Origin of the sequence: Noviherbaspirillum soli, from assembly GCF_015352955.1 — a bacterium.
Lineage (GTDB): Bacteria > Pseudomonadota > Gammaproteobacteria > Burkholderiales > Burkholderiaceae_D > Noviherbaspirillum_A > Noviherbaspirillum_A soli.
Window position 1 is genome coordinate 1 of the sequence record NZ_JACYOX010000039.1, and the last position, 49,911, is coordinate 49,911.

Annotated in this window: 48 protein-coding genes and 2 pseudogenes; 27 read left to right on the plus strand and 23 right to left on the minus strand. The window is 62.0% G+C overall.

The window, feature by feature from the left end; translation table 11 throughout:
• Nucleotides 1-849 precede the first annotated feature (849 nt).
• Entirely contained in the window at nt 850-1,137 is a 288-nt protein-coding gene (locus tag IGW04_RS21335; protein ID WP_194715121.1) for an H-NS histone family protein, read from the plus strand.
• A 1,179-nt stretch (nt 1,138-2,316) separates the two neighbouring features.
• On the plus strand, nt 2,317-2,766 hold the full coding sequence (locus IGW04_RS21340) for a hypothetical protein (protein WP_194715122.1): 450 nt from the start codon (nt 2,317-2,319) through the stop codon (nt 2,764-2,766).
• Here the strand turns inward: IGW04_RS21340 and IGW04_RS21345 are convergent.
• The gene (locus IGW04_RS21345) at nt 2,738-3,877 is read right to left on the minus strand and encodes a metallophosphoesterase (protein ID WP_194715123.1); all 1,140 of its coding nucleotides are present in this window, start codon (nt 3,875-3,877) and stop codon (nt 2,738-2,740) included. The genes IGW04_RS21340 and IGW04_RS21345 overlap by 29 nt on opposite strands.
• A 112-nt stretch (nt 3,878-3,989) precedes the next feature.
• Nucleotides 3,990-4,871, minus strand: coding sequence for a D-hexose-6-phosphate mutarotase (locus IGW04_RS21350; RefSeq protein WP_194715124.1), 882 nt, complete (start codon nt 4,869-4,871; stop codon nt 3,990-3,992).
• A 156-nt stretch (nt 4,872-5,027) separates the two neighbouring features.
• On the opposite strand from IGW04_RS21350, the gene IGW04_RS21355 reads away from it, so the two are divergent.
• A complete protein-coding gene (locus IGW04_RS21355; RefSeq protein ID WP_194715125.1) occupies nt 5,028-5,738 on the plus strand; it encodes a Mut7-C RNAse domain-containing protein in 711 nt (236 codons plus the stop codon).
• An 8-nt stretch (nt 5,739-5,746) separates the two neighbouring features.
• Here the strand turns inward: IGW04_RS21355 and IGW04_RS21360 are convergent, their stop codons facing one another.
• The gene (locus tag IGW04_RS21360) at nt 5,747-6,511 is read right to left on the minus strand and encodes a universal stress protein (RefSeq protein WP_194715126.1); all 765 of its coding nucleotides are present in this window, start codon (nt 6,509-6,511) and stop codon (nt 5,747-5,749) included.
• A 140-nt stretch (nt 6,512-6,651) separates the two neighbouring features.
• On the opposite strand from IGW04_RS21360, the gene IGW04_RS21365 reads away from it, so the two are divergent.
• Complete coding sequence (locus tag IGW04_RS21365; protein WP_228527297.1) at nt 6,652-7,593, plus strand: sugar kinase; 942 nt, start codon at nt 6,652-6,654, stop codon at nt 7,591-7,593.
• A 28-nt stretch (nt 7,594-7,621) separates the two neighbouring features.
• On the opposite strand, the gene IGW04_RS21370 is transcribed toward IGW04_RS21365, so the two are convergent.
• The gene (locus tag IGW04_RS21370) at nt 7,622-8,077 is read right to left on the minus strand and encodes an Hsp20/alpha crystallin family protein (RefSeq protein WP_194715127.1); all 456 of its coding nucleotides are present in this window, start codon (nt 8,075-8,077) and stop codon (nt 7,622-7,624) included.
• 230 nt (nt 8,078-8,307) lie between these two features.
• Here IGW04_RS21370 and IGW04_RS21375 point away from each other — a divergent pair, with 230 nt between their 5' ends.
• Nucleotides 8,308-8,964: a phosphoribosyltransferase gene (locus IGW04_RS21375; RefSeq protein ID WP_194715128.1), complete on the plus strand. Its 657-nt coding sequence runs from the start codon at nt 8,308-8,310 to the stop codon at nt 8,962-8,964.
• A gap of 29 nt (nt 8,965-8,993) precedes the next feature.
• On the opposite strand, the gene IGW04_RS21380 is transcribed toward IGW04_RS21375, so the two are convergent.
• A complete protein-coding gene (locus IGW04_RS21380; protein ID WP_194715129.1) occupies nt 8,994-9,443 on the minus strand; it encodes a CBS domain-containing protein in 450 nt (149 codons plus the stop codon).
• Between the two features lie 149 nt (nt 9,444-9,592).
• On the opposite strand from IGW04_RS21380, the gene IGW04_RS21385 reads away from it, so the two are divergent.
• Together IGW04_RS21385 and IGW04_RS21390 are read left to right on the plus strand one after the other, a co-directional pair.
• Nucleotides 9,593-9,907, plus strand: a complete 315-nt coding sequence (locus tag IGW04_RS21385) for a hypothetical protein (protein WP_194715130.1) — start codon at nt 9,593-9,595, stop codon at nt 9,905-9,907.
• Between the two features lie 116 nt (nt 9,908-10,023).
• Nucleotides 10,024-10,788, plus strand: coding sequence for an SDR family NAD(P)-dependent oxidoreductase (locus IGW04_RS21390; protein ID WP_194715131.1), 765 nt, complete (start codon nt 10,024-10,026; stop codon nt 10,786-10,788).
• A gap of 85 nt (nt 10,789-10,873) precedes the next feature.
• Here IGW04_RS21390 and IGW04_RS21395 read toward each other — a convergent pair whose 3' ends face one another.
• Nucleotides 10,874-11,068, minus strand: a complete 195-nt coding sequence (locus IGW04_RS21395) for a hypothetical protein (RefSeq protein WP_194715132.1) — start codon at nt 11,066-11,068, stop codon at nt 10,874-10,876.
• A 289-nt stretch (nt 11,069-11,357) separates the two neighbouring features.
• Here IGW04_RS21395 and IGW04_RS21400 point away from each other — a divergent pair, with 289 nt between their 5' ends.
• The 5 genes from IGW04_RS21400 to IGW04_RS21420 all read left to right on the plus strand — a co-directional run bounded on the left by IGW04_RS21400 (nt 11,358) and on the right by IGW04_RS21420 (nt 16,479).
• Nucleotides 11,358-12,560 carry an ABC transporter substrate-binding protein gene (locus IGW04_RS21400; RefSeq protein WP_194715133.1) on the plus strand — a complete coding sequence of 401 codons (1,203 nt, stop codon included), beginning with the start codon at nt 11,358-11,360 and terminating at the stop codon, nt 12,558-12,560.
• A gap of 122 nt (nt 12,561-12,682) precedes the next feature.
• The gene (locus IGW04_RS21405) at nt 12,683-14,584 is read left to right on the plus strand and encodes an ABC transporter permease (RefSeq protein ID WP_194715134.1); all 1,902 of its coding nucleotides are present in this window, start codon (nt 12,683-12,685) and stop codon (nt 14,582-14,584) included.
• On the plus strand, nt 14,581-15,348 hold the full coding sequence (locus IGW04_RS21410) for an ABC transporter ATP-binding protein (RefSeq protein ID WP_194715135.1): 768 nt from the start codon (nt 14,581-14,583) through the stop codon (nt 15,346-15,348). The genes IGW04_RS21405 and IGW04_RS21410 overlap by 4 nt, the downstream gene beginning before the upstream one ends.
• On the plus strand, nt 15,345-16,058 hold the full coding sequence (locus IGW04_RS21415; RefSeq protein ID WP_194715136.1) for an ABC transporter ATP-binding protein: 714 nt from the start codon (nt 15,345-15,347) through the stop codon (nt 16,056-16,058). Before IGW04_RS21410 ends, IGW04_RS21415 begins: the two co-directional genes overlap by 4 nt.
• A 94-nt stretch (nt 16,059-16,152) precedes the next feature.
• Complete coding sequence (locus IGW04_RS21420; protein WP_194715137.1) at nt 16,153-16,479, plus strand: NIPSNAP family protein; 327 nt, start codon at nt 16,153-16,155, stop codon at nt 16,477-16,479.
• A gap of 58 nt (nt 16,480-16,537) precedes the next feature.
• Here the strand turns inward: IGW04_RS21420 and IGW04_RS21425 are convergent, their stop codons facing one another.
• The 4 genes and pseudogenes from IGW04_RS21425 to IGW04_RS21440 form a co-directional block, all read right to left on the minus strand.
• Nucleotides 16,538-19,621 (minus strand): glycosyl hydrolase, encoded by a 3,084-nt coding sequence (locus IGW04_RS21425; RefSeq protein ID WP_194715138.1) that lies wholly within the window; start codon nt 19,619-19,621, stop codon nt 16,538-16,540.
• Nucleotides 19,622-19,743: 122 nt separating this feature from the next.
• Nucleotides 19,744-19,980, minus strand: a complete 237-nt coding sequence (locus tag IGW04_RS21430; RefSeq protein WP_228527298.1) for a hypothetical protein — start codon at nt 19,978-19,980, stop codon at nt 19,744-19,746.
• 4 nt (nt 19,981-19,984) lie between these two features.
• A pseudogene (locus tag IGW04_RS21435) lies at nt 19,985-21,060 on the minus strand (PQQ-dependent sugar dehydrogenase).
• Between the two features lie 172 nt (nt 21,061-21,232).
• Entirely contained in the window at nt 21,233-21,559 is a 327-nt protein-coding gene (locus IGW04_RS21440; RefSeq protein ID WP_194715139.1) for a hypothetical protein, read from the minus strand.
• A 467-nt stretch (nt 21,560-22,026) separates the two neighbouring features.
• Between IGW04_RS21440 and IGW04_RS21445 the strand changes: the two genes are divergently transcribed.
• Entirely contained in the window at nt 22,027-22,752 is a 726-nt protein-coding gene (locus tag IGW04_RS21445) for an SOS response-associated peptidase (RefSeq protein WP_194715140.1), read from the plus strand.
• On the opposite strand, the gene IGW04_RS21450 is transcribed toward IGW04_RS21445, so the two are convergent.
• Complete coding sequence (locus IGW04_RS21450; protein WP_194715141.1) at nt 22,734-23,879, minus strand: mechanosensitive ion channel family protein; 1,146 nt, start codon at nt 23,877-23,879, stop codon at nt 22,734-22,736. The two genes, IGW04_RS21445 and IGW04_RS21450, sit on opposite strands and share 19 nt — an antisense overlap.
• Nucleotides 23,880-24,145: 266 nt before the next feature.
• On the opposite strand from IGW04_RS21450, the gene IGW04_RS21455 reads away from it, so the two are divergent.
• Both IGW04_RS21455 and IGW04_RS21460 read left to right on the plus strand, forming a co-directional pair.
• A complete protein-coding gene (locus tag IGW04_RS21455) occupies nt 24,146-25,096 on the plus strand; it encodes a Tim44 domain-containing protein (protein WP_194715142.1) in 951 nt (316 codons plus the stop codon).
• A gap of 136 nt (nt 25,097-25,232) precedes the next feature.
• Nucleotides 25,233-26,246, plus strand: a complete 1,014-nt coding sequence (locus IGW04_RS21460; RefSeq protein WP_194715143.1) for an AI-2E family transporter — start codon at nt 25,233-25,235, stop codon at nt 26,244-26,246.
• Nucleotides 26,247-26,337: 91 nt separating this feature from the next.
• Here the strand turns inward: IGW04_RS21460 and IGW04_RS21465 are convergent, their stop codons facing one another.
• The 5 genes from IGW04_RS21465 to IGW04_RS21485 form a co-directional block, all read right to left on the minus strand.
• Nucleotides 26,338-26,589: a DUF6139 family protein gene (locus IGW04_RS21465; RefSeq protein ID WP_194715144.1), complete on the minus strand. Its 252-nt coding sequence runs from the start codon at nt 26,587-26,589 to the stop codon at nt 26,338-26,340.
• Nucleotides 26,590-26,678: 89 nt separating this feature from the next.
• Nucleotides 26,679-27,398 carry a TerC family protein gene (locus tag IGW04_RS21470; RefSeq protein WP_194715145.1) on the minus strand — a complete coding sequence of 240 codons (720 nt, stop codon included), beginning with the start codon at nt 27,396-27,398 and terminating at the stop codon, nt 26,679-26,681.
• Nucleotides 27,399-27,492: 94 nt separating this feature from the next.
• Nucleotides 27,493-28,167, minus strand: coding sequence for a Bax inhibitor-1/YccA family protein (locus tag IGW04_RS21475; RefSeq protein ID WP_194715146.1), 675 nt, complete (start codon nt 28,165-28,167; stop codon nt 27,493-27,495).
• Between the two features lie 417 nt (nt 28,168-28,584).
• Nucleotides 28,585-29,502 (minus strand): NAD(P)H-hydrate dehydratase, encoded by a 918-nt coding sequence (locus IGW04_RS21480; RefSeq protein ID WP_194715147.1) that lies wholly within the window; start codon nt 29,500-29,502, stop codon nt 28,585-28,587.
• 7 nt (nt 29,503-29,509) lie between these two features.
• Nucleotides 29,510-30,289, minus strand: a complete 780-nt coding sequence (locus IGW04_RS21485) for a histidine phosphatase family protein (RefSeq protein WP_194715148.1) — start codon at nt 30,287-30,289, stop codon at nt 29,510-29,512.
• 280 nt (nt 30,290-30,569) lie between these two features.
• Between IGW04_RS21485 and IGW04_RS21490 the strand changes: the two genes are divergently transcribed.
• The 5 genes from IGW04_RS21490 (at nt 30,570) to IGW04_RS21510 (ending at nt 33,493) form a co-directional block, all read left to right on the plus strand.
• Complete coding sequence (locus IGW04_RS21490; protein WP_194715149.1) at nt 30,570-30,839, plus strand: GlsB/YeaQ/YmgE family stress response membrane protein; 270 nt, start codon at nt 30,570-30,572, stop codon at nt 30,837-30,839.
• A gap of 117 nt (nt 30,840-30,956) precedes the next feature.
• Nucleotides 30,957-31,553, plus strand: a complete 597-nt coding sequence (locus IGW04_RS21495) for a hemerythrin domain-containing protein (RefSeq protein WP_194715150.1) — start codon at nt 30,957-30,959, stop codon at nt 31,551-31,553.
• A gap of 232 nt (nt 31,554-31,785) precedes the next feature.
• Nucleotides 31,786-32,352: a GTP cyclohydrolase I FolE gene (gene folE, locus IGW04_RS21500; protein WP_194715151.1), complete on the plus strand. Its 567-nt coding sequence runs from the start codon at nt 31,786-31,788 to the stop codon at nt 32,350-32,352.
• A gap of 81 nt (nt 32,353-32,433) precedes the next feature.
• Entirely contained in the window at nt 32,434-32,793 is a 360-nt protein-coding gene (locus IGW04_RS21505) for a DUF1842 domain-containing protein (protein WP_194715152.1), read from the plus strand.
• A gap of 76 nt (nt 32,794-32,869) precedes the next feature.
• Nucleotides 32,870-33,493: a YcbK family protein gene (locus IGW04_RS21510; RefSeq protein ID WP_194715153.1), complete on the plus strand. Its 624-nt coding sequence runs from the start codon at nt 32,870-32,872 to the stop codon at nt 33,491-33,493.
• On the opposite strand, the gene IGW04_RS21515 is transcribed toward IGW04_RS21510, so the two are convergent.
• From IGW04_RS21515 to IGW04_RS21530, 4 genes are all read right to left on the minus strand, one after another.
• Nucleotides 33,494-33,793: a 2Fe-2S iron-sulfur cluster-binding protein gene (locus IGW04_RS21515; protein ID WP_194715154.1), complete on the minus strand. Its 300-nt coding sequence runs from the start codon at nt 33,791-33,793 to the stop codon at nt 33,494-33,496.
• Nucleotides 33,793-35,046 (minus strand): TIGR03862 family flavoprotein, encoded by a 1,254-nt coding sequence (locus tag IGW04_RS21520; protein WP_323744891.1) that lies wholly within the window; start codon nt 35,044-35,046, stop codon nt 33,793-33,795. The genes IGW04_RS21515 and IGW04_RS21520 overlap by 1 nt, the downstream gene beginning before the upstream one ends.
• A 228-nt stretch (nt 35,047-35,274) precedes the next feature.
• Nucleotides 35,275-35,778 (minus strand): SET domain-containing protein, encoded by a 504-nt coding sequence (locus tag IGW04_RS21525; RefSeq protein WP_194715155.1) that lies wholly within the window; start codon nt 35,776-35,778, stop codon nt 35,275-35,277.
• Between the two features lie 78 nt (nt 35,779-35,856).
• Entirely contained in the window at nt 35,857-36,063 is a 207-nt protein-coding gene (locus tag IGW04_RS21530) for a hypothetical protein (RefSeq protein ID WP_194715156.1), read from the minus strand.
• Nucleotides 36,064-36,287: 224 nt separating this feature from the next.
• On the opposite strand from IGW04_RS21530, the gene IGW04_RS21535 reads away from it, so the two are divergent.
• From IGW04_RS21535 to IGW04_RS21555, 5 genes and pseudogenes are all read left to right on the plus strand, one after another.
• Nucleotides 36,288-38,210: a PrkA family serine protein kinase gene (locus IGW04_RS21535; RefSeq protein WP_194715157.1), complete on the plus strand. Its 1,923-nt coding sequence runs from the start codon at nt 36,288-36,290 to the stop codon at nt 38,208-38,210.
• 191 nt (nt 38,211-38,401) lie between these two features.
• Nucleotides 38,402-39,670 (plus strand): YeaH/YhbH family protein, encoded by a 1,269-nt coding sequence (locus IGW04_RS21540; protein WP_194715158.1) that lies wholly within the window; start codon nt 38,402-38,404, stop codon nt 39,668-39,670.
• A gap of 10 nt (nt 39,671-39,680) precedes the next feature.
• Nucleotides 39,681-41,219, plus strand: a complete 1,539-nt coding sequence (locus IGW04_RS21545; protein WP_194715159.1) for a SpoVR family protein — start codon at nt 39,681-39,683, stop codon at nt 41,217-41,219.
• A 201-nt stretch (nt 41,220-41,420) separates the two neighbouring features.
• A pseudogene (locus tag IGW04_RS21550) lies at nt 41,421-41,881 on the plus strand (PA2169 family four-helix-bundle protein).
• Between the two features lie 126 nt (nt 41,882-42,007).
• A complete protein-coding gene (locus IGW04_RS21555) occupies nt 42,008-43,627 on the plus strand; it encodes an NAD(P)/FAD-dependent oxidoreductase (RefSeq protein ID WP_194715160.1) in 1,620 nt (539 codons plus the stop codon).
• On the opposite strand, the gene corA is transcribed toward IGW04_RS21555, so the two are convergent.
• The 3 genes from corA to IGW04_RS21570 all read right to left on the minus strand — a co-directional run bounded on the left by corA (nt 43,622) and on the right by IGW04_RS21570 (nt 46,206).
• The gene (corA, locus tag IGW04_RS21560; RefSeq protein WP_194715161.1) at nt 43,622-44,587 is read right to left on the minus strand and encodes a magnesium/cobalt transporter CorA; all 966 of its coding nucleotides are present in this window, start codon (nt 44,585-44,587) and stop codon (nt 43,622-43,624) included. The genes IGW04_RS21555 and corA overlap by 6 nt on opposite strands.
• 106 nt (nt 44,588-44,693) lie before the next feature.
• Nucleotides 44,694-45,254 carry a TIGR01841 family phasin gene (gene phaP / locus IGW04_RS21565; protein ID WP_194715162.1) on the minus strand — a complete coding sequence of 187 codons (561 nt, stop codon included), beginning with the start codon at nt 45,252-45,254 and terminating at the stop codon, nt 44,694-44,696.
• A gap of 166 nt (nt 45,255-45,420) precedes the next feature.
• Nucleotides 45,421-46,206 (minus strand): M15 family metallopeptidase, encoded by a 786-nt coding sequence (locus IGW04_RS21570; RefSeq protein ID WP_228527299.1) that lies wholly within the window; start codon nt 46,204-46,206, stop codon nt 45,421-45,423.
• 124 nt (nt 46,207-46,330) lie between these two features.
• Between IGW04_RS21570 and IGW04_RS21575 the strand changes: the two genes are divergently transcribed.
• Both IGW04_RS21575 and IGW04_RS21580 read left to right on the plus strand, forming a co-directional pair.
• Complete coding sequence (locus IGW04_RS21575; protein WP_194715164.1) at nt 46,331-47,989, plus strand: long-chain fatty acid--CoA ligase; 1,659 nt, start codon at nt 46,331-46,333, stop codon at nt 47,987-47,989.
• Nucleotides 47,990-48,231: 242 nt separating this feature from the next.
• A complete protein-coding gene (locus IGW04_RS21580) occupies nt 48,232-49,722 on the plus strand; it encodes a B12-binding domain-containing radical SAM protein (RefSeq protein ID WP_194715165.1) in 1,491 nt (496 codons plus the stop codon).
• The last annotated feature ends 189 nt before the right edge of the window (nt 49,723-49,911 follow it).

The following is a 49,911-nucleotide window of genomic DNA, read 5'->3' on the forward strand; positions in this document are numbered from 1 at the left end:
GCGCTATGGCGGCGCCGACGTACTGTCGTCGAGATTGGTTCTGTCATGAGGTGTCCACTTAACATAGGTGGACACGATCATCCCTATCTGCCCCGGCTGTCACAAGGTGAGTTCGCCAGGCGCTTACGATATGTCGAGCGTAGTCGAGGTCCATGTAACGTCTATCAAACGTCCGGAGTTTTTTCATTGGATGGCATTTTCTAAAACGTCTCCCAGGCGGCAAGTGCCTATTTTCTAAAATATAGCTCTCAAGATCGCGATAAGGCGCAGACAAGTGGCCGTCGTTACTTGCTAACTGCATTTCGTTCGATTTCTCAAAGATATAATTTACTGCTCGACGTTTGTAACATTTAAATTCCGCCTCGCGTGCTAAAACGGCGATTCTGGGGGTGAAAGGAAGATAGAAAGACTTTCTGCTATAGCCGCTGGCGTACTGTTACGCACTCTGTCATGCCAACGTATTCATGCACACTTCTAATATCTGCTTCTTACCTCAAGAAAAAGATATTCAAACCACTCTTACCGTGTTTCGCAATCCGGGTGGCTTGACTATCTGACGCATTGCCTTTGACAACTTGATGCGATTCGGAGTGCTTGATTCAGCATGCTGCTGAGCGGCTCGCTAGACAATCTGACTTATTAATGAGTCTCGCATCGCTGACCACGCAGAAAAACATCATCCAACCACTTCTACGATACAGATCGTTTTGCGAATGCCATGATTAGTCCAAAATACAGGGTTTCCCTCTTTAAGTATCGGGCTTGTCAATAGTCTTTTTATGGGATAGTCTCCACCCCACAAAAAGTCGTTCCTGCAATGTTCACTATCTTTTTGAGGAATTTAGCCCAATGGCAACGTTTAAAGAGCTGCAAGATCAAATTGCTAAACTCAAGCAAGACGCTGAAGAGGTTCGGTCAAAGGAGATTGGCAGTGCAATTGCCCAAATTAAGAGCCTGATGAACGATTACGATATCACTGTCCAAGATATCGAAAGCTCAGGACGCCGAAAAGGTAGCAAAGCTGTTTCACTCTCTAATGTCCAGTTCAAAGATGAGTCTGGAAACACTTGGTCTGGACGTGGACGGATGCCAGCCTGGCTGAAAGGCAAGGATAAGGAAAAGTTTAGAGTGAGCTGACTTTTCAGGTCAAGCCAAACCTACCAACAAGGAATCATGATTTTCCTGCTGCTATCCGCCAGAGTTTGGTCTAACCTGAGTTCTCCGTAAGGGCACGGCATAGGTTCAGCGCTATACGAAGTGCCGTGTTTGCAGGCATCCATCGTTACTGCGCTTTTGCCAGGAGCATTGAGCACAATGCTCTCTACTCACGTATTAGAGCGTCGGCAACAGCTATCAATATAAATCGGCGGTTGCTACCATCCGACCTAGTAGCAAGTTTACGAATACATGTTTCTTTAAAGACATCGTGAATATCGACGAGCAGCAACGCGATCTACTCTTCCAGAACTGCTGCCACTAGGTGCAATCACGAAGAAGTGATTACTCAGCAGTAGAAGACCCTCACTAGCTCCGAAAAAGAAGTCCCGCAACCGAAACGGTTGCGGGCTTCCCTGTCTCATCGCTTCCCATTAGGTATGGATTTTTGTAGAACCGATATTGAACTCAATAGTCGACCATGTCTACATGCAGTGCAACATGAGTATCAGTACAATTTCATTTTTAAGTTTAAATCACATTCGCTTCCTTAACATGGATTACTCATTTGCTAATGATTGCAGGGTGGGGATCCACAGGTAGATCTCTTGTGCAGTAGTCCGTGTCAGGGCCTTAGGAGTGCAAGCATGCTTTGTTTAAATATTGTGCCTCATCCTTGGGTTTGTTTCATCAGCCAGACTTCAACCAGGACATGATTAACCGAAATTTTCGGTGTGATGTACGGCGTTCAGAAGTCTTTTGCTCATTATTTAAAAAAGCATCCATCTAACGGTAGACAAAACATGCAGTTTATTGCATTATCCACGCACAAAAATCCATATCCAATGGGGTAGCTGAGAAGACAGAAAACCCGCGGTCGCTGAGATCGCGGGTTTTGCTTTTATGCGGCGGTTTGAAGCCGAATTCGGGACGACATGGCGAGAGCTAAAATGTTGACATGGACTTGATCCATTGCCAAAGCCTCCGGGCTGATCAAGGCATGCCACATCCTGTTGGAAAGGAATGGACGAAAAAAAACCCGCTGACCACGTCAGCGGGTAAATCCATCCTTTGAGAGGCTGGAGGAGACAGGAAGAACTATAAGCAATTTCCTACGCTAAACGAAATTCCCTGTTTTCATACCAGTTATTCTGGCGATGAATGACTGTGGCTCAGTTACCTTCTCTCTGCCGGCGCTTTATGCTGTTGCCTTGTGGCTGCCTTTCGGCGATTTCAGTAAAGCTACGGCGCAAAAATAAGATGTCTTTCCGAACTGCACGCCGTATTCGATTTTTCGGGCGCATGCATACACTGCGCTCAGGAGTCGGTATCATCGCGGTTCCTGCGCCTTGCTTCAGCGTGCCGGACGGCCAGCGCGGTTTTTCAATCCACAAATCCAGGACCATGGTGAAAAGACAAAAGGGGCTGACCATTATTCAATTGATGGTGCTTCTGCTTATTGCAGGCATCGTCGGGTCGCTGCTATTGAAGATCATCATCGAACATCGCTGCCAGAGCGATCCGTCAGCATCCCTCTGTATCAGGCATGCAAGCGCCGCAGGGTTGGAAATGCCCGGGCAACTCAGCAGGCAATCAGTTCAATCAGCGTAATTTCGGAAGGCGCGCCAAACCGTTTCGGCGGGCCCCAGTAACCCGTACCGCGACTGGTGTACACCCAAAGCTCGCCCAGCCTGTGCAGCCCGGCGACGAAAGGCTGCTGCAGCCTGACAAAAAAATTCCACGGCATGAACTGGCCGCCATGGGTGTGGCCGGACAATTGCACATCAAAGCCGGCTTCGGCCGCTGCCGGCGCACTGCGGGGTTGGTGCGCCAGCAGCACTCTGACCGCCGCGTGGGTTGGTGCGCCGGCGATGGCTGCATGCGGGTCGCTTCGATGCGCAGAGTCGAAATGGCCGGCGCCGTAGTCCGTGACACCGGCGACGACCGCCGTCGCGCCCTGGTGCTCCAGCACGACATGGCTGTTGAGCAGGACTTCAATGCCCAGGCGGCGCAACTCGGCAATCCAGGCATGCGCGCCGGAATAATACTCATGGTTTCCGGTGACGAAATAGCTTCCGTGGCGGGACACCAGATCCTCCAGCGGCGCGACATGCGGCGCCAGTTCCCTTACGCTGCCATCGACGAGATCACCGGTGATCGCAACCATATCGGGCTGCTGACGGTTGACTGCCGCGACGATACGCCGCAGATAATCCCGGCGTATCGTCGGCCCGACATGGATATCGCTGATCTGGACGATCCTGAATCCCTGCAACGCAGGCGGCAAGTTCCTGACCGGAATGCTTACCCGGGTAACCGCGGCAGTACGGCGCGCATTGGAAAAGCCGAGCAGGGTGATCAGAAAGCCAAGCACCGTAACCGCCAACGCGGATTGGTGGCGCCAGGCAGCCAGGTCCAGCCGTCCCGGCCAGACAAGGTCGGCTGCGAATGTGCCAAGAAGGGTCAGTTCCCGAATGAATGCCAGGATCAGCAGCGTGGAAGAAAAGCCCATGCCGGCCCATGCCAGCCAGGTGACCAGGCGTGTCGTCCGGTGCCCGAAGCCGGCCAGCCGGGAAGCCAGCCCGATCCCCATGGGCATGAGCAGCACCGAGTTCAATAGCGCCAAGCCCAGCGCCGCCGACAGCACTGGCCACTGGCCGAGTTCGGGCAGCAGGCGCCAGGCGATCAAACCGTGCAGGAACAGCGACAGAAAACGCAGCATCGAACCCAATCGCTTTGATTGAAATCTTGCAGATGGGGCGGATGTACGCTGCTGCAAGGCCGGCGCCGGAGCGCATCGCGGGCTACATTCCGTGCCGGGCGCCTGTAAGCGTCTATGCCAGGCTCAAGCGCTGACTGCCTTGCCAGATTGCGCCGGCGGGCAATGTAACAGGCGCCGCGGCGCAGGCAGCCTCGACGCACAGCATGTGTTGCCAGTCCTGGTCCGGCATGTCCGGCAGGGAGTGGGCCTTGTCGGGGCCCGGATTCCAGACCACGGTGTCGGAAAAGCCCTGCTGGCTGATCTGCAGCGGCGCACGCCCTTGTTCGATCAATTGCAGGCTGGCAGGCGGCGCCATGTAGACCCGGTCAACTTCGCCCGGAATGGGCAATTGCGCTTCCTGCTGCGTCTTGACGACGCAATGGTCGGTCGCATCCTGGTAGGACACACCCTGCAGCCCAAGCAGGCGGATGTTGCGGATGTCATCAACCCGCAGATAGGTGTGCAGCGCCGTGCTGAAGGCAAACGGCTGGTTGCCGGTGTTGGCAATGGACAAGCGCACTTCCAGGCTGTCCGGCCCCTGAAGCACGGTCACCGTCGCAAGGAAAGGATGCGGCCATTGCGCCAGGCTGGCCTGGTCGTCGCGCAGGGTCAGGACCAGCGTGTTGGCGTCGTGCTTGACAAGCGTCCACGGCAGGTTGCGGGCAAAGCCATGCTTGACCAGCGGACCACGATCGGAGAATTGCGGCAGGCAGACCGGGATGCCGCCGCGTATCGCGGCCGCTTTCTCTCCGGCGTGTCTGAGGCCGCCGGTAGTGGCAGACAGGTAAAGTCGCTCCCGGCCGTCGCTCGCGCGCCAGGACAGCACCTGCGCGCCCTGGGCGGCTATGAATGCCTGGCCTGTGGTATCCGTTGCAAGCCTGATGCCCGGCAAGCCATCCAGCAGGTCGGGAAATGTAGCGAGGTCGGGGAATGATGGGGGCGGTGCAAGATGCAATCTCTTCTCCTGAAAATGGGTGCAGGGGCGCGGTAATGGGCTCTTCATGCCGGGCGCACAGGATAGCAGCCGGCGGCCTGCACTGGTTCTGCGTCGGGGCAAGCAGCCTGCACGCGGCGGCCCCGCCGCGCAGTGCCGAGTGCGATACTCAGCCCCATGGTCACGGCGACTTTCCATTTTCACGACGAACTCAATGATTTCCTACCGGCGGCGCGCCGCCATCGGGCCTTCGCCACGCCCTGTGCCCGTGCCGCCACCGCCAAGCACATGATCGAAGCGCTGGGCGTGCCGCATACCGAGGTCGGCCTGGTGCAGATCAACGGGGCCGCCGCCGGGCTCGACCAGATGCTGCAGGAAGGCGACCGGGTAAGTGTCTTCCCCGGCAGTTTGCCGCCGCCGTCGCCGGTGCTGTTCGTGGCCGATGCCCATCTCGGCGGCCTCGCCCGTCTGCTGCGCATGGCTGGCTTCGATACGCTATATGACAATGCCTTTCACGACGCCGAGATCGCGGCCATCTCGGCGCAGCAGCAGCGCATCGTGCTCACGCGCGACCGCGACCTGTTGATCCGCAAGGAGATCATGCATGGCTGCTATGTCCGTGCGCTCAAGGCGGAGCCGCAGGCGCAGCAGGTGCTGGCGCGTTATCGCCTGGCGCGGCAGGCCAGGCCTTTCACGCTGTGCCTGCATTGCAATGCGCCCTTGCGCCCGGTTGCCAAGACCGAGGTGGAGGCGGAACTGCCGCCGCAGGTACGCGCGCTGCATCAGACGTTCCGGCGCTGCGACGTATGCGCCCGCGTCTATTGGAAGGGCAGCCACTGGCAGCGCATGGACAGCCTGTTGCGCCGCATCCTCGATCGGCCGGCGTGAAAACGCCTCTAGCGATACAGCAGCGCGGCGATGCGGCCGGCTTCCAGCACCGTGCGCGTCGTTCCCTGATGCAGCACATCCCTGAACTGAGGATGCACATTCGCGCCCAGCACCAGCAGATCGCTGCCGTGCGCATCGGCCAGCGCAAGCAGCGCATGTCCGGCATCGACATCCACCGTTTGCTGCACCAGGTCGACGGCGACGGCGTGATGACGCAGATAGAGTGCAATGGCAGCCCCCGGCCCGGTTTCCTGATCCGGCACGCCGATAGGGGAGTTGACCACCGCCACCGTGGCCTTGCCTGCCTGATGCAATAGCGGCAAGGCGGCATGCACCGCCCTTGCGGCGATGCGGCTGCCGTTCCAGGCGACCAGGGGCTGGAACGGCATGCCATGCACATGCGCGCCGAGCGGCGCGATCAGCACCGGGCAGGCGCTGTTTCTGGCAACGAACTCGCAGAAATCGACATGCATGGCCGCACCCGGATCATCCGGCGGACGACGGCCGAGCACGATCAGATCGCAGTAGCGTCCGCTGTCGCTCAACGCCGCTGCCAGGTCGCCTTCCAGCATTCTGGTTGCAAACGAAGCCACGCCGGCGCGCCGCATCGCGCTGCCAAATACCTGCAAGGCTTCCGGCGCCTGCGCGTCGGCACCCGATGCTGCGCCGATCAGATGGCCGCCCTGCGCGATGGCGACGTCGGCGGCCAGCGCCACCGTTGCCGCCAGCAGAGGCGAATGGTCGAGATAGACGGTGATCACCTTGTAAGCCATCGCATGCTCCATGCCGGGTCGAGATGCCAGCCTACGCCTGCGCCGTTGCAAACCGCATTGCGCCGAATCAAGGCCGGCGCTGCTTGCCTTGCGCGCAACGCGCCTGCATGATGACTGTCTCTCATGCTGTGAGCGATGTCATGCAGCCCAAACTGATTTGCGTAGGGAACACCACTCTGGACAGGGTCTGGCTGATCGACCGCCTGCCTTCGGGCGGCGGCAAGTTTCCGGCACATGACTATCTGGAACTTGGCGGCGGCATGGCGGCCAATGCCGCCGTGGCCGTTGCCAGGCTGGGCGGCGCATGCGCCTACTGGGGGCGCGCCGGCGACGACAGCGCGGGCAGGGTGATGCTGGCGGAAATGGCCGCTTATGGCGTGGACGTCAGCCAGTTCAGGCTGATACCGGATGCCAGGTCATCGGTGTCGGGCATCATGGTCGGTGGCGATGGCGAGCGCATGATCGTCAACTTTCGTGGCGAAGGGCTCGATACCGATCCCGGCTGGCTGCCAATGGCGCAGATTCCCGGCTGCGACGCGCTGCATGGCGACGTGCGCTGGCCGGAGGCGGCGGCGCTCTGCTTCGCCGCGGCACGCATGCATCGCATCCCGACGGTGCTCGATGGCGAGATCGCCAGCGCCGAGGTATTTGGCATGCTGCTGCCGCTGGTGGACCATGCGATCTTCTCGGAGCCCGGATTGCGCGCCTTTGCCGGCGGCGCAACCGATAGCGACGAGGCGCGCCTGACAGCGCTGCGGCGGGTGCGCAGCCTGGGATGCCGGGTCGCGGCGGTGACCCGGGGCCGTGAAGGCGTCTTGTGGATCGATGAAGCCGGCGTGCATCGGCAGACCGCCTTTGCGGTGGAGGTGGTCGACACCACCGGCGCCGGCGATGTATTCCATGGCGCCTATGCGCTGGCCATTGCCGAAGGCAGCATGGTGGATGTGGCAATGCGATTTGCCAGCGCGGTGTCGGCGCTCAAATGCACCGGCAAGGGCGGTCGGGCCGCGATCCCGACACGGGAACGCACGCTGCAATTCATCAGGGAGCGTGAAGGGGCTGGCCCGGCCCCAGCCCCGTGAAGGCATCTGCCTTCTTCGACGCAGGCTCCTAGCTGATGGAAAGCTGCTTGGCGCCGCTGCCGCCGCCACGCTTGGGCAGCGTCAGTTCCAGCACGCCGTTCTCGTAGCGCGCGTTGGCCTTGGCATCGTCGATGTCGCTGCCCAGCGTGAAGCTGCGCGACTGGCGACCATAGCTGCGCTCGCTGCGCACCACGGTCTCGCCTTCCTTCTCTTCCTTCTCGGAACGCGACTCGGCGCTGATGGAGACCTGATTGCCTTCAATCGAGACCTTGATGTCTTCCTTTTTCATGCCGGGAATGTCGGCCTTTACCGTATAGGCTTCCGGCGTTTCCGATACGTCCATCCGTATCGATGGCATGGACTGCCCGCCGCGTCCGAAAGGCTGCATGCCGAACTGTTCGAACAGTTCCTGCAGGCCGCCGAAGGGACGGTCAAAACGGGTCAGGTCAGTGAAAGGGTCAAAGCGTGTAAGTTTGTTCGCCATGATGTTCTCCTCGTTAACGCATGAAGGGTTTATGTTGAATGCCTCATCCGCCACGGATGGCGGCGCATCAGGTCCGCTGCCTCGTCTCGAATATAGGTTCGGCGATGTCAAAATCAATTGATCTGCATGCGCTCCTGCGGCACTTTTGCGCTTGATCTGGCGCAGGCCTCTGCCGCGCCGGCTGGCTATGCTGAAATTTTCGGCATGGAGCCCAGTCTCCCGCAATCGCCATGAAACAAGGAAAGCAGGGACGTCGCTTTCACGACCGCGATGATGCCGCGCGCCAGCTCGCGCAACAGCTGCGCCGTTACCGGGGGACGAGGCCGCTGGTGCTGGCCATACCGCGCGGCGCCGTTCCGATGGGGCAGCGCATTGCCAGCGAACTGCAGGGTGAACTCGATGTGGTGCTGGTGCGCAAGCTCGGCGCGCCGTTCAGCGAGGAATATGCGATTGGCGCGGTGGACGAGAGCGGCTGGGTGTACCGCTCGCCGCTGGCCGCTGCCGCCGGCGCCAGCGAGGCCTATATTGAACATGAGACCGCGCGCCAGATGGCGCTGCTGCGCCAGCGGCGCGACCGCTACACGCCATTGCGGCCCAGGGTCGATCCGGCCGGCCGCATCGTGATTGTGGTGGACGATGGTCTCGCGACCGGAGCCACCATGATTGCCGCGCTGCATGCGGTGCGCGCCGGCAAGCCGGCCCGGCTGATCTGCGCGGTGCCGGTGGCCGCGGCCGACAGCCTGGGCAAGGTGCAGGCACTGGCCGACGAGATCGTGTGCCTGCATGCGCCCGAGGACTTCGCGGCGGTCGGGCAGTTCTATGACAACTTCGACGCTGTCGACGATGAGGAGGTGGCAGCGATCCTGGCCAGCCAGGACAGCGCCTGAGGCTGCCCGGTCCATTCCCGACAGCGTGCTTACTTGCGCAGCCGGCGCTCGTGGGCCATCTGGCCCGACATGGCTTCCGTGATCAGCGACAGCTCCAGCGCCAGCAGCCGCACGATGTCGTCCGCGGTCACCATGCCGTACAGGGCGCCGTTCTCGCTGACCACGGGCATGCGCCGCACGCCGTGGGTGCGCATCAGGCGCAGGGTTTCGACGAAGCCGGCATCTTCCTTCACTGTCACCAGCGGCGTGTTCATGATGTCGCCGGCGGTAAACAGGGTGGCGTCGAGCTGCAGGGCCATGGTCTCCACCACGATGTCGCGATCGGTGACGATGCCGACCGGCGTCCTTGTCCCCGAGCGCGTTTCCACGACTATCACGTCGCCGATATGGTGCTTGCGCATCAGGGCCGCCGTGTCAGGCAGAGAGAGCTCGGGGTCGCAGCAGACCACGTCGAGCTTGCAGCATTCATTGATGGGCATCTCGTTACTCCCGGCAGCCACCCTTTCGGCCATCTGGCAAGCTTCGGCTTGCGCCTATAATGCAGACGGATCCTGACGCCGATCCGGCTGGCCAGACCCTGCCAGCCAGCCTTCGATTCCATGCATTCATCACCCCAACGGGAGGTTTTATGACTGAAGAACACATGGGCGCAAACAGTGCGTCCTCCGGTGCGCAAATGAATCTTGAACGGATTAACCTCCTGGTCTCTGATCTGGAACAAGAGCTGGAGAGGGCGCCCGACCGTGAGGAAGTGCAGCGTCTGCGGCATGAACTGGAGGTGCTGCGCACGGCGCTCAATGCTTCTGCCGGGCGCACTGCAACCGACGAAGACCTCCACTCGGCACGCTCGTCATTCCAGCGCATGTCGGCGGCGGTGGAAAATGAAGTGCTGAAGGACAGCCCTTATATCGCGGAGATCGGCCGCATACTGGGCATGGTCTGAAGTGCAGTCCGGGCGCTTTTGCGCCTGAACAACCCAGGCGCAGTGCGTAGGCAAATCCACGAACCCGGGCTTCCCTTGCGCGTCCATATGGCTGTATTCACACGACAGGAGCCATGATGACGCGATTCAATGACAAGGTAGTGATTGTGACGGGCGCCGGTTCAGGCATAGGCGCCGCCACCGCCCGGCGTTTCGCCGGCGATGGCGCCACGGTCGTACTGGCCGGCCGCACCCGGCACAAGCTGGACCAGGTTGCCGCCAGCCTGCCGGCCGGCAAGGCGGTCGTGCGGGTGACCGATGTGTCGCAGCAGGCCGAGGTCGAGGCGCTGGTGGCGGAGACTGTGCAACAGTTTGGCCGTCTGGATGTGCTGGTCAACAATGCCGGCGTCGCGGTCGAGGGCAAGATTACCGACTCCAGCGTGGACGACTGGAAAAAAGTGATGTCGACCGATCTCGACGGCGTGTATTACGCCTGCCGCGCCGCCATCCCACAACTCATCATCACCGGCGGCGCCATCATCAACGTGGCCTCGGTTTCCGGCCTGGGCGGGGACTGGGCGCTGTCCATCTATAACGCCGCCAAGGGCGCGGTCTGCAATTTCACCCGCGCGCTGGCGATGGACCATGGCCGCGACGGCATCCGCGTCAACGCGGTCTGCCCCAGCCTGACCCGCACCGACATGACCGAGGACATGTACCAGAAGCCGGAACTGATGGCCAAGTTTGCCGAGCGCATTCCGCTCGGGCGCGGCGCAGAGCCGGAGGAGGTAGCCGACGTGATTGCCTTCCTTGCCAGCCATGATGCACGCTTCGTCAATGGCGTGAATCTGCCGGTGGATGGCGGGCTGACCGCGTCGAACGGGCAGCCGCCGATGAGTTGAACACGGCGAGCCAGGCGCTGGTTTTGCAAAGCCTGCGCCTGGCACGACTTCTCACGGAGCGGTGCCCGGCACTTTCCAGATCTCCTTATGCATCGGTGTCGCAAGGAGGTCGGGCTTCTTGTCTTTTGGGATCAGTCAGCAGCATGCTCGCGCCGCCTGCTGTGACCTGTTCAAGCTGGCTCTGTTTGAGATTTTCGTCCGGTATCCTGGGCTGGGGCTCCAAGCCAATTTTCCGGGCGCTGGATTTCCTGCTCGCCTTTGATTTGCTGGAATGGGTCATATGCTCTCCTGAAGGGTTGGCTGGGATCGCAGGCTGCGATACCCAGTACCATTTCAGTTGCAGACCCGGTGCACGCTATCCGAAAAAGGCTCAGTTTTTTTGCGGGCGAGCCTGCTTGCGCCGGCAAGTGACGGCGCCTGCGAGCATTGGTATTGGTGTCACTGAACCGCTCGGCCCCGAAATGCGCTTTAGCCTCTAGAATGTCGGCTGATTGCCATAGCGCATCCGCCCGGCAGCCGGAATTGCCTTCCGACTGATACCGGCCACACCCAGATACCAGGAGCACTCGATGAACTTCAAGCATGCAGCGGGATATGCCGTGCTGATCGCGACAAGCTGTCTTGCGGGCGCCGCCGCGGCAGCCGACGCCATCCGGATAGGCGAGATCAACAGCTACAAGGCGCAGGCCGCTTTCCTTGAGCCGTACAAGAAGGGCATGGAGCTGGCGCTGGAACAGGTCAATGCCGGCGGCGGCCTGCTCGGCCGCAAGGTCGAGCTGCTTACGCGTGACGACAATGCGAACCCCGGCGATGCGGTCCGGGTAGCGGAAGAGCTGGTCTCGCGCGAGAAGGTGGATGTGCTGATGGGCACCTTCCTCTCCAACACCGGCCTTGCCGTGACCGACTTTGCCAAGCAGAAGAAATTCTTCTTCCTCGCCGCCGAGCCGCTGTCGGACAAGATCGTCTGGCAGAACGGCAACCGCTATACCTTCCGCCTGCGGCCCTCGACCTACATGCAGGTGGCGATGCTGGTGCCGGAAGCGGTCAAGCTGAAGAAAAAGCGCTGGGCGCTGGTGTATCCCAACTATGAATATGGCCAGTCTTCGGTGGCCACCTTCAAGAAGCTGATGAAGCAGCAGCAGCCCGATGTTGAATTCGTCGAGGAGCAGGCGCCGGCGCTGGGCAAGATCGATGCCGGCGCGGTGACGCAGGCGCTTGCCGACGCCAAGCCGGATGCCATCTTCAATGTGCTGTTCGCGGCCGACCTCGCCAAGTTCGTTCGCGAAGGCAGTACCCGCGGTTTGTTCAAGGACCGCGCCGTCGTCAGTCTGCTGTCGGGCGAGCCGGAATACCTCGACCCGCTGAAGGATGAGGCGCCGGCCGGCTGGATCGTCACCGGCTATCCATGGCAGAGCATACAGACAGCGGAACACAAGGCATTCTTCGACGCCTATCAAAAGAAGTACGGCACCTATCCGCGCCTGGGTTCCGTGGTCGGCTATTCGGCGGTCATGTCGATGGCCGCCGGCATCAGGAAGGCCGGCAGCACCGACAGCGAGAAGCTGGCGGATGCCTTCAAGGGGCTGCCGGTGGAAACGCCCTTCGGCAACATCACCTACCGCGCACAGGATCATCAGTCCACCATGGGCGCCTATGTCGGCACGCTGGCGGTCAAGGGCGGCAAGGGTGTGATGGAAAACCCGACCTACAAGGATGGCGCGAAATTCCTGCCGCCGGACGCCGAAGTCAAAACCCTGCGTGCAGCCGAATAAGCCGGATGATTTTCGGCATGCCCGGCATGGCGCGCTGGATTGCGCCCATGCCGGTTGCGTGGTCCCATCCGGCCTGGCAAGTCGCAAGGCTTGTGTGATGCGGCCTCAGGCATGATGCTCCCATGACGCTTTCCAGTTTTCTCATCCAGCTGCTCAATGGCCTGGCCGGCGCTTCCTCCCTGTTCCTGGTGGGAGCCGGACTGTCGCTGATCTTCGGCATCACCCGCGTGGTCAACTTCGCCCACGGCTCGCTGTACATGCTGGGGCTCTACATCGCTTACTCGCTGACCGAGTGGCTGACTGCGCAGCTCGGCGCGGGCCCGCTGGGCTTCTGGGGCGGCGTGCTGCTGGCAGCCGCGGCGGTTGCGGCGATCGGCGCGCTGGTGGAGGTGCTGCTGTTGCGCCGTATCTACCGGGCACCGGAGCTGTTCCAGCTGCTGGCCACCTTTGCGCTGGTGCTGGTGATCAAGGACGCGGCGCTCTACGTCTGGGGGGCGGAGGAATTGCTGGGTTCGCGCGCGCCCGGCCTGTCAGGCTCGGTTGAACTGCTCGGGCGCCGCTTCCCGCAATACAACCTGCTGCTGATGTGGATAGGCCCGCTGGTGCTGGCCGGGCTCTGGCTGCTGCTCAACAAGACTCGCTGGGGCGCATTGATCAGGGCGGCTACCCAGGACCGTGACATGGTCGCAGCGCTTGGCGTGAACCAGGCCTGGCTGTTTACCAGCGTGTTCGCGCTGGGCGCCTTCCTGGCCGGCCTGGGCGGCGCCCTGCAACTGCCGCTGGAGCCGGCCAGCCTGAACCTCGACCTGCAGACCATAGGCGACGCCTTCGTCGTGGTCGTGGTCGGCGGCATGGGCAGCATCCCCGGCGCCTACCTTGCAGCCCTGCTGATCGCGGTGACCAAGGCGGTGTGCGCGGGCATCGGCACCGTGCAGCTGTTCGGTGCCGATGTATCGTTTTCGAGGCTGACCCTGGTGGTGGAATTCCTGATCATGGCGGTGGTGCTGGTATGGCGTCCGTGGGGGCTGCTGGGCCGGCCGCAGGCCGCCAGCCGCAATCCGGCCGACATCGAAGCGCCACTGCGACCGGCACAACCTGTGCTGCGCCTTGTCGCCTGGCTGCTGCTGGCCCTGCTGCTGGCGCTGCCGCTGGCCGGCCACAGCTTTCCCTATGCGGTCACGCTGTCGATCGACCTGCTGATCGCGGCGCTGTTTGCCACCAGCCTGCATTTCATCATGGGGCCGGCCGGCATGCATTCCTTCGGCCACGCCGCCTATTTTGGCCTGGGCGCCTATGGCGCGGCGCTGTTCTTCAAGGCGCTGGCGATGCCAATGGAAGTCTCGCTGCTCGCCGCGCCGCTGGTCGCCGGCCTGGGCGCGCTGCTGTTTGGCTGGTTCTGCGTGCGCCTGTCCGGCGTTTACCTGGCGATGCTGACGCTGGCGTTTTCGCAGATCGTCTGGTCCATCGTCTACCAGTCCGATGAGGTCACCGGCGGCAGCAACGGCATCGTCGGCATCTGGCCGGCGGCCTGGCTGGCGGACCGTGGCGCGTATTTCTACCTGACGCTGGTGCTCTGCGCCGGCTGCATCTGGCTGATGCGGCGCATATTGTTCTCGCCTTTCGGCTACGCGATGCGCGCCGGCCGCGACTCGCCCTTGCGCAGCGAAGCCATCGGCATCCATGTCAAGCGGGTGCAGTGGATGGCGTTCGTGCTGGCCGGCCTGTTCTGCGGCGTGGCGGGCGCCCTGTTTGCCTTTTCCAAGGGCAGCATATCGCCGGAAACGATCTCGGTCGGCCGCTCGGTGGATGGCCTGGTGATGGTGCTGCTGGGCGGCGTGCAGACCTTGTCCGGTCCCATCGTCGGCGGCGTGCTGTTTACCTGGCTGCAGGATCTGCTGGCACGTGAAACCGAATACTGGCGGGCGCTGCTGGGCGGCGTGATGCTGCTGCTGGTGCTGGCTTTCCCGCAGGGCGTGGTCGGTTCCATCCGCAGCCGCTTCGAACGCCAGGAGGCCACGTCATGAGCCTGCTGCAGGTGCGCAACCTGAGGAAGTCCTATGGCGGCGTGGCGGCTGTCGCCGATGTGTCGTTCGACCTGCCGGCCGGCCAGCTGCTGGCATTGATCGGGCCGAACGGCGCCGGCAAGACGACCTGCTTCAACATGGTCAATGGCCAGTTGCGGCCGGACGCCGGCTCGATCCGCTTCGACGGCCATGAACTGACCACGATGGCGCCGCGCGCGATCTGGCGCCTGGGTGTCGGCCGCACGTTCCAGATCACCGAGACCTTCAGTTCCATGACGGTGGTGGAAAACGTGCAGATGGCGCTGCTGTCGCGCGAGCGGAAGATTTTCCATCTGTGGCGTCCGGCCGCCGGCTTCCACCGCGACGAAGCATTGCAATTGCTGTCGCAGGTCGGCATGGAAAGCCAGGCTGACCGGCCTTGCAGCGTGCTGGCATATGGCGATGTGAAACGGGTCGAACTGGCCATCGCGCTGGCCAACGCGCCGCGCCTGCTGCTGATGGACGAGCCGACCGCCGGCATGGCGCCGCAGGAACGCCATGCGCTGATGGCGCTGACCAGAAAGCTGGTAGCGGAGCGCAATATCGCGGTGCTGTTTACCGAGCACAGCATGGATGTGGTGTTTGCCTATGCCGACCGGATCATCGTGCTGGCCCGCGGCAAGCTCATTGCCGAGGGCGACGGCGCATCGATACAGGCGAATCCGAAAGTGCAGGAAGTCTATTTTGGCGCCGGCACCCTGGGCAGGAAGCGGAGTCCGGCATGAGCGATCCCATGCTGAAGGTGGAGCGCCTCGATGCCTGGTATGGCCGGGCCCAGGTGCTGTTCGACCTCGCACTGGAAGTGCGGCCGGGCGAGGTGGTGGCGCTGATGGGCCGCAATGGCGCCGGCAAGTCCACCACGATGAAGGCGGTGATGGGCCTGCTGGAACGGCGTCGCGGCGTCATCCGCTTCATGGGCCATGATATCGCCGCAATGCAGCCGTTCAGGATTGCCCGCCTGGGACTGGGCTTCGTACCGGAGAATCGCCGCATCTTCACCGACCTGACCGTGCTGGAGAACCTGGAGATCGGCCGCCAGCCGCCGCGCCCCGGCATTCCGGCATGGACCATCGACAGGCTGTTCCGGCTATTCCCGAATCTGGGCGGCATGCCCGGGCGGCGTGGCGGACAGATGAGTGGCGGCGAGCAGCAGATGCTGACGGTGGCGCGCACGCTGATGGGCAATCCCTACCTGGTGCTGCTGGACGAACCCTCGGAAGGCGTGGCGCCGGTGATCGTGGAGCAGATGGCGCAGATGATTCTTGAACTCAAGGAGGCCGGCGTTTCCATCCTGCTGTCGGAGCAAAACCTGCATTTTGCCGAACTGGTCAGCGACCGCGCCTATGTGCTGGAAAAGGGGCAGGTGCGTTTTGAAGGCAGCATGGAAGCGCTGGCTTCCAGCCAGGACGTCAGGAAGGCTTACCTGGAAGTCTGAGCCTGGTTCGACACGGACGGCGCCGCCCGGGTACACTTGCTCGCCCGCCGCGGCGGGACCAGCACTTCATCATCACTGACTACCGAAAGCCGCCATGATCCACGAAATGCGTATCTACCATTGCGCGCCCGGCCGCCTGCCGGCGCTGAATGCCCGCTTTGAAAACATCACCCTGAAGTTCTGGGAAAAATACGGCATCAAGCCGCTGGGTTTCTGGACCACCCTGGTCGGCCCCAGCAACCAGTCGCTGACCTACCTGCTGCAATGGGACAGCCTGGCCGAGCGGGAGCAGAAGTGGAATGCCTTCGCCAGCGACCCGGAATGGCTGGCCAAGCGCGCCGAGACCGAAGCGCAGGCCATTATCGTTGAACGCATAGAGAACAGCTTCCTGGTGCCGACGTCGTATTCGCCTTTGCGCTAAGGCCAATGAAAAACTCCGCCCGAAGGCGGAGTCGACGTTGCTGGGCTTGCTGCTGCGCCTACTTGCGGGAAGACAGCCACCACAAGGTATTGGTGTCGGTCGACGGCGTTGAATTGTCCTTCAGCACATCCGCGACCACGCCCTCGGGATTCAGCGAGGAATTGGGATACACGCTGGAGCGGGTATTGTTCCTGTAGGTTTGCTGTTGCTGCTCCAGCGCATCCATGTAGCTGGCGTAGCGCTGATAGGCTCCCGCCGGGTCATTGATGCCGTTGGCTGCGACCGGCAACTGGCGCCAGCTGTACAGCACCCGCAGCCTTCCCGCGCAGACAGCGCCGGGATTCGGCGGGATCGGCACGCCATTTCCATCCAGCTGCGGCTTGGTGACATCCCAGCCGGCCAGGAAACATGCTGCGCTCTGGTCAGGCGGCGTATTGATGATCCTGGCGAAGAGGTCGGTGTTGCTGTCCTCGAGCCTGCGCAGCGTGGCGCTGTGGGCCCGGGCCCAGGCCGGCGATATCACGAACTCCGAAATCGGGCTGATCGGGAGCAGGTTGATGCCGATGCGGTTGGCAAGCAGCGGGCCGAAGAAGGTATTCGTTTCAACGATGTTGGCGCGCAGGATGTTCATCACCGGTTCATCGCCCGGGCGGATCTTCATCGTCGAACTGCCGTTGGCCAGCTTGACGCTGACATCGACCTCGGGATGATCAAGGTCCTTCAGGTAAGGCGTGTCCGGAGTGACCTGGTAAAAGGCCTGGGCAGTCCTGATTTCGGCTGCCGTCATGATCGCGGCCATGGCCTGGAACGGCGAATTCTTAATCACGGCTCCCCATGTGGCCAGCGCATAGTTCGCGTTGATGGATTCGCTGGATGACTCGGTATTGCCGCCGTTGGGGTCCGGCCCGGTATCGGCGATGTTCTGCAGCCGGTACCAGTCAAAGGTACGCATGATCGGGAAGTGCATGTCGTCCAGGCTGGGATTGGCGATGTCGCGCACCAGCAGATTGACCTTGTCGACATGCGCCGGCAACCACGGCTTGTCCCTGTCCGTATCCAGAGCGGCGACGACCGAGGCGGCATAGACGTAATAGCCGTAATGGAACATGTGATCGACATAGGCGCGGTTGTTATAGTCCTTGTCGTAGTTCTGCAGTCCGAGCGACGTGATCGTGCCGCCATTGGTCGTGTCATACACGAAGGTGTCGTTGACGCCATCTGTCAGGGGGTTGACCTGCCGGCCGCTTGCATCGACGCCATCCAGCCAGAGCGCAAGCGACTGCTTCAGATAGGCGACCAGCGTGTCGCGGCTGGCGGTGTCGCCGACGTTTTCGGCAATGAGGGCAAGACGGCTCACATTGTGCAAGTATTTTCCGCAAATGTAGGAGTCCGCGTTGCACGCGGCGAGGAAGTTCGTGGTGAGCAGCTTGGTGTCGTTGACCAGCGATGCCTTGACTCTTGGCAGATCGGCAGACTTGATGTCGCCATTGCCCATCCAGAGCTGTTTGGCTTCAGCGCCATTGCGCAGGATGCCGGGAATGCCCAGTTGCTGCGCCCACTCGTCGCCGGCGACGGCGCTCATCGCGCCGAAGTTGGACCGGTAGGTCAGCCCATCGATTCTGGCTGGATTGCGCAGCGAGGGAATATGCGTTGCGTCGAAGCCCATCATCAGCAGATCGGCGCCCCGGGCGGTCGCGCCATCCATGCGTTCCGTGTCCCACCTGTACCTGATCAGGCCGGTGGCATTGCCATCGTATTCGAGAAAGATCTCGGAGCGGATGGGGAAAGTTGCCGCATACCGGTCCAGGATGGCACGGCGCGCCTTGAAGGAGGGAATGTCGGAGATGCCGGTGACTTTCGAGCCCCACTCCTCCTGAGCGACATCATCCACCAGCGCGCTGCGTATCGTTCCAGAGTAAGCCTCCCTAGCCACGTAGGAGCGCGAAGGCGTGTCCCATTCCAGGGTGATCGGGCTGGAGGAATAGACCACCATTTCCTTCAGGGACAACAGGGGAATGGAAGGATTGCCGTCATTGGTGCCAGGTTTTGCCCGTGCCCGGTCGGGAGTCTGGTAGACGAAGCGGAACTTGGTGCCGGTTAATGTCGGCGTCAGGCGCTGCCGGTTGTTTTCGACAAAGGTCTGCAGCGGCTCTTCCCCGACTGCGACCGCCTGGATGCCATTGTCGCTTTCCTGCTGGTCGTACGCATATTGCACCGGATCGAGCGGCAGGCCGAATGCGTCCTTGAGCGTGCGGGCGCGGCTTCCCTGGCCCACTTGCACCACGGGACGCAAACCTGCATAGCGCATGGTCACATAGGGAGATCCTTCCGCCGCCAGCAGCTGCATGAATTGGCTGCCGGTACTGTTGCGCCAACTGGTGGACACGGTCAACTCGTCGAAGTGATCGACCTGGCGGGACAGGCGTCCTCCGGCAGGCTGCGCATAGGTCAGCCGCATATCCTGGCTGCTGTTGGGCGCGATATGGTAGAGCAGGGTATCGGCCACGTATGGATTTCGGAGATCGTAGACGTCCGCGTTGCCGGCGATACCGTAGGCGATATAGCGGCGTGTTGCAAAGCTGACGGACACCATGCCCATCCTGTCGTCGATGCCCAGCTTGTTGGGGAAGGCGAAGATGTTCGACTGTTCGGTCTCGCCGCCCTTGTTGCGCGGATCGCTGTCGTCACCGTTGGGCATGAAGTAGGCATCGAGGTTGAGCGGGCTCTGGTAAAGAAGGCCCTTGAACCATTTGCCGGTCGGCATCCGGTTTTCCGTGCCGGCAGGCAGGGTGATCAGCTTGCGATCGATGTTGCCAGGCTGCCAGGGATTGGCAAGAGCTCGGTTGGATCCAAGCACGATCCTGGGGTCCGTGGTCGATATCGGGCCCAGCGTGTCATTGGACGATGATTTTGCCGCAGCAAGCATGGTGGCTGATGGCGGACTAGCCGACATGGGAGACCGTAAGGGCACCAGCGGAATACTGCCGACTGCCACGCTGCCCGCCAGCGCCGGCGTCGGCCTGGGTAACTCGATTCTTGGGGAGGCATTGCCGTCCGCTTGACTGATCGAGCCGTCAGAACAGGCGGCAAGCAGCAAGGCAGCGCTTGTTGATGCAAGCGCAAGAAAAAAAGGCTTTTTCATGCAGTTCTCCGTGGAAACCCGCTTACGGACATGCTTTGATAGCGGGTGGGAACTGATATGTACCGGCTTGTTCTGGAAAGATCCTGTGGCCTGAGAGCCGGAAAGACGAGGCCTGCTCCCTGCTATTCCCCGCTGGCCTGATATTCCGCCGCTGCCTTGGCGGCCCACAGCGCCTTGTTATAGCTGTCGTAAGGGTCTTCGTAGCTGTCCGCGCTGCCATCGTCAGCGATGAAATGGAGATACCAGCCATCGTTGCGCCCTTCGATCATGATGTCGCCAGGGCGGCCATGGCGCTCGACGGTGTCGCCGGCTTCCAGCGTGACGATCCGCACGCCGCGGTGCTTGATCAGGCCGGGCATCGCGTCAGGACCCCGGCGCCAGGCGCAGCAACTGGCCCGGGGATGCATCGGTCAGCACATACAGAAGGCCATCGGGGCCTTCGCGCACATCTCGGATTCTTTGTCCCACGTCCTGCAGCAATTTTTCCTCCTTCACGACGCGGCCGTCGCGGATCTCGAGCCGGTCCAGGTACCGGAATTTGAGCGAACCGACAAACAGGCTGCCCTGCCAGGCGCTGCCATAGCGGTCGCTCCTCAGGAATGCCATGCCGGACGGCGCAATCGACGGGGTCCAGTAATGCAGCGGCTGCTCCATGCCGGCCTTTTCGGTGAGACCGGCGCCAATCGGCCCGCCGCCATAGTTTTCGCCGTACGTGATCACAGGCCAGCCGTAATTCCTGCCAGCCTCGGGGCGGTTGATCTCGTCGCCGCCTTGCGGCCCGTGCTCGTGCGTCCACAGCCGCCCCTCGGGACCGATGGTGGCGCCCTGCACATTGCGATGGCCGTAACTCCAGATCTCGGGCAGGGCACCGGCCTTGCCAACGAAAGGATTGTCGGCCGGCACGGTGCCGTCCTTGTTGATCCGCACCACCTTGCCATGATGGTTGTCCAGCGTTTGCGCATCCTGCATGCGCCGGAAGCGTTCGCCCAGCGTCAGGAACAGCTTGCCGTCCGGGCTTTCTACGATGCGGCAGCCGAAATGGTGGTTGCTGGCGAACTTCGGCTTCTGGCTGAACAGCACCTTCAGGTTTTCCAGGCGGCGTTCATCCTCGGACAGCCGTGCCACGGCAAGCGCGGTGGAATTACCCGGGCCATTTGCCGCCGGTTCGGAAAAGCAGAAATAGACCAGGCGGTTGCCGGTAAAGCCACTGTCGGCCAGCACATCGAGCAGGCCGCCCTGGCCGCCGGCGTCGATCCTGGGCAGACCGGCCAGCGGCGCACCCACGTTGCCATCGGGCTGAATCAGGCGCATCGCGCCCCCTTTTCCGTCACTAGCATGCGCCCCCTGTCGAGGAAGGCCAGGCCCCATGGGTGATCGAGCTGCTTGCCGAGGACTTCGACGCGCACGGCCTGGGCATGGGACGCGCCATGCGCGAGCAGGATGGCTGCCGCCAGCGCTGGCCAGCGAAGCTGGCGAGCTTTCGGCGCGGTTTCGTAGTCGCATGCATTCATCGTTTTTCGTCTGCCTGATAAGCAAATGCCGTCAGCCCCGGTCGGGGTGACGGCATGATAGCGCACGACGGTTGCGGCCAACGCTGGCCGATGGCAAAAGCTAGCTGTTGGCCTGCTTGTCGCCTGCCGGCTGCGCCGGCGCTGGCTTGGGCTTGCCCTGGGCATCGCTGAGCCGGTATTTGGTGCGGCGGTCGCCCATCAGGTCGCGCAGTTCGCGCACGCTCATCGTGCTGACTTCATGCATCCTGATCAGCATCGAGGCGCCGACCGGCAGACGGCGGTGGCGGATCTTGCTGATCACGGGCGGTGCCACCTCCAGCGCGCGGGAGAGTGCGGCATCGTTCTTCAGGTTCAGGCGCTCGATCAGGATGTCGAGCAGGTGGTTGGGATTGTAGGATTCCTGGGTTACAAGGTTTTCGGACGCCATGGCTAAATCACTTTCAAAATGTCAGGTTGGGAATGGTGTGCTGTGCTGTCTTAAAGACATCGTTCAGCACACAAAATTTCCTTGTCGCTAATTTTATTTTTGATTAAAAACAATAACTGCGTGCAATTTTTGAAGGTCGCCAATTCCTGAGCCGGATTAATATCACCTGCATTCACTACCAGCGCTTTCTGTGTTGCCTGCCGCTTTCCGGAAATGTTTGCGACACTGTTGTCGTGTCTTCAATGGTGTTCCGGAACAATGTTAAATTACAACAAATTGCATTAAGACACAATCGCGCTCCTCCTTTCCGTTTGATCGTCCGCAACCTTCCTGTAATTCTTTGTCAGGAATCAAGGCGTACCAGTACCGGTTCGCTCATGCCGGCAAAATTGATCGCCTTCATAATAGGTTTCTGTACCAAATATTCATTCAGCGACCGTCGTCGGCGTCGCGTTATGGAGGCTGTCATGTGTGGACGCATCACCCAGCACAGAAAACCGCTGGACTATGTCAAGGTATTGGGACTGCCACTCAGGATGAGCGAGGAGGCGGCCAGCCGTCAGCCGTCATACAACACGCCGCCTGGCACCACGCCCTGGCTGATTCATGCAATGAGCGGGGACGGGCCCATGGTCGACGCGGTCCGGTGGGGTTACCGGCCCAACTGGGCGGCCGAAAAAGGCATTCCCATGGCGATCAACGCGCGCATCGAAAAGGCGGCCACTGGCAAGTATTTTCGTCACATGTGGCTGCACGGTCGGGTGCTGGTGCCGGCCGACGGCTGGTATGAGTGGACTGGCAAGGCAGGCAACAAGCAACCCTGGTACATCCATCGCAAGACGGATGAACCGCTGTTCCTGGCAGCGATCACGAATGTGCGCCCGGACCGCGAGAATCCGGAGGGAAGCGGCTTTGTCATCGTCACGGCCGCCGCCGACGCAGGGATGGTCGACGTGCATGACCGCCGTCCTGTCGTGCTCGGGCCGGAGGATGCGCGGCTATGGATGGACCCCGACCTGCCGGCCGAGCAGGCCGAGCAGCTGGCGCGCTCGATGGCGGTGCCAGCAGAGGAATTTGACTGGTATCCGGTGAGCCGGGACGTCAACCGGGTCGGCAACAGCGACCCGCACCTGATCGAGCCGGTGGAACTGGACGGGCAGGGGGCAACGCCCGGTCAGGATTTGCGCGACTGATACGCCGGCGCGGCCTTCCGGGCTATCAGGTCCTCGCCGGCGGTGTCGGCGCGCAGCCGCGGCAGGCAATCGGGATAGGCGCGCTGCACGAAGTCGAGCAGTCCTTCCCGCACCTTGCAGCGCAGGTCGAAGGTGCGGCCCGCATCCGAGGCGCTGACCAGCACCCGCACCTGCATTGCGCGTTCATTCGCATCCGTGACCTGCACCACGCAGACCCGCCCGTCCCATTCCTCCAGTTCGCTGCACAGGCGCTGCGCCTCCGCGCGCAGCGGCGCCAGCGGCAGGCGGTAATCCACCCAGATGGTGACGGCGCCCAGCAGGTCGGCGCTGCTGCGCGTCCAGTTCTGGAAGGGATGTTCGATGAACCATTGCAGCGGGACGATCATGCGGCGCTGGTCCCAGATGCGCACCACCACATAGGTGCCGGTGATTTCCTCGATCTGGCCCCATTCGTTTTCGACGATGACCACATCGTCCAGGCGGATAGGCTGGCTGATGGCCAGCTGCATTCCGGCCAGCAGATTGCCCAGCACCGGCTTGGCGGCGAAACCCACCACCAGGCCGGCCACGCCCGCCGATGCCAGCAGGCTGGTGCCGATCTGCCGCAGCAGGGGCAGCGTCATCAGCGCCATGCCGGTGCCGATCAGGATGATCAGCACATTGACCGACCTGGCCAGCACCCGGGTCTGGGTATGGATGCGGCGGGCGGCCAGGTTGTCGGCGCGGTCGATCGGATTGAGTTCGACGATGGTGTCGGCGATCGACTGCACCGCCCGGGTGGACAGCCAGGTCAGCGAGGCAATCGTCAGCAGCGCCGTGATGTGCAGCAGCAGCGGCGCAATGCGCAGCGTCGATTCGCTGTCGCGGAAAATGATCTGAAGCAGCAGGAAGAATATGGCCACGCGGAGCGACTGGCGGCATTGCCTGAGCAGGCGGCGCGAAAACGGAAAGTGGCGTGCCAGGCGCTGCAGCACCGGCATGCCGAGCCGGTCGCCGATCATGACAACCAGCAGCACCACGATTACCTGCAGCAACACATCAAGCCAGGCATAGCGCTGGCTATCGGGCAGCCAGGGCAGGGCAAGCATCAGTTGCCGGTGCAGCCAATCCGGCAGGTAGTCGCTCATCGGTTTCCTTGTTTGCTTTTCATCGCGGTGCATTGTTTGCTAGCAGCCCGACAAACTAGTTGAAGGTGTCAGTCGCCGTCTGTTCGTTGCCGTACAAAGTCTCCAGGAAGCTGGTTTCACGAATCTTCTGTTTTCGTATTTAACGAACAAATAATCAATTTAACTTCGCTTTTTTAAAGCAATGCCGCCCCGTATGATGCAGTGTTCAAAACCGAATCGGCTGGTGTGACCGCCTTCACACTGAATGCTAACGAGAGGAGCAGCAAATGAAAAAGGTAGTCATGGGCGTCATGGTCGCCGTCATGGCGGTCAGCATCGGCTTGTCCAGCGCGGAAGCCAAGCGCATGGGCAGCGGCAGCTCGGTCGGGAAACAGTCCCAGAGCGTCAACCAGGCTGGCCCGTCGCAGTCGGCGGCGCCGGCGCAGTCCGCGGCGGCGCCCGCAGCGGCGCGTCCCGCCACGCCAGCCGCAACGCCTCCCAAGCCGGCAAGTCCGTGGAAAGGCATGCTGGGCGGCGCATTGCTGGGTCTAGGACTGGGCGCACTGCTCTCCAGCATGGGCATAGGCGGCGCGCTGGCCAGCATGATCAGCACGATCCTGATGGTCGGATTGCTAGTGATGGCGGGCCTGTTCATCTACCGCATGGTGCGCAGCAAGTCGCAGGGCGGCCAGGACAGCGCGGGCCTGCGTCCGGCCTATGCCGGTGCACAGGGCATGCAGCAATCGGTGACGCCGGAGATCGGCTCGCATCTTGAGCAAGGGCGTCCGTCCGCACTGCAGTCGCAAGAGCCAGTGTTCGGCGGCGCAGCCGCCGCTGCCACCCAGGCCAGCGCACCGTGGGGAGTGCCAGCCGACTTCGACACGCAGGCTTTCCTGCGCCATGCGAAGACCTACTTCATCCGGCTGCAGGCCGCATGGGACAAGGCTGACACCAACGACATCCGTGAATTCACGACGCCGGAGATGTTTGCCGAACTGCGCATGCAGATCCAAGAACGCGGCGCGTCGCCCAACCACACCGACGTCGTCACGCTCGACGCACAGTTGCTGGGCATCGAGAACAGCGGCGCCGACCACCTGGCCAGCGTCAAGTTCAGCGGCATGATCCGCGAGATGGAAAATGCGCCGGCCGAGCCGTTCGCCGAAGTCTGGAACCTGACCAAGCCCGCATCCGGCCAGGGTGGCTGGACGCTGGCTGGCATCCAGCAGTTGTCCTGACCTCCAGCAGCCGGCGCCCGAGGCGCCGGCCTGTCGGCCTTGGAAACCGTCCACGCAAAACGTGGGCGGTTTTTTTATGAGCGGAAGCAGGATTGGTATAAGGTAGGCGCACAACTTTCAAGACCATATCCTCTCCATGACCACACCGCTGAACCGAACCGATCCCGTCGTCGTCGCTTCCTACATCCTGACCGGAATCATGCTGTGGCTGGTGCTGTACAAGGGCCTGCTGGCGGCGCTGTTTTCCGGACTGCTGGTCTATGCTCTGGTACACCTGCTGGCGCCGGTGCTGGGACGCCAGATCAGCGACCAGCGCCAGCGCATGATTGCGGTGGCGCTGCTGAGCGGGCTGATCGTGGCCGTGCTGGCCGGCGGGGTCTGGGCCATCGTCGGCTACGTCTCCGACCCGGAGCAGATCGCGCTGCTGCTGCAGAGGACCGCCGACATCATCCAGGCATCACGCGCGCAACTGCCGGGATGGGTGCGCGACCATCTGCCCACCAATGTGGACGCGCTGCGCGACATGATGACGCGCTGGATGCGCGACCACGCGGTGGAAGCCCGCAGCATGGGCGAGCAGATAGGCAGGGTGGTGGCGCATATCCTGATCGGCATGGTGGTAGGCGCGATGGCGGCGCTGTACGACACCACCGAGCCGAAGAATTACAAGCCGCTCGCCGCCGCGCTGCATGCGCGCGTGGTCTCGCTGGCCAAGGCCTTCGAGCAGATCGTGTTTGCCCAGGTACGCATCGCCGCCATCAATGCCGCCTTCACCGCGCTGTTCCTGTTCGTCGCGCTGCCGCTGGCCGGCGTGCGCCTGCCGCTGTCCAAGACCATGGTCGCCATCACTTTCGTGGCCGGCCTGCTGCCCGTGATCGGGAACCTGATCTCCAACACCGTGCTGGTGGTGGTGGGCTTGTCGCATTCGCTCAATGTCGCCATTGCTTCGCTGGTGTTCCTGATCACGATACACAAGCTCGAATACTTCCTGAACGCCAAGATCATCGGCACCCATATCGATGCCCGCGCCTGGGAACTGCTGGCGGCGATGCTGGTGATGGAAGCGGTGTTCGGCGTGCCGGGCGTGATTGCAGCGCCGGTGCTGTATGCCTACCTGAAGCGGGAGCTGGATGAAACGGGTCTGGTGTGATTGGTATGCGTGGTGGGACTGGCGTGGCGCACCGCGGCGGGCGCGGTGCGAAGGAGCCGCCGCCGGCGGCTCCCTGATCTGCCGTGATCGCTCAGGGCATGGGCGTGGGATCGCCCAGGGTCTTGATGCTGGTGATGGCGTAGCCCTTGGCGCTGATCTGCTGCAATGGCTCGTCGATCGAGAAGTCGGCCAGCGAAGGCTGTCCGTCGGCGACCTCGACGCCGCGGTCGGCCTCTTCCCAGTCGACGCTGATCGCTTCCTCCGGAATCGGCTTGCCTTCCGGCACCGCCAGGTAGGAGAAATGACCATTGCTTTCAGGGCGTCTGTAAATGTCCAGCCTCATGATCCTGTCCTTTCAAAAGTGAGCGTCCGGATTTGACGTGGACGCACGGAAAAGGTTGCGCTCGCCGCAACGCCTCACTGCCCTGGCTGCTATCGACGCGAATGACGTTTGCGCATGCGCATGTTGAGCAGTTCCACCAGCAGCGAAAACGCCATGGCTGTGTAAATGTACCCCTTGGGCATGTGATAGCCAAATCCATCGGCGATCAGCACCACGCCGATCACGACCAGGAAAGCCAGCGCCAGCATCTTGATGGTCGGGTGGGCCGACACGAATCGGCCGATCGGGCTGGCGAACAGCATCATCAGGCCGACCGATACGATCACTGCGGCAATCATCACGGCGACTTCATTGACCATGCCCACGGCGGTGATGATGGAGTCCAGCGAAAACACCAGGTCGATCACCATGATCTGCAGGATGATCGCGCCAAAGGTGGCCTTCACCGCCTTGCCGGCGCCATGCTCCTCATCGCCCTCGATGGTCTGGTGTATCTCGCCCACGCTCTTCCACAGCAGGAACAGCCCGCCCAGTATCAGCACCAGGTCGCGACCGGAAATGTCCTGGCCGAGCACCGAGAAAAGCGGGGCGGTCATGCCGACGATCCAGGCCAGCGTCAGCAACAGGCCAATGCGCATGAACATGGCGGCAAACAGGCCGATGCGACGGGCTGCTTCCCGCCTTTCCACAGGGAGCTTGTCGACCAGGATGGAAATGAAGATGATGTTGTCGATTCCCAGCACCAGTTCCAGCGCGGTCAGGGTAGCGAAGGCGATCCACATCTGCGGGTCGGTGAGCAGTTCCATCATGGGCATTCTCCGTTAGTCAGTTCAATAAAAAAGGCGCCATCCGTGTGGATGGCGCCTGCCGGCACGGGCGCTGGATGACGCCCGGCCGTACTGCTTATTCCTTGCTGGTGAAGCCCAGCAGGTGCAACAGGCTGGTGAACAGGTTGAAGATGGAAACGAACAGGGACAATGTCGCCAGCACATAGTTGGTCTCGCCGCCGCGCACGATGTTATTGGTCTCGTACAGGATCATGCCAGACATCAGCAGCACGAACACTGCCGAAACCGCCAGCGACAGCGCCGTCATGTTCAGAAACAGCGCCGCCAGGCCAGCCAGGAAGGCCACCAGCACGCCCACCATCAGGAAGCCGCCCATGAAGGACAGGTCACGCTTGGTGGTCAGCGCATAGGCCGACAGGGCCAGGAAGATCGCGGCGGTGCCGCCCAGTGCGGTCATCACGACCTGGCTGCCATTCGGCATCTTCAGGTACATGCTGATGATGGGACCCAGCGTATAGCCCATGAAGCCGGTCAGGGCAAACAGGAAGACCACGCCCATGCCGCTGTCGCGGTTTTTCGTTACCAGGAACATCAGGCCGAAATAGCCGAGCAGGGTCAGCAGGATGCCGGGATGAGGCAGTCCTAGCGCAGCGGATGCGCCAGCGGTGACGGCGGCAAATCCGAGGCACATGGACAGCAGCAGGTAGGTATTGCGCAGCACCCGGTGCGCCGCGCCGTCCATCACGGTGCTTGCGCCGCCATGGCGCAACGCAGTGTAACGATCATTCATGGCCCAGCTCCTTGTCGAGTCAATGTTGAAGAACCGCCACCGGAATCGGCCGGCAGTCGTTGAAACAGCAAGATGTTAGAGTGACCAAGCTAATGTTAAAAGCGAAGATAACGGAATGATTTATTCGTAAAATACGAAGTATTGAGATATGGCGACATCAGTTGGCATCGCAACCTTTCAGCATAGGCGCTACTGCCGGACGATGACAGGCTTGCTATCGACGTCATGCCTGGCTTGCCAGGGCCAGCAGCGCCAGCACGGCGCATACAAGCAGTCCATTCAGGGCAAGCCGGATCAGGGGAGAGGAATCCATGGATGAGGAATGTTGTCGTAAAGCCAGCATGTTGCTGTGCCGTGGAAATTGTTTCCGTTCGGCAGCGCACATAGCCTGGCCAGCACCGCCTGTCGCCTGCTGGCTTATCCCTCGCCTGTCCCTAGTCTATGCATCAGCATCGGTACTTCAGCCGCCAGGTCGCGCGTCAGATAACCGAGCGGCCCGGAGCGCCGCGCCAGCGCGTCGCCGGCGCGCGCATGCAGTGCCACCCCCCATGCGCCAGCCTGTGCGAGCGTGGCGCCGCGGGCGGCGAGGCCGACGATGATGCCAGCCAGCGTGTCGCCCGAGCCGGAAGCGGCAAGGCCGACATTGCCGCCCTCATGCTTCCAGGTCTCGCCCTCGGGCGCGGCGATGATGGTGGTCGGCCCTTTCAGCGCCACGGTGGCCTGCCATCGCCGCGCCATGCGCCGGGCCATGCGCATCGGGTCCGCGCTGACTTCCTCCTTGGAAGCGCCCGACAGATGCGCCATTTCGCCGGCATGCGGCGTCAGCAGCACATCCGCGCCGCCATGCCCGAGAAAGCCGGTTCCGCCATCCGTATCAGCATCGCAGACCACGCCCATGGCCGCCGCGTCGAGCACGAGCCGAACGCCGTCCAGCATGGGCAGCAGCGCACGGACGAATTCGCAGATCGCGGGTTCGTCCTGCATGCCCGGACCGATCAGCACCGCATCGAGCCGGCCGCGCATGCTGGCCAGCGCCCGTGCGGCGGCCGCGTCTATTCCGCCGTCGTCGGTTTCGGGCAGGCCGATCACGCGCGACTCGGGGATCGCCAGCGCCACCAGCTGGGCAACGCTCTCGCCCGTGGCGATCGCGAGCTTGCCGGCGCCGGCGCGCATGGCCGCCGTCGCCGCCAGGATGACGGCGCCCGGCATCTGGCGCGAACCGCCTATCACCAGCAGGCGGCCGCGTTCTTCCTTGTCGCCTTCATCGCTGGGCATGGGCAGCGGCCAGTCGCGCAGCAGCGCATCGTCGATCAGGGTCAGGTCCGGTTGGGTCATCAATGCCTCAGGATTTTGGCGCGGCCGGCACGTCCGGCTCGCTGGTAACGGGCGCGCCGGCTTCCTGCAGCGGCACGACGAAGTTCACCAGGCGCGGGGCCAGCTTGCCCTTGCGTCCCAGCGCGCGGTCGAATGCATAGGAAGTGATGGAGCAATTGGGCACGTCGCCCATGCGGTCGACGTCCAGGATGGTTTGCTCGTCCATCCGCTCCAGCAGATAGCGGAAGCAATTGACGATCACCTGATGGCCTACCACGACCACGTTTTCGCTGCGGTGCTCGCGCACGATGGTGTCGAGCACGCTGCGCAGCCGCAGGATCACGTCGCACCAGCTTTCGCCGCCGGGCGGCCGGAAGTAGAACTTGCCGACATGGGCGCGCTGCTCGCCCAGTTCCGGGTACTTCTGCAGGATGCCGTGCCGGGTCAGCCGGTCCAGGATGCCGAATTCCTTCTCCCGCAGGCGTTCGTCGGCGACGAAGGACACATCGTCCGGGTCGATGCCGCCATGCTCCAGGATGCGCCGCGCAGTCGCTCTCGCCCGCGCATAGGGCGAGGTCAGGATCACGGTGGGCCGCTGGTCTTCGGGCAGCGAAGCGAACCACAGGCCAACCGCGGTCGCCTGCTGCTCGCCGAGATCGGACAGGGGCACATCGACGTCACGCTCGGCAATGTCGATCAGCGGCAGCCCTGCTGCTTCGGCCGCGTCACGCGCCACATTCCCGGCGCTCTGGCCATGACGGATGATCCACAGGTTGCTTGGCCATTTCTGTTCGTTCTCTGGTGCCATTTCCCTATTCTCCTCGGTGTCCTTCAATGACTCCCGGCCGGCATGCAAAGTTTCGCAGCGGCCGAGGCGGCACGCCGTTTGTTATGCAGGCGCAAGCGTTGGGGCAGCGCATCGGATGCGTTCAAGGGAGGCAAAACGATGCAGGAAAAAAGGATGTCAATTATTCATGTTTTCCTACAGTACATCGCGCTTCTGTCCTATATGAACGCCTCATGGCCGCTGCTAATCTGCGTTCCATGGACATAAGCCCTTATGTCACTCAACCACTCAGGAGGAAATCATGAACTTCATTATCTGGCTCGTCGTAGGTGGCATCATCGGTTGGCTCGCAAGCATCGTCATGCGTACCGACGCACAACAAGGCATGTTCCTCAACATCGTCGTTGGCATCATAGGTGCCATGCTGGGCGGCTTCCTGCTTGCACCGATGTTTGGTACCGGCACCATCAACCAGAATGATTTCAGCCTGTCTTCGCTGTTTATTTCCTTCCTCGGCGCGATCGTCCTGCTGATGATTGTCAACCTGTTCCGCCGCGGTTCGGTGCGCTAAGCACGGCAGCAAGCAATACCCTCATTACCCTGACCTGACGCGCCTTGCGGCCGTCAGGTTTTGCTCATGGAAGCGCCCGCTGACGGCGTACCGTTAAAACCTTGAATGGAGATTGCCATGCCTGCCGCAAAGAAGACCGCCGCAAAGAAGACCGCCGCGAAAAAAACTGCTGCCAAGAAGAGCGCCAAGGTTTCCAGAACCGACGCCATCGCCCTTCTGACGGCGGACCACAAGCGCGTCAAGAAGATGTTCAAGCAGTTCGACAAGATTAAAGAGGATGGCACATCCGCCGACAAGCAGGCGCTGGCGCAGCAGATCTGCGCCGAACTGACGCTGCATGCCGAAGTCGAGGAACAGATCTTCTATCCCGCCACGCGGGAAGCGATCGATGATGACGACATGCTCAACGAAGCCGAGGTGGAACATGCCAGCGCCAAGGACCTGATTGCCCAGATTGAAAGCGGCGATCCGTCCGACCCGCTGTGGGATGCCAAGGTGTCGGTGCTGGGCGAATATGTCGACCATCACGTACAGGAAGAGGAAGAGGAAATGTTCAGGAAGGCCCGCAAGGCCAAGATGGACCTGGAAGCGCTGGGCCAGCAAATCGCGGCGATGAAGCAGTCGCGCGATGGCGCGGAAGCGGCGGCGCCGGCTTCGGCCCCCAACCAGCCTGGCAGGAAAGCCGGCAAGGCTGGCACCAGCGCACGTCTCTGATTGTCTGCACTTTTTCCGGCAGGCGCAGCGGCAGTCGCCGCGGCAACGCCATCCGGGTCAGTCCGGCGCCAGGCAAGGCGCCGGATGACGTCCCCACTTTTACTTTCCACGAATCCAACAAATATCCTGATTTGAGTTAGGATGTGCGCCTTTCCAGTGGCGCGTTCAGCCCGATGCGCCGGCCCATTTTCATAACTCAAGTGGAGCGCAGACGCGCCCGAAGGAATTTCCCATGTCGGAACAGGCATTTACTGAACAGGACTGGCGCCGTTTTCTGCTCAGTCTCGGTGAAGATCCCGATCGCTCCGGTCTGGCGGACACGCCGACGCGTGTCGCCAAGGCCTGGAAACACTGGACCTCCGGCTATGACCAGGACCCGGCCGAACTGCTCAAGGCATTCGACGACGGCGCCGAGGAATACAACGAGCTGATCGTGGTGCGCAATATTCCGGTCTACAGCCATTGCGAGCATCATCTGGCGCCATTCTTTGGCAAGGCAATCATCGGTTATGTGCCCAGCGGGAAAATCGTCGGACTGTCCAAGCTGACCCGGCTGGTCGATTGCTTCGCCAAGCGCCTGCAGGTGCAGGAACGGCTGACGATACAGATCGCCAACGCGCTGATGACCCACCTGGAGCCCAAGGCGGTCGGCGTGGTGCTGCGCTGCCGCCACATGTGCATGGAAAGCCGCGGCATCCGATCGCCCGGCGAAGAAACCGTCACTTCCTCGATGCTGGGCGAATTGCAGCCCAACCTCGGCATGCGTACCGAGTTCCTGGCACTAGCGCGCGAAGACTGACGCATCGCAAAAAGGCCGCCGCATTGCGAACCAATGCGGTGGCGCTGCATCTGAGTCTCCATTCCTTTCGATGGAGGCCAAATGCAAGCCCTGACTCTCACAATCCAGAGCGCCATGCCCTCGGCGCCGGTGCTGAACCTGGAACTGGGCAGCCTGCCCGAACAGAGGCTGGCCGGCCGCTGCAGCATCCGGGCCGCGGATGGCCAGGACGAAGTGCAGGTGGAAGGGCGTTTCCAGCGCTATTCCACGCCCGGGCATGCTGAGATCCTGATCTTCCTGCTCGGTTATCACGAGAACGATCCCGACCATGTGCCGGCGCTGGACATTGCGCTGCGCATGCGCCCCGACTGGGGCGGCGGCAGCGGCAACTTCATCCTTGGCGGCATGGCGGTGGCCAATGCCAGTGTCGAGAATGTGGTGGTGCCGGCATCTGAATTGTAAATTTCCCGCAGGCCCGGGCGTCCCTCGGGTAAACTTCCGCGCTCCGTCCGTACAACCGAATCACCGAACCACCGTCATGACTTCGCGCCGTTCCTTCATCAAGAAAAGCCTGTTCCTTACCGCCGGCGGCCTGTTTGCCGATGCCGGCCTGTCCGCTCCCGCGTCCGCCATGCAGCCGCCGCCGGATATCTTCGACGCCGAAGTGCTCGACATGGAATTCTGGGTCAAGCCCAGGGTGATCGAGGTCGTGCGCCCGGCCAGCGGCGAGCGCGCCAGGCTGCTGTACTGGAAGGATGGCGAGGTGATCGATTCGGCCTACCAGCAGCTGTGCCATCTGCTGCGCGATGTCAACGGCGGCGGCAAGACCGCGCCGATGGATCCCAACCTGCTGGAAACCATGTGGGGAACCCAGGCCTTCGTAGCCCGCTACGGCATCACGGCGCCGCTGGAAATCCTGTCGGGCTACCGCACGCCGGAGTCGAATCAGCGGCTGCGAGAGCAGGGCGTGCCGGCAGCACGCAAATCGCTGCACATGGATGGCAAGGCGGCAGACATCCGGGTGCCGCATCTGGATGCGATCGTGCTGGGCGGCCTGGTGCGCAGCTTCCGGCAGGGCGGCGTGGGCTTCTATTACCGCAGCGACGCCCGCGGCGGCTGGATCCATGCCGATACCGGCCTGCAGCGCACCTGGAAAGGCTGATCAGGCGAGCTTCGCTGCCCGGTTCTCCAGCGTGACGTCGGCATCGGGGTAAGCCACGCAGGGCAGTATGTAGCCTTCGCGCTTTTCGTCAGCGGACAGGCCGGGCCACTCGATGCGGTAATGCACGCGGCCCGCGGTCATCTGGCAGATGCAGGCGCGGCAGGTGCCGTTGCGGCAGGAACTCGGCAGCCTGATGCCGGCCGCCTCGGCCGAGCGCAGCAATGGCTGGCTGTCGGCGGCATCGAAGCGCCAGCCATGCGGACTGATGGTCACCGCGAACGTCCTTTCGTCGTCTGCCATCACGCACCCCTTTCCGCCAGCCAGCGCAGCATGCCCTGCGCCGCGCTCCTGCCGCTGGCCATGCAGGCTGTCAGCAGATAGCCGCCGGTGGGGGCTTCCCAGTCCAGCATTTCCCCGGCACAGAACACGCCCGGCAGGCAACGCAGCATCAGCCTCTCGTCCAGCGCTTCAAAGCACACCCCGCCGGCGCTGCTGATGGCTTCATCGATGGGCCGTGTCGCAACCAGCCGCAATGGCAGCGACTTGATTGCCGACGCCACCTGGCGCATGTCGTTCATCTGTTCCCGGTCCAGCACCTCACGCAGCAGGCCCGCCTTGACGCCGGTCACGCCGGCCCGGCTTTGCAGGTGGCTGGCCAGCGAGCGCGAGCCGCGCGGATGCTGCAGTTCGGACGTCAGCCGCTCCAGGCTTTTGCCGGGCGCCAGATCCAGGCGCAGCAGCGCGCTGCCCTCTGCGATCAAGGCGTCGCGCAGCGGCGCCGACAGGGCATAGACCAGGCTGCCTTCCACGCCGCTTTCGGTGATCACGAATTCACCGGGCCGTGTCAGCGTGGCGCCATCGGCAAGCAGGCATGTCGCCGTGACCGACTTGACCGGCTGCCCGGCGAAACGCTCGCGGAAATGGTCGCTCCAGCGCACGTCGAAACCGCAGTTGGCAGGCAGCAGCGGCGCCACCTCGACGCCCGCAGCCTGCAGCCAGGGCAGCCAGGCGCCATCCGACCCCAGCCGCTTCCAGCTGGCCCCGCCCAGCGCAAGCAGCGTCGCGCCGGCACGTACCCGTATCTCGCCATCGGCGGTGGCAAAGCGCAGTGCGCGGTCTTCCCAGCCCAGCCAGCGATGCCGCATATGGAAGCGAACGCCGGCCGCACGCAAGCGGTGCAGCCAGGCGCGCAATAAAGGTGCAGCCTTCATTTCCGTGGGGAAGACCCGGCCGGATGTGCCGACGAAGGTATCGACGCCCAGACCATGCGACCAGGCGCGCAATGCATCGGCGTCGAAGCCGGCCAGAAGCGGCGCTACTTGCATCTGGCGGCTGCCATAGCGGCCCAGAAAACGCTCCGCCGGCTCGGAATGGGTCAGGTTCAGCCCGCCGCGGCCGGCCAGCAGGAATTTGCGGCCTACCGATGGCATGGCGTCGTAGAGATCGACCTCGACGCCGGCCGCTGCCAGCGTTTCGGCCGCCATCAGGCCAGCCGGCCCGCCGCCGATGATGACGACCCGCCTGGGCGCGTCGCCGTAATGACTGTCTTGCACGTGCCTGTTCCTTGTTGCGTCAGTAGAGATGGCCGGGACGGCAGTTTAGCAGGGCCGTGGTCCACGGGAGGCGGGCAAAAAAAAGCCCGCTCTGGGAGCGGGCTGAATCTATATCAAATGAGGAGACATAGAGGAGACAGAACGAAGTATAGAAAGCCTGCGTCCTGTCCGCCAATTCCGATTTGCGATATCAGTTATGTTGCCGCTGAATACTGTGCGCTGCTTGCATTACGCCGCGCGGCGCCGGCCGCGCTTGGGCGCGAGCATGGTCTGGCGGCAGTTCGGCTGGCCGCACAGGCACTGGTAGGCGCGCTTCACCGCTGGCGTATGCCGGCCTTCCAGCACCAGGCCGTAGTCATAGTTCAGTTCCTCGCCGCGCTGGATGTCGCGCAGGGTGTAGATGAAGATGCGGTTGTTTTCCTCGCGTGCCTCGCAGTTAGGCGCGCAGCTGTGGTTGATCCAGCGGACATCGTTGCCGCCGCTGGCGCCATCGATCATCTTGCCATTGCCGAGGGCGAAGAAAAACGTGTGGTAAGGATTGTCGGGGTCCAGCCCGGTGCGCTTCTCCGCCTCCTTCTCGGTGATGATTTCACCAATGTATTCCGACACCAGCTTGCCGGCAGGGATCTTGCGTCTTGCGAATACGCCGTTGCCATGGATCTTGGAATGGCGCACGACGATGGAGGGTATCGGTTCCGGGACAGGCACGGCGGCGGGCTTGGATCGGGTCATTGAACTTGGCTTGGTGATGGCGTCATGGACGGGTTGAAAGGAGGACGACTGCGACAGGAAAAATTGTAAGACAAAGTTTCAGACCGGATGCAGCACATACGGAAATGCCATGATAAATTTTCTGTCCCGGCCTTGTTTTAATGCATCGCGATGATAACCCGGCATGCCTTCAAGAACAGGCGTGAAAAACGACATGAGCGCATCATGTTTGCGTTCGCCGTAACCAGCGATCCGGCCAGTGACGAGAGCATCAATGCTTGATGCAATGATTCGGATAATATGCAAATATGAATCCGGTTTTCATCGCGGTGCCAAGGGCGCGCGCGGCACTTCGCAGTGGTGGGCTCATGCGCGTCGGATGCACGGCGTGGCTCTGGAAATAGATCAAGTTTTCCGACAGGGCCAATGCTGATAAAAGAAAGAACGCGTATTATTGAATTGCGGGGCAGAAAGCCAGCTTCTGCACAAGCGTTAGCTGACGATAGATTCACTTCAAAGGAACCATGCAAATGAAAATCTTTGAGAACTATGCGGCACGATATGAAAGGACCCGTGAGGAAGAGATGTCGGTCCAGGAGTATCTGGATCTTTGCAAGCGCGACCGCATGGCTTACGCCACCGCGGCTGAAAGGATGCTGGCAGCCATAGGCGAGCCTGAGCTCCTGGACACCCGGCATGATCCGCGGCTGTCCCGCATCTTCGCCAACAAGGTCATCAAGATTTACCCCGCGTTTCGCGAGTTCTACGGCACCGAGGAAGTTATCGAGCAGGTTGTTTCCTACTTCCGCCATGCGGCGCAAGGCCTGGAAGAGCGCAAGCAGATCCTGTATCTGCTGGGCCCGGTCGGCGGCGGCAAGTCGTCGATCGCCGAAAAGCTCAAGTCCCTGATGGAGAGCGTTCCGTTCTATTGCATCAAGGGTTCCCCCGTCAATGAATCGCCGCTCGGCCTGTTCAATGAACAGGAAGACGGCGTGATCCTGGAAGAGGATTACGGCATCCCGCGCCGCTATCTGCGTTCCATCCCCAGTCCCTGGGCCGTCAAGCGCCTGCACGAGTTCAACGGCGACATCAACCGCTTCCGCATCGTGCGCCGCTATCCCTCGGTGCTGCGTCAAGTGGCCGTGGCCAAGACCGAGCCGGGCGACGAGAACAACCAGGACATCTCGTCCCTGGTCGGCAAGGTCGACATCCGCAAGCTGGAAGACTATTCGCAGGATGATCCGGATGCCTACAGCTATTCCGGCGGCCTGTGCCTGGCCAACCAGGGCCTGCTGGAATTCGTCGAGATGTTCAAGGCGCCGATCAAGGTGCTGCATCCGCTGCTGACCGCCACCCAGGAAGGCAACTACAAGGGCACCGAAGGCTTTGGCGCGATACCGTTCGACGGCGTCGTGCTGGCCCACTCCAATGAATCGGAGTGGAAGGCCTTCAAGAACAACAAGAACAATGAAGCGTTCCTGGACCGGATCTATATCGTCAAGGTGCCGTACTGCCTGCGCGTGACCGACGAGATCAAGATCTACGACAAGCTGGTGCGCAACTCCTCGCTGGCCGATGCGCCCTGCGCGCCCGGCACGCTGAAGATGATGGCCCAGTTCGCGGTGCTGTCGCGCCTGAAGGAGCCGGAGAACTCCAGCATCTTCAGCAAGATGCAGGTCTATGACGGCGAGAACCTGAAGGACACCGATCCCAAGGCCAAGTCGCGCACCGAATATGCCGACTATGCCGGCGTGGACGAGGGCATGACCGGCCTGTCCACTCGCTTCGCGTTCAAGATCCTGTCCAAGGTCTTCAACTTCGACAGCACCGAGGTCGCGGCCAACCCGGTGCACCTGCTGTATGTGCTGGAGCAGGCGGTCAGCCGCGAGCAGTTCCCGCCGGAGACGGAGCAGAAATACTATTCCTACATCAAGGAATACCTGGCGCAGCGTTACGTTGAGTTCATCGGCAAGGAGATCCAGACCGCCTACCTCGAAAGCTATTCCGAATATGGCCAGAACATCTTCGACCGCTACGTGACCTTCGCCGACTTCTGGATACAGGACCAGGAATTCCGTGACCCCGACACCGGCGAGAGTTTCAACCGCGACTCTCTGAACAGCGAACTGGAGAAGATCGAGAAACCGGCCGGCATTTCCAATCCCAAGGACTTCCGGAACGAGATCGTCAACTTCGTGTTGCGCACCAGGGCGCAGAACAATGGCAAGAACCCGGCATGGACGGGGTATGAGAAATTCCGCACGGTAATCGAGAAGAAGATGTTCTCCAATACCGAGGAACTCCTGCCCGTGATCTCGTTCAATGCCAAGGCCAGCGCGGACGACGCCCACAAGCACAAGGAGTTTGTCGAGCGCATGGTCGCCAAGGGCTATACGCCGAAGCAGGTGCGGCTGCTGTGCGAATGGTATTTGCGGGTAAGGAAGTCTTCGTAAGCAGGCAGGCTTTCCTGCTCGCGGGCTTGCATGACTGGCCCTGCTCTTGCTAGTTTATGGGGTAGGGCCAGACGTATCTTCCGCTGACGCCCGTCGCGCGCCATCGGAACCCGGCAATGCCGGGCGGATGATGTGGTAGACCGGAAGCGACGGTTCCGCGTTTGCCTCGGTAGCATGAGCAGGAGACCATATTGACTTACCTCATCGATCGGCGTACGCAGAGCAAGAACAAGTCCGCAGTCAACCGCGAACGCTTTTTGCGGCGCTACAAAGGTCAGATCAAGCAAGCGGTGGAGCGTGCCATCAAGGGGCGCTCTATTACCGATATCGCCAGCGGCGAAAAGATTTCCATCCCGGCAAAGGATGTGAACGAGCCGACCTTTGGCCATTCCCATGGCGGAATCTGGGAAGTCGTCAATCCGGGCAACGAGGAGTATGTAAAGGGCGACCGGGTGGCGCGTCCGCGCGGTGGCGGTGGTGGCGGCGGTGGCGGGAAATCGGGCAATAGCGAAGAAGTTACGCAAGATGATTTCGTCTTCGAACTGAGCCGCGAAGAATTCATGAATTACTTCTTCGAGGATCTCGAGCTTCCGAACATGGTCAAGAAGCAGCTCGCTTCCACCACCGAATTCAAGAGCCACCGCGCCGGCTATACCACCTCAGGCACGCCGGCCAATATCCATGTGCTGCGCTCCCTGCGCGGTGCGCTCGGGCGGCGCATCGCGATCGGCGGCAAGCATGGCAGGCGCCTGGCACGGGCCGAGGAAGAACTCGAGAACCTGTTGCTGATGGCAGAGGAAGACCATCCGGAAGTGATCAAGCTGCGGCACGAGATATCGCACCTGAAAACCCGGATCAATGCGATTCCCTTCATCGATCCTTTTGATTTGCGCTACAGCAACCGGGTCAAGACGCCCAAGCCGTCCAGCCAGGCAGTAATGTTCTGCGTGATGGACGTGTCGGGTTCAATGGATGAGCAGCGCAAGGACACCGCCAAGCGATTCTTCATCCTGCTGTACCTGTTCCTGACGCGCGCCTACGACAAGATCGAGGTGGTGTTCATCCGCCACCATACCGCCGCCACCGAGGTGGACGAGCACGAGTTCTTCAATTCCCGCGAGTCCGGCGGCACGGTGGTGTCGTCCGCATTGCATCTGCTGCAGCGTATCCTGCATGAGCGTTATCCCAGTGGCGACTGGAATGTGTACGTGGCGCAGGCGTCCGATGGCGACAACTGGGACAAGGACTCGGTCAATTGCCGCCAGATACTGAGCAGCGCGATCCTGCCGGCGGTCCAGTACTACGCCTATGTGGAAATCACCGACGGCGCGCCGCAGAATCTGTGGCATGAATATGCGCAGGTGGCGACCCAGCATCCGCATTTTGCAATGCAGAAAATCGAGTCGCCGGCGGATATCTACCCGGTGTTCCGCGAGTTGTTCAAGAAGCAGCCGAAATGAGGGCAGCCCCATGAGCCAAGTGATAGACAAGCCCGTCCATGCACGCCGCCTGCCGGAGCAGTCGGAATGGACCATTGAACTGATCGAACAGGCGCACGAGGAAGTGCGCCGCGTCGCCGCCGAGTTCGGCCTCGACACCTACCCGAACCAGCTCGAGATCATTACCGCCGAGCAGATGATGGATGCCTACGCCTCCGTCGGCATGCCGGTGTCCTATAACCACTGGTCCTTTGGCAAGCATTTCCTGACGACGGAAAAAGGTTACCGGCGCGGCCAGATGGGCCTGGCCTACGAGATCGTCATCAATTCCAATCCCTGCATCGCCTACCTGATGGAGGAAAACAGCCTGATGATGCAGACGCTGGTGATTGCCCATGCGGCCTATGGCCACAATTCCTTCTTCAAGGGCAATTACCTGTTCCGCACCTGGACCGACGCGGAAGCCATCATCGACTACATGCTGTTCGCCAAGAACTACATTGCCGAGTGCGAGCGGCGCCATGGCGTCGAGGAAGTCGAACTGCTGCTGGACTCCTGCCATGCGCTGCAGAACTACGGCGTGGACCGCTACAAGCGGCCGGCCAAGCTGTCGATGATGGAGGAAAACGCCCGCCAGGCCGAGCGCGAGCAATATCTGCAGAGCCAGATCAATGATCTGTGGCGCACCTTGCCGCGGCGTGAAGAGTCGTATTCCTCGATTGCCACCCCAGCCGCACGCTTCCCCAGTGAACCGCAGGAAAACCTGCTGTATTTCATCGAGAAGTCCGCGCCCCTGCTGGAACCGTGGCAGCGCGAGATCGTGCGCATTACCCGCAAGATTTCGCAGTATTTCTATCCACAGCGCCAGACCCAGGTAATGAACGAGGGCTGGGCCACCTTCTGGCATTACACCATCCTGAACCAGCTCTATGACGAAGGCATACTGAGCGACGGCTTCATGATGGAATTCCTGCAAAGCCATACCAACGTGGTCTACCAGCCGCCGATCAACAGCCCGTACTACAGCGGCATCAATCCCTATGCGCTGGGTTTCGCGATGATGCGCGACATCCGCCGCATCTGCGAAAACCCGGATGACGAGGACTGCCACTGGTTCCCCGACATCGCCGGCAGCGACTGGCGCAAGACGCTGGACTTCGCGATGCGCAATTTCAAGGATGAAAGCTTCATTGCGCAATACCTGTCGCCGCGGCTGATCCGGGAATTCCACTTCTTCTCGGTGCTGGACGACGACCATGACGACAAGCTGACCATCTCCGCCATTCACGACGATGCCGGCTACCGCTATGTGCGCCAGCAGCTTGCTGCGCAGTACAACCTGGGCAATCGCGAACCCAATATCCAGGTGTGGGCTGTCAACACCCGGGACGACCGTTCACTGACCTTGCGCCATACCCAGTTCCAGCGCCGGCCATTGAGCCAGCAGACCGACGAGGTGCTGAAACATGTGGCACGCCTCTGGGGTTTCGATGTGCGCCTGGAAACGGTCGATCCGAAGGGCAAGGTGCTGTCCACGCACGAGTGTCGTACCGACAAGCGTTACCGCTGATGAAAGTTCGGCGAAGTAACATGTAATTCCTGCCGTTTTGCCGGCACATTCTTCCGGGCGCCTCTGGCGCCCGTTTCTTTTGCCTCTGGCATGACGCTTTTTCTCGTGGCACGGTGTTTGCAAATAGCTAACAGGCTTGCGGCGCGGGCATGAACCACTGTTGCCTGCGCCGGCAACTTCTCCATAACGAAAGGAAGCGACATGAACAACGACGACGTCATCTCGACATTGAACGACCTGATTGAAACCTGCAAGGATGGCGAGCAGGGCTTCCGTACCTGCGCCGAGGACATCAAGGATACGCAGATGAAATCCTTCTTTACGTCCCGCGCCCAGTCCTGCGCCGAAGCGGCCGCCGAACTGCGCAGGAAGTGCGCACGCTGGGCGGCAATCCGGAAACCAGCAGCAGCATCGCCGGCGCGCTGCACCGCCGCTGGGTCGACATCAAGGGCCTGGTGACCGGCAAGGACGATGAAGCCATCCTGAACGAGTGCGAGCGCGGCGAGGACGTTGCCAAGCGCAGCTACGAGACGGCGCTGGGCAAGGCGCTGCCGGCCAATATCAAGACCATCGTCGAGCGCCAGTACAACGGCGTGATGAAGAACCATGACCAGGTCAAGGCCATGCGCAACCAGGTACGCGCTGCCAAGGGCAATGCCTGAAGCTTGAGATGTGAAGCATGACGTACCCGGCGGGCGGTCCAGGCGACCGCCCTGCTGCGGTAAAATAGCGGCCTGCCGACCGGTTGCATGTAGCGCAACCGGTGCATTTCCACCGGATTCAAGCGCATGCTGCGACTCATCGATGTACAACTCCCCCTCGACCATCCCGAACCTGCATTAAAGCAAGCGGTGCTTGCGCGCCTGGGCATCCCTGCCGACGCGCTGCTCGGCCTGCATGTATTCCGGCGTGGTTATGACGCCCGCCGCAAGAGCGCCATTTCCCTGATCTATACCGTCGATGTCGAGGTGCGCGATGAAACCGCGCTGCTGCGGCGCCATACCGGCGACCGTACCGTGCAGCCCACGCCGGACACCAATTATCGCTACGTGGCCAAGGCGCCACCCGGCCTGGCCAGGCGGCCGGTGGTGATCGGCATGGGGCCGTGCGGCCTGTTTGCCGGCCTGATCCTGGCGCAGATGGGTTTCAGGCCCATCATCCTGGAACGCGGCAAGTCGGTGCGCGAGCGGACCAAGGACACCTTCGGCCTGTGGCGCAAGCGGGTGCTGCATCCGGAGTCGAACGTGCAGTTCGGCGAAGGCGGCGCCGGCACCTTTTCCGACGGCAAGCTGTGGACCCAGGTGAAGGACCCCAAGCATTACGGCCGCAAGGTGCTGACCGAGTTCGTCAAGGCCGATGCGCCGCCCGAAATCATGTATGTCAGCAAGCCGCACATCGGCACCTTCAGGCTGGTGAAGATGGTGGAGCTGATGCGCGCCACCATCGAGGAGCTGGGCGGCGAGATCCGTTTCGAGACCCGGGTCACCGACATGGAAATCGACAATGGCCAGATGCGCGCGCTGCATCTGTCCAGCGGCGAACGGCTGGAGGCCGACCATGTCGTGCTGGCGGTGGGGCATAGCGCCCGCGACACCTTTCAGATGCTCTATGACCGCGGCGTGCATGTGGAAGCCAAGCCGTTTTCGATCGGCTTCCGGATCGAGCATCCGCAGTCGCTGATAGACCGCTGTCGCTTCGGCGCGAATGCCGGCAATCCCATCCTCGGCGCGGCCGACTACAAGCTGGTGCATCACAGCGGCAACGGCCGCTCGGTCTACAGCTTCTGCATGTGTCCCGGCGGCACCGTGGTGGCGGCCACTTCCGAGCCGGGCCGCGTGGTGACCAACGGCATGAGCCAGTATTCGCGCAACGAGCGCAATGCCAATGCCGGCATCGTGGTCGGCATCACGCCTGACGATTATCCAGGCCATCCGCTGGCCGGCATCGACTTCCAGCGTCACTGGGAATCGCGCGCCTTCGAGCTCGGCGGCGGCGACTACAGCGCGCCCGGCCAGCTGGTCGGCGACTTCCTGGAGCAAAAATCGTCCACGCAATTCGGCACGGTGCTGCCTTCCTACAAGCCGGGCGTCAAGCTGGGCGACCTGTCGACCGCGCTTCCGGACTATGCGATTGCCGCGATGCGCGAGGCGCTGCCGATGTTTGACCGCCAGATCAAGGGCTTTGCGATGCGCGACGCGGTGCTGACCGGCGTCGAGACCCGCACCTCGTCGCCGATACGCATCCGGCGCCATGACGACAGCCTGCAGAGCATCAATACCCGCGGCCTGTTCCCGGCCGGCGAGGGCGCGGGCTATGCCGGCGGCATCATGTCGGCCGGCATCGACGGCATCCGGGTGGCCGAGGCAGTGGCGCTGTCGATCACGGGCGTGGCGCGCACGGCGTCATAACCAGCCCGACTTGCGAAAGCGCCGGTACAGGTAGAGGCAGATGCCCACCATGGCGGCCAGCGCCGTCGGATAGCCGTATTTCCAGTGCAGCTCGGGCATGTGCTCGAAGTTCATGCCCCAGATGCCGGCGAAGGCGGTGGCGACCGCGAAGATGGCGGCCCAGGCGGCAAGCCGCTTGTTGACCTCGCTCTCGTCGATGGCCACCATCGACAGGTTGACCTGGATGGCCGTGTTGATCGTGTCGCGGATCGCGTCGATGGAAATGTTGATGCGGTGCAGATGGTCGTAGACGTCGCGGAAGTAGTCGCCGCAATCCTGCACCGCGCGCGGCACCCGGCCGCTATGCAGCTTGCCGGCGGTCGCGGTCAGTGGGTTGACCGCGTGCCGGAAGCGCAGTACTTCGCGCTTCAATTCATACAGTTGCTCGATGTTGGCGCGCTGCGCGTCCTTCTCGAAGATCTGTTCCTCTATCGTTTCCAGGCGGTTTTCCATCGCGTCCATCACCGGGAAATAGCGGTCCACCACTGCGTCCATCAGCGCATACAGCACGAAGCCCGAGCCGTTGCGCAGCAGCTCCGGCTCGCGTTCGCAGCGGGCGCGCACGTCATGGAAACCGTGGCTGCTGTCGCGGCGCACCGACAGCACATAGTTCGGACCGACAAACACGGCCAGTTCGCCAATGTGCAATTCGCCGTCGACGATCTCTACAGGCCGCATCACGGCAAAAAGCGATTCGCCGTATTCCTCGATCTTTGGCCTCTGCTGCCCGACCAGAGCATCCTCGACAGCCAACGGATGCAGCTTGAATTCCGCGCGCATGCATTCCAGCTCTTCAACGGTGGCATCGGCCATGCCGACCCAGACGAAACTGTCGGGCAGGGCGAGGGCGTCGCTGATTTCCTCAACCGGTATATCCCCGAGCTTCTTGCCGTTCTGATAGGCAACGCAATTGATCAGCATCCCGCAACTCCGCAGTATCGATAAGCCATGAGCTTACATGGGCAGTATTGCAGGGAGCAAAGAAAAAAGGACCGCAAGCGGTCCTTGTCAATGCGCGGCGGGCGGATTACTTCTTCGCGCGGCCAGCGGCTTTTTCAGCTGCCTGGGAGAACTGGTTCACCACGTTGGTGGCGTTGGCGTTCATCGTGTCGGCTGCCTGGCGGGTGGTCTTGGTCAGCTGCTCGTAGGCGGCATTGGCGTTGGCGATCGCGGTCTTCAAAATGGCAATCGCGTTTTCCGATCCCGGCGGCGCGTTCTTGGCGATGTCCTCGATCAGCGCGGTGACCTTGCGCGTGGTCTCGGCGATCTGGGCTTCGGCGGCGCGGGTGAATTCGGCCTGGGCGTTGGAAGCGATGCTGGCCAAGTTGCGGCTGTAGGCAATCGCGGTCTCTGCGCTCGGCGGGTTCTGGGTGCTGACGGCAAAGAATTCCTGCGGGTCCTTGGCGGCCATCAGGCGCTGCGCCGTGGCGGTGGACTGCTCCAGCGATGCCTTGGCGGCGTTGACATTCAGTTCCACCAGCTGGGCGATGCTGGCGAAAGCCTTGTTGGTGAGTTCGGTGACGGCAGCGATCTGCTGGTCGAAGTTGGCTTTGGCTGCGTTGGAAATCTGGTCGTTATTGGGAAACATGTGATTCTCCTCGTGTGAATGAAGCTGTTATCAGCGCTGGCACAGCGGCGAAAAAGACTTGCTACAACAGAAAACCAGTTTATTGTGCAGCGCAACATGACCATTCTAACTGTTTGATTTTGTGTGTCAAGCACTAAATGGTGCGGCGCACAAAAACGCTGCGGCGTTACGGAGCCTGAGTGAATGCACAAGCCGTGCCTGCATTGCTGCGACGTTCTCCCAGGCAGTTGCGATATGCCTTGATCTGCCGCAGGTAAAGCTGGCGCGCCTCCCGCTCCGGCAATGCGGCCAGCCGTTGCGCCAGTTCGCGGCTGAACTGGAAATGCTGGTAATCGAGTGGCGTGTCCCAGTCGCCGCCCCATACAGTGAAGCCGGCCGCGGCGAACAGGCCGATCACGTCTTCGGCCATGCCGGACCGGGGCGGCTTGCCGGGCCGTGCGGCACGCCGGTTCAGGTAGGCCGCCCCGGCCGGCGGGCTGACCCGCACCGTGCCGTTGTCGCCCGGCTGCAGGAAAGGATTCTGCGCCGGATTGATATCGATGGCCAGGCCATAGGCATGCAGCGAGGGCGGACCGCCACCAGTGACCGCACGCTGGTTGAAGGCCGACGTATTGTTGTCGCGCATGGACGCTTCGTCGTCGCCGCCGTAATGGTCGATCAGCCGTGCCTGCGCCAGCGGAAAGCGGCGCCGATGCAGCGCATGGAATAGCTGGCTGACTTCCGGCGCGACGGCGTCCAGCACCATCAGTTCGCCGTCGTCACGCTTTGCGCCGGAAAAATCGATATAGGGAAAGCGCACTACGGTCAGCCGGTCGCAGCCGACCGGCGCCTGCTTGCGCAGCACGCGGCTGGCTTTCAGCCGTTCGCAGGCCGGCTGGTCCAGCGCGGCCAGCGCCGGCGCGGCCGGCAGCGCAGCGGTCGTCAATAGCAACGAGAAAAGACGAACGAACAAGGCACGATCCAATGAAAATCCATACAAATGTTTCATAAATGAAATTTTGTGAACGAACGTGCGGTTTTGCCAACCCCGTCCTATAATGTTCCGCAGCCTGTTTAAGACAAGAGAGAGCGAGACAATGAACACCACTCACTACAAGCACTGGCCGGCGGGCCTGCCTTACACTTTAACGCCGCCGGAAACCAGTCTCTACGTCAACCTGGAAATTTCGGCGCGCCGCTATCCCGGCAAGACCGCCCTGATCTTTTACGACGCCAAGCTGACCTACGCCGAGTTCGATGCACAGGTGCGGGCGCTGGCCGGCTACCTGCAGCAGGACTGCGGCGTCCAGCGCGGCGACCGGGTGCTGCTCAACATGCAGAACAGCCCGCAATTCATCATCGCCTATTACGCCATACTGCGCGCCGATGCGATGGTGGTGCCGGTCAACCCGATGCTGATGACGGACGAGCTGCGTCACTACGTCGAGGACAGCGGCGCGAAGGTCGCCATCACCTCGCAGGAAATCTTTTCCCGGCTGGCGCCGCTGGTCGGCAGCACCGGCCTGAAGCATGCGATCGTGTCCGCCTATTCCGACTACCTGCCCGAGCACACCGAACTGGCGGTGCCGGACTGGGTCAAGGCGCCGCGCGCCGCGCTGCAGGGCGAAGGCGTGGCGTCCTGGCATGATGCGCTGCAGGCTGGCCGCACGCCGGCGCCGCACCAGGCCGGGCCGGCCGATCTCGCCGTGATGCCTTACACCTCCGGCACCACCGGCAAGCCCAAGGGCTGCGTGCACCTGCACCGCTCGGTGATGGCATCGGCCGTCTCCAGCATCGCCTGGTCGATCGCCTCGGTGCCGGACCAGGTCACGCTGGCGGTGCTGCCGTTCTTCCATGTGACCGGCATGCAGGTCAGCATGAATGCGCCGATCTTCAACGGCGGCAGCATCGTGGTGCTGCCGCGCTGGGACCGCGATGTTGCCGGCCAACTGATCACCCGCTATGGGGTGACCACCTGGACCAGCATCCCGACCATGATGATCGACTTCCTGTCCAATCCGCGGCTGTCGGAGTATGACGTCTCCAGCCTGCGCCGGGTGTCCGGCGGCGGCGCGGCGATGCCGGCGGCGATCGCGCAGAAGCTGCTGGACCTGACTGGCCTGCAGTACATGGAAGGCTATGGGCTGTCTGAAACCATCGCGGCAACCCACACCAATCCGCCGCAAATGCTCAAGCAGCAGTGCCTGGGCATCCCGCTGTTCGGCGTCGATTCCCGCATCGTCGATCCGGCCACGATGGCCACGCTGCCGCCGGGCGAGGTCGGCGAGATCATCATGAACGGGCCGCAGGTGTTCGAGGGTTACTGGAACGACCCGGCCAAGACTGCCGAGGCGTTCACCGAGATCGACGGCAAGCGCTTCTTCCGCTCCGGCGACCTGGGCTACATGGACGAGGATGGCTTCTTCTTCTTCACCGACCGCTTGAAGCGCATGATCAATGCATCCGGCTTCAAGGTCTGGCCGGCGGAGGTGGAGGCGATGATGTACCAGCACCCGGCGGTGCAGGAATGCTGCATCATCGCTTCGCGCGACCCGTATCGCGGCGAAACCGTGAAGGCGGTGATCGTGAAGAAGCCCGCGGCCGAGGCCACGGCGGAAGACATCATGCAGTGGGCGCATGCCAAGATGGCAGCCTACAAGGTGCCCAAGATGGTGGAGTTCGTCGATGCGTTGCCCAAGTCCGCCACCGGCAAGGTGATGTGGCGCGCACTGCAGGAAAAGGAGATGGGCAAGTAATACCGATCACTATCCATAACGTCCCAGATGAAACGGATGGATTTTTGCGTATGGCAAGACGGGTGAGGAATCAATAGCCCAGCTATTGACGACGATCCCAATGCAGCCAGACGGAAAAAGCCGCCGTTTCATGGCACGTTATGGGTTGGGATTGGTATAAGCCGCGGCCCCGCTGACGGCCAGCCGTCAGCGGGCTGCGGGGCAGGCGCGTAAAATGCCGGTTTCGCCGCGCGCCCGCCTTCATGACCATACTGCTTTCCACCCTCAACGCCCGCTACGCCCACGCTTCGCTGGGCCTGCGCTATCTGCTCGCCAACATGGGCGAACTGCAGCCCATCACCTCGCTGCAGGAATTCGTGATCGGCGCCCGCACCACCGACCTGGTGGAAAAGCTGCTGGCCCACAAGCCCCGCATCATCGGCTTCGGCGTCTATATCTGGAATGTCGAGGAAACCACCAGGCTGGTGGCCTTGCTCAAGCGGGTTGCGCCGGAAGTGGTGATCATCCTCGGCGGGCCGGAAGTCTCGCACGAGCATGGCGAACAGGAGATCGTGCGGCTGGCCGATTACCTGGTGACCGGCTGGGGCGACGTCACCTTCCCGCGCCTGTGCCGCGAGGTGCTGCACGGACCCAAGCCATTGATGAAGGTGCATGCGGGCGAGCAGCCGCCGCTGTCGGACATCGCGCTGCCCTATGAACTCTATACCGACGAGGACATCGCGCACCGCACGCTGTATGTGGAAGCCTCGCGCGGCTGCCCGTTCAAATGCGAGTTCTGCCTGTCGTCGCTGGACAAGACCGCCTGGCCATTCGAGCTGGAGCGCTTCCTGGCCGAGCTGGAAAGCCTGCATGCCCGTGGCGCGCGGCTGTTCAAGTTCGTGGACCGCACCTTCAACCTGAATGTGAAGACCAGCCTGCGCATCATGCAGTTCTTCCTCGACAAGCTGGAAGCCCATCCCGATGATCCGGTCTATGCCCACTTCGAAGTGGTGCCCGACCATCTGCCGGATGCGCTGAAGGAGAGCATCCTGCGTTTTCCGGCCGGCACGCTGCAGTTCGAGATCGGCATCCAGTCCTTCAATCCGGAGGTGCAGACGCTGGTGAGCCGGCGCCAGAACAACGAAAAGGCGGCCGAGAACATCCGCTGGCTGTGCCAGCATTCGGAGGCGCATCTGCATGTGGACCTGATTGCCGGCCTGCCCGGCGAGGACCTGGAAAGCTTTGCGCGCGGCTTCAACAAGCTGTGGGCGCTCAAGCCGCATGAAATCCAGTTCGGCATCCTGAAGCGGCTGCGCGGCACGCCCATCATCCGCCACACCGAGGCCTTCGGCATGGTGTATGACCCGCATCCGCCGTACACCATCCTGGCCAACGACCGCATCGACTTCGCCACCATGCAACGCCTGGTGCGCTTTGCCCGCTACTGGGACCTGGTCGCCAACTCGGGCCGCTTCGCCCATACGCTGGACATGGTGCTGGGCGAGGCGCCGTTCGAGCGCTTCATGGCGCTGTCGGACTGGCTGTATGCCAATACCGATGCGACGCACCGCATCGCGCTGGACCGGCTGGCTGGCCTGGTCACGCGCTGGCTGGTGCTGCAGGGCTGGCCGGAGCCGGAGGTGCGCATGGCAATGGCACGCGACTATGCCGGCAAGACGCGGCATGCCGAGCCGGAAGGCAAGAAGGCGGCGCCGCAGCGGCAGGCGCGGCACCTGGAGAAGACGGCGTCGTAGGGGGGGCAGCTGTGGTTGCTGTAGTGACTGCAGTTGCAGTTGCAGTTGTAGTTGCCGTTGCAGTTGCAGTTGCAGTGAAGTCCCGTTGAGCGCGCCGTGTCAGCGGTGCCCGGAGCGGATAAGGTGCGGCGTCTGTCTGAGCCAAGCTTTGCTTGGCGAGTTTAGCCGCGCCCCGCTCCGGGTACCGCT

Excerpts from the sequence above, each read along its gene's own strand:
- IGW04_RS21335 (WP_194715121.1), top strand. The coding sequence starts at position 850 with ATGGCAACGTTTAAAGAGCTGCAAGATCAAATTGCTAAACTCAAGCAA.
- IGW04_RS21340 (WP_194715122.1), top strand. The coding sequence starts at position 2,317 with ATGACTGTGGCTCAGTTACCTTCTCTCTGCCGGCGCTTTATGCTGTTG.
- IGW04_RS21345 (WP_194715123.1), bottom strand. The coding sequence starts at position 3,877 with ATGCTGCGTTTTCTGTCGCTGTTCCTGCACGGTTTGATCGCCTGGCGC.
- IGW04_RS21355 (WP_194715125.1), top strand. The coding sequence starts at position 5,028 with ATGGTCACGGCGACTTTCCATTTTCACGACGAACTCAATGATTTCCTA.
- IGW04_RS21360 (WP_194715126.1), bottom strand. The coding sequence starts at position 6,511 with ATGGCTTACAAGGTGATCACCGTCTATCTCGACCATTCGCCTCTGCTG.
- IGW04_RS21365 (WP_228527297.1), top strand. The coding sequence starts at position 6,652 with ATGCAGCCCAAACTGATTTGCGTAGGGAACACCACTCTGGACAGGGTC.
- IGW04_RS21370 (WP_194715127.1), bottom strand. The coding sequence starts at position 8,077 with ATGGCGAACAAACTTACACGCTTTGACCCTTTCACTGACCTGACCCGT.
- IGW04_RS21375 (WP_194715128.1), top strand. The coding sequence starts at position 8,308 with ATGAAACAAGGAAAGCAGGGACGTCGCTTTCACGACCGCGATGATGCC.
- IGW04_RS21380 (WP_194715129.1), bottom strand. The coding sequence starts at position 9,443 with ATGCCCATCAATGAATGCTGCAAGCTCGACGTGGTCTGCTGCGACCCC.
- IGW04_RS21385 (WP_194715130.1), top strand. The coding sequence starts at position 9,593 with ATGACTGAAGAACACATGGGCGCAAACAGTGCGTCCTCCGGTGCGCAA.
- IGW04_RS21390 (WP_194715131.1), top strand. The coding sequence starts at position 10,024 with ATGACGCGATTCAATGACAAGGTAGTGATTGTGACGGGCGCCGGTTCA.
- IGW04_RS21395 (WP_194715132.1), bottom strand. The coding sequence starts at position 11,068 with ATGACCCATTCCAGCAAATCAAAGGCGAGCAGGAAATCCAGCGCCCGG.
- IGW04_RS21400 (WP_194715133.1), top strand. The coding sequence starts at position 11,358 with ATGAACTTCAAGCATGCAGCGGGATATGCCGTGCTGATCGCGACAAGC.
- IGW04_RS21405 (WP_194715134.1), top strand. The coding sequence starts at position 12,683 with ATGACGCTTTCCAGTTTTCTCATCCAGCTGCTCAATGGCCTGGCCGGC.
- IGW04_RS21410 (WP_194715135.1), top strand. The coding sequence starts at position 14,581 with ATGAGCCTGCTGCAGGTGCGCAACCTGAGGAAGTCCTATGGCGGCGTG.
- IGW04_RS21415 (WP_194715136.1), top strand. The coding sequence starts at position 15,345 with ATGAGCGATCCCATGCTGAAGGTGGAGCGCCTCGATGCCTGGTATGGC.
- IGW04_RS21420 (WP_194715137.1), top strand. The coding sequence starts at position 16,153 with ATGATCCACGAAATGCGTATCTACCATTGCGCGCCCGGCCGCCTGCCG.
- IGW04_RS21425 (WP_194715138.1), bottom strand. The coding sequence starts at position 19,621 with ATGAAAAAGCCTTTTTTTCTTGCGCTTGCATCAACAAGCGCTGCCTTG.
- IGW04_RS21430 (WP_228527298.1), bottom strand. The coding sequence starts at position 19,980 with ATGCCCGGCCTGATCAAGCACCGCGGCGTGCGGATCGTCACGCTGGAA.
- IGW04_RS21440 (WP_194715139.1), bottom strand. The coding sequence starts at position 21,559 with ATGGCGTCCGAAAACCTTGTAACCCAGGAATCCTACAATCCCAACCAC.
- IGW04_RS21445 (WP_194715140.1), top strand. The coding sequence starts at position 22,027 with ATGTGTGGACGCATCACCCAGCACAGAAAACCGCTGGACTATGTCAAG.
- IGW04_RS21450 (WP_194715141.1), bottom strand. The coding sequence starts at position 23,879 with ATGAGCGACTACCTGCCGGATTGGCTGCACCGGCAACTGATGCTTGCC.
- IGW04_RS21455 (WP_194715142.1), top strand. The coding sequence starts at position 24,146 with ATGAAAAAGGTAGTCATGGGCGTCATGGTCGCCGTCATGGCGGTCAGC.
- IGW04_RS21460 (WP_194715143.1), top strand. The coding sequence starts at position 25,233 with ATGACCACACCGCTGAACCGAACCGATCCCGTCGTCGTCGCTTCCTAC.
- IGW04_RS21465 (WP_194715144.1), bottom strand. The coding sequence starts at position 26,589 with ATGAGGCTGGACATTTACAGACGCCCTGAAAGCAATGGTCATTTCTCC.
- IGW04_RS21470 (WP_194715145.1), bottom strand. The coding sequence starts at position 27,398 with ATGATGGAACTGCTCACCGACCCGCAGATGTGGATCGCCTTCGCTACC.
- IGW04_RS21475 (WP_194715146.1), bottom strand. The coding sequence starts at position 28,167 with ATGAATGATCGTTACACTGCGTTGCGCCATGGCGGCGCAAGCACCGTG.
- IGW04_RS21480 (WP_194715147.1), bottom strand. The coding sequence starts at position 29,502 with ATGACCCAACCGGACCTGACCCTGATCGACGATGCGCTGCTGCGCGAC.
- IGW04_RS21485 (WP_194715148.1), bottom strand. The coding sequence starts at position 30,289 with ATGGCACCAGAGAACGAACAGAAATGGCCAAGCAACCTGTGGATCATC.
- IGW04_RS21490 (WP_194715149.1), top strand. The coding sequence starts at position 30,570 with ATGAACTTCATTATCTGGCTCGTCGTAGGTGGCATCATCGGTTGGCTC.
- IGW04_RS21495 (WP_194715150.1), top strand. The coding sequence starts at position 30,957 with ATGCCTGCCGCAAAGAAGACCGCCGCAAAGAAGACCGCCGCGAAAAAA.
- folE (WP_194715151.1), top strand. The coding sequence starts at position 31,786 with ATGTCGGAACAGGCATTTACTGAACAGGACTGGCGCCGTTTTCTGCTC.
- IGW04_RS21505 (WP_194715152.1), top strand. The coding sequence starts at position 32,434 with ATGCAAGCCCTGACTCTCACAATCCAGAGCGCCATGCCCTCGGCGCCG.
- IGW04_RS21510 (WP_194715153.1), top strand. The coding sequence starts at position 32,870 with ATGACTTCGCGCCGTTCCTTCATCAAGAAAAGCCTGTTCCTTACCGCC.
- IGW04_RS21515 (WP_194715154.1), bottom strand. The coding sequence starts at position 33,793 with ATGGCAGACGACGAAAGGACGTTCGCGGTGACCATCAGTCCGCATGGC.
- IGW04_RS21525 (WP_194715155.1), bottom strand. The coding sequence starts at position 35,778 with ATGACCCGATCCAAGCCCGCCGCCGTGCCTGTCCCGGAACCGATACCC.
- IGW04_RS21535 (WP_194715157.1), top strand. The coding sequence starts at position 36,288 with ATGAAAATCTTTGAGAACTATGCGGCACGATATGAAAGGACCCGTGAG.
- IGW04_RS21545 (WP_194715159.1), top strand. The coding sequence starts at position 39,681 with ATGAGCCAAGTGATAGACAAGCCCGTCCATGCACGCCGCCTGCCGGAG.
- IGW04_RS21555 (WP_194715160.1), top strand. The coding sequence starts at position 42,008 with ATGCTGCGACTCATCGATGTACAACTCCCCCTCGACCATCCCGAACCT.
- corA (WP_194715161.1), bottom strand. The coding sequence starts at position 44,587 with ATGCTGATCAATTGCGTTGCCTATCAGAACGGCAAGAAGCTCGGGGAT.
- phaP (WP_194715162.1), bottom strand. The coding sequence starts at position 45,254 with ATGTTTCCCAATAACGACCAGATTTCCAACGCAGCCAAAGCCAACTTC.
- IGW04_RS21575 (WP_194715164.1), top strand. The coding sequence starts at position 46,331 with ATGAACACCACTCACTACAAGCACTGGCCGGCGGGCCTGCCTTACACT.
- IGW04_RS21580 (WP_194715165.1), top strand. The coding sequence starts at position 48,232 with ATGACCATACTGCTTTCCACCCTCAACGCCCGCTACGCCCACGCTTCG.